The sequence below is a fragment of the Nitrospirota bacterium genome, from assembly GCA_040752355.1.
GTDB lineage: Bacteria > Nitrospirota > Thermodesulfovibrionia > Thermodesulfovibrionales > Dissulfurispiraceae > JBFMCP01.
The window spans coordinates 1-56,148 of the sequence record JBFMHE010000016.1 but is presented as its reverse complement, the minus strand read 5'-3'; the positions used below and the strand labels follow the sequence as shown (position 1 = coordinate 56,148).

Annotated in this window: 60 protein-coding genes and 1 pseudogene (1 of these 61 only partly in view); 52 read left to right on the top strand and 9 right to left on the bottom strand. The window is 60.7% G+C overall.

Features of this window, described 5'->3' with window-relative positions; genetic code table 11:
- The 26 genes from rsmB to AB1805_11995 all read left to right on the top strand — a co-directional run.
- Positions 1-408: the end of a 16S rRNA (cytosine(967)-C(5))-methyltransferase RsmB gene (rsmB, locus tag AB1805_12120; GenBank protein ID MEW5746169.1), read on the top strand. The gene continues 963 nt to the left of window position 1, outside the view; 408 of the gene's 1,371 nt are visible here — the last part of the coding sequence; the start codon falls outside the window, past its left edge; its stop codon occupies positions 406-408.
- Between the two features lie 55 nt (positions 409-463).
- Positions 464-1,042, top strand: coding sequence for a PASTA domain-containing protein (locus AB1805_12115; protein MEW5746168.1), 579 nt, complete (start codon positions 464-466; stop codon positions 1,040-1,042).
- Complete coding sequence (gene rpe / locus AB1805_12110; GenBank protein MEW5746167.1) at positions 1,039-1,698, top strand: ribulose-phosphate 3-epimerase; 660 nt, start codon at positions 1,039-1,041, stop codon at positions 1,696-1,698. Before AB1805_12115 ends, rpe begins: the two co-directional genes overlap by 4 nt.
- A gap of 25 nt (positions 1,699-1,723) precedes the next feature.
- Positions 1,724-2,818 (top strand): tetratricopeptide repeat protein, encoded by a 1,095-nt coding sequence (locus AB1805_12105; GenBank protein MEW5746166.1) that lies wholly within the window; start codon positions 1,724-1,726, stop codon positions 2,816-2,818.
- A 12-nt stretch (positions 2,819-2,830) separates the two neighbouring features.
- Positions 2,831-3,370 carry a CDP-alcohol phosphatidyltransferase family protein gene (locus AB1805_12100; GenBank protein ID MEW5746165.1) on the top strand — a complete coding sequence of 180 codons (540 nt, stop codon included), beginning with the start codon at positions 2,831-2,833 and terminating at the stop codon, positions 3,368-3,370.
- A complete protein-coding gene (locus tag AB1805_12095) occupies positions 3,354-4,661 on the top strand; it encodes a DUF512 domain-containing protein (protein ID MEW5746164.1) in 1,308 nt (435 codons plus the stop codon). The genes AB1805_12100 and AB1805_12095 overlap by 17 nt, the downstream gene beginning before the upstream one ends.
- 12 nt (positions 4,662-4,673) lie before the next feature.
- Entirely contained in the window at positions 4,674-5,516 is an 843-nt protein-coding gene (locus AB1805_12090) for a shikimate dehydrogenase (protein ID MEW5746163.1), read from the top strand.
- A gap of 221 nt (positions 5,517-5,737) precedes the next feature.
- Complete coding sequence (gene lptC, locus AB1805_12085; protein MEW5746162.1) at positions 5,738-6,244, top strand: LPS export ABC transporter periplasmic protein LptC; 507 nt, start codon at positions 5,738-5,740, stop codon at positions 6,242-6,244.
- The gene (locus AB1805_12080) at positions 6,234-6,794 is read left to right on the top strand and encodes an LptA/OstA family protein (protein MEW5746161.1); all 561 of its coding nucleotides are present in this window, start codon (positions 6,234-6,236) and stop codon (positions 6,792-6,794) included. The genes lptC and AB1805_12080 overlap by 11 nt, the downstream gene beginning before the upstream one ends.
- Before the next feature lie 35 nt (positions 6,795-6,829).
- Entirely contained in the window at positions 6,830-7,618 is a 789-nt protein-coding gene (lptB, locus tag AB1805_12075) for an LPS export ABC transporter ATP-binding protein (GenBank protein MEW5746160.1), read from the top strand.
- Positions 7,618-9,066, top strand: coding sequence for an RNA polymerase factor sigma-54 (gene rpoN, locus AB1805_12070; GenBank protein ID MEW5746159.1), 1,449 nt, complete (start codon positions 7,618-7,620; stop codon positions 9,064-9,066). Before lptB ends, rpoN begins: the two co-directional genes overlap by 1 nt.
- Before the next feature lie 38 nt (positions 9,067-9,104).
- Positions 9,105-9,623, top strand: coding sequence for a ribosome-associated translation inhibitor RaiA (raiA, locus tag AB1805_12065; protein ID MEW5746158.1), 519 nt, complete (start codon positions 9,105-9,107; stop codon positions 9,621-9,623).
- 27 nt (positions 9,624-9,650) lie between these two features.
- Positions 9,651-10,526, top strand: a complete 876-nt coding sequence (rapZ, locus tag AB1805_12060) for an RNase adapter RapZ (protein MEW5746157.1) — start codon at positions 9,651-9,653, stop codon at positions 10,524-10,526.
- Positions 10,526-11,710: a cysteine desulfurase family protein gene (locus tag AB1805_12055; protein MEW5746156.1), complete on the top strand. Its 1,185-nt coding sequence runs from the start codon at positions 10,526-10,528 to the stop codon at positions 11,708-11,710. Before rapZ ends, AB1805_12055 begins: the two co-directional genes overlap by 1 nt.
- A 140-nt stretch (positions 11,711-11,850) precedes the next feature.
- Positions 11,851-12,276: an ATP synthase F0 subunit B gene (locus AB1805_12050; GenBank protein MEW5746155.1), complete on the top strand. Its 426-nt coding sequence runs from the start codon at positions 11,851-11,853 to the stop codon at positions 12,274-12,276.
- Between the two features lie 77 nt (positions 12,277-12,353).
- Entirely contained in the window at positions 12,354-12,896 is a 543-nt protein-coding gene (locus AB1805_12045; GenBank protein MEW5746154.1) for an ATP synthase F0 subunit B, read from the top strand.
- Positions 12,893-13,432, top strand: a complete 540-nt coding sequence (gene atpH, locus AB1805_12040; GenBank protein ID MEW5746153.1) for an ATP synthase F1 subunit delta — start codon at positions 12,893-12,895, stop codon at positions 13,430-13,432. The genes AB1805_12045 and atpH overlap by 4 nt, the downstream gene beginning before the upstream one ends.
- A gap of 4 nt (positions 13,433-13,436) precedes the next feature.
- Positions 13,437-14,945 (top strand): F0F1 ATP synthase subunit alpha, encoded by a 1,509-nt coding sequence (atpA, locus tag AB1805_12035; protein MEW5746152.1) that lies wholly within the window; start codon positions 13,437-13,439, stop codon positions 14,943-14,945.
- Between the two features lie 20 nt (positions 14,946-14,965).
- Positions 14,966-15,838 carry an ATP synthase F1 subunit gamma gene (gene atpG / locus AB1805_12030; GenBank protein MEW5746151.1) on the top strand — a complete coding sequence of 291 codons (873 nt, stop codon included), beginning with the start codon at positions 14,966-14,968 and terminating at the stop codon, positions 15,836-15,838.
- Positions 15,839-15,985: 147 nt separating this feature from the next.
- Positions 15,986-17,401, top strand: a complete 1,416-nt coding sequence (gene atpD, locus AB1805_12025; GenBank protein ID MEW5746150.1) for a F0F1 ATP synthase subunit beta — start codon at positions 15,986-15,988, stop codon at positions 17,399-17,401.
- A 109-nt stretch (positions 17,402-17,510) separates the two neighbouring features.
- A complete protein-coding gene (locus AB1805_12020) occupies positions 17,511-17,921 on the top strand; it encodes a F0F1 ATP synthase subunit epsilon (GenBank protein MEW5746149.1) in 411 nt (136 codons plus the stop codon).
- A 155-nt stretch (positions 17,922-18,076) separates the two neighbouring features.
- On the top strand, positions 18,077-18,433 hold the full coding sequence (locus AB1805_12015; GenBank protein MEW5746148.1) for an OB-fold nucleic acid binding domain-containing protein: 357 nt from the start codon (positions 18,077-18,079) through the stop codon (positions 18,431-18,433).
- Positions 18,430-19,596 carry an FtsX-like permease family protein gene (locus AB1805_12010; protein MEW5746147.1) on the top strand — a complete coding sequence of 389 codons (1,167 nt, stop codon included), beginning with the start codon at positions 18,430-18,432 and terminating at the stop codon, positions 19,594-19,596. Before AB1805_12015 ends, AB1805_12010 begins: the two co-directional genes overlap by 4 nt.
- The gene (locus AB1805_12005; GenBank protein ID MEW5746146.1) at positions 19,593-20,252 is read left to right on the top strand and encodes an ABC transporter ATP-binding protein; all 660 of its coding nucleotides are present in this window, start codon (positions 19,593-19,595) and stop codon (positions 20,250-20,252) included. Before AB1805_12010 ends, AB1805_12005 begins: the two co-directional genes overlap by 4 nt.
- 78 nt (positions 20,253-20,330) lie before the next feature.
- The gene (locus AB1805_12000) at positions 20,331-20,747 is read left to right on the top strand and encodes an MbcA/ParS/Xre antitoxin family protein (protein ID MEW5746145.1); all 417 of its coding nucleotides are present in this window, start codon (positions 20,331-20,333) and stop codon (positions 20,745-20,747) included.
- Between the two features lie 4 nt (positions 20,748-20,751).
- Positions 20,752-21,441, top strand: coding sequence for an RES family NAD+ phosphorylase (locus tag AB1805_11995; GenBank protein MEW5746144.1), 690 nt, complete (start codon positions 20,752-20,754; stop codon positions 21,439-21,441).
- Positions 21,442-21,485: 44 nt separating this feature from the next.
- Here AB1805_11995 and AB1805_11990 read toward each other — a convergent pair whose 3' ends face one another.
- The 3 genes from AB1805_11990 to AB1805_11980 are packed head-to-tail and all read right to left on the bottom strand — an operon-like array spanning position 21,486 to position 23,243.
- Positions 21,486-21,701 (bottom strand): BrnA antitoxin family protein, encoded by a 216-nt coding sequence (locus AB1805_11990; GenBank protein MEW5746143.1) that lies wholly within the window; start codon positions 21,699-21,701, stop codon positions 21,486-21,488.
- Between the two features lie 5 nt (positions 21,702-21,706).
- Entirely contained in the window at positions 21,707-21,994 is a 288-nt protein-coding gene (locus AB1805_11985) for a BrnT family toxin (protein MEW5746142.1), read from the bottom strand.
- A 58-nt stretch (positions 21,995-22,052) separates the two neighbouring features.
- Positions 22,053-23,243, bottom strand: a complete 1,191-nt coding sequence (locus AB1805_11980) for a phospholipase D-like domain-containing protein (GenBank protein MEW5746141.1) — start codon at positions 23,241-23,243, stop codon at positions 22,053-22,055.
- 146 nt (positions 23,244-23,389) lie between these two features.
- On the opposite strand from AB1805_11980, the gene AB1805_11975 reads away from it, so the two are divergent.
- Entirely contained in the window at positions 23,390-24,109 is a 720-nt protein-coding gene (locus AB1805_11975; GenBank protein MEW5746140.1) for a creatininase family protein, read from the top strand.
- 21 nt (positions 24,110-24,130) lie between these two features.
- On the opposite strand, the gene AB1805_11970 is transcribed toward AB1805_11975, so the two are convergent.
- A complete protein-coding gene (locus AB1805_11970) occupies positions 24,131-24,493 on the bottom strand; it encodes a peptide chain release factor-like protein (protein MEW5746139.1) in 363 nt (120 codons plus the stop codon).
- A gap of 183 nt (positions 24,494-24,676) precedes the next feature.
- Between AB1805_11970 and AB1805_11965 the strand changes: the two genes are divergently transcribed.
- From AB1805_11965 to AB1805_11925, 9 genes and pseudogenes are all read left to right on the top strand, one after another.
- On the top strand, positions 24,677-25,090 hold the full coding sequence (locus AB1805_11965; protein ID MEW5746138.1) for an archease: 414 nt from the start codon (positions 24,677-24,679) through the stop codon (positions 25,088-25,090).
- A gap of 26 nt (positions 25,091-25,116) precedes the next feature.
- Positions 25,117-26,565: pseudogene (locus tag AB1805_11960) on the top strand (RtcB family protein).
- Positions 26,566-26,574: 9 nt separating this feature from the next.
- Complete coding sequence (locus AB1805_11955) at positions 26,575-27,408, top strand: menaquinone biosynthesis protein (GenBank protein MEW5746137.1); 834 nt, start codon at positions 26,575-26,577, stop codon at positions 27,406-27,408.
- 133 nt (positions 27,409-27,541) lie between these two features.
- Complete coding sequence (gene yajC, locus AB1805_11950) at positions 27,542-27,895, top strand: preprotein translocase subunit YajC (GenBank protein MEW5746136.1); 354 nt, start codon at positions 27,542-27,544, stop codon at positions 27,893-27,895.
- An 84-nt stretch (positions 27,896-27,979) separates the two neighbouring features.
- Positions 27,980-29,602 (top strand): protein translocase subunit SecD, encoded by a 1,623-nt coding sequence (gene secD, locus AB1805_11945; GenBank protein ID MEW5746135.1) that lies wholly within the window; start codon positions 27,980-27,982, stop codon positions 29,600-29,602.
- Positions 29,599-30,537, top strand: a complete 939-nt coding sequence (gene secF, locus AB1805_11940) for a protein translocase subunit SecF (GenBank protein ID MEW5746134.1) — start codon at positions 29,599-29,601, stop codon at positions 30,535-30,537. The genes secD and secF overlap by 4 nt, the downstream gene beginning before the upstream one ends.
- An 83-nt stretch (positions 30,538-30,620) precedes the next feature.
- Positions 30,621-32,345, top strand: a complete 1,725-nt coding sequence (gene recJ / locus AB1805_11935; protein ID MEW5746133.1) for a single-stranded-DNA-specific exonuclease RecJ — start codon at positions 30,621-30,623, stop codon at positions 32,343-32,345.
- Positions 32,346-32,704: 359 nt separating this feature from the next.
- Positions 32,705-33,505, top strand: a complete 801-nt coding sequence (gene panB / locus AB1805_11930; protein ID MEW5746132.1) for a 3-methyl-2-oxobutanoate hydroxymethyltransferase — start codon at positions 32,705-32,707, stop codon at positions 33,503-33,505.
- Between the two features lie 122 nt (positions 33,506-33,627).
- Positions 33,628-34,971: a DUF2254 domain-containing protein gene (locus tag AB1805_11925; GenBank protein ID MEW5746131.1), complete on the top strand. Its 1,344-nt coding sequence runs from the start codon at positions 33,628-33,630 to the stop codon at positions 34,969-34,971.
- Between the two features lie 44 nt (positions 34,972-35,015).
- Here the strand turns inward: AB1805_11925 and AB1805_11920 are convergent, their stop codons facing one another.
- Genes AB1805_11920 through AB1805_11910 form a run of 3 tightly spaced genes read right to left on the bottom strand, consistent with a single transcriptional unit; the run spans position 35,016 to position 38,977 of the window.
- Positions 35,016-35,990, bottom strand: a complete 975-nt coding sequence (locus tag AB1805_11920; protein ID MEW5746130.1) for a xanthine dehydrogenase family protein subunit M — start codon at positions 35,988-35,990, stop codon at positions 35,016-35,018.
- A gap of 1 nt (position 35,991) precedes the next feature.
- A complete protein-coding gene (locus tag AB1805_11915) occupies positions 35,992-38,331 on the bottom strand; it encodes a xanthine dehydrogenase family protein molybdopterin-binding subunit (GenBank protein MEW5746129.1) in 2,340 nt (779 codons plus the stop codon).
- 1 nt (position 38,332) lies between these two features.
- Positions 38,333-38,977 (bottom strand): (2Fe-2S)-binding protein, encoded by a 645-nt coding sequence (locus tag AB1805_11910; protein MEW5746128.1) that lies wholly within the window; start codon positions 38,975-38,977, stop codon positions 38,333-38,335.
- 260 nt (positions 38,978-39,237) lie between these two features.
- Here AB1805_11910 and AB1805_11905 point away from each other — a divergent pair, with 260 nt between their 5' ends.
- The 4 genes from AB1805_11905 (at position 39,238) to AB1805_11890 (ending at position 42,014) form a co-directional block, all read left to right on the top strand.
- Entirely contained in the window at positions 39,238-39,660 is a 423-nt protein-coding gene (locus AB1805_11905; protein MEW5746127.1) for a hypothetical protein, read from the top strand.
- A gap of 185 nt (positions 39,661-39,845) precedes the next feature.
- Positions 39,846-40,886 (top strand): RNA 3'-terminal phosphate cyclase, encoded by a 1,041-nt coding sequence (gene rtcA, locus AB1805_11900; GenBank protein ID MEW5746126.1) that lies wholly within the window; start codon positions 39,846-39,848, stop codon positions 40,884-40,886.
- Between the two features lie 610 nt (positions 40,887-41,496).
- Positions 41,497-41,664 carry a zinc ribbon domain-containing protein gene (locus tag AB1805_11895; GenBank protein MEW5746125.1) on the top strand — a complete coding sequence of 56 codons (168 nt, stop codon included), beginning with the start codon at positions 41,497-41,499 and terminating at the stop codon, positions 41,662-41,664.
- Positions 41,665-41,771: 107 nt separating this feature from the next.
- Positions 41,772-42,014 (top strand): hypothetical protein, encoded by a 243-nt coding sequence (locus tag AB1805_11890; GenBank protein MEW5746124.1) that lies wholly within the window; start codon positions 41,772-41,774, stop codon positions 42,012-42,014.
- A 64-nt stretch (positions 42,015-42,078) separates the two neighbouring features.
- Here AB1805_11890 and AB1805_11885 read toward each other — a convergent pair whose 3' ends face one another.
- On the bottom strand, positions 42,079-43,845 hold the full coding sequence (locus tag AB1805_11885; GenBank protein ID MEW5746123.1) for a PBP1A family penicillin-binding protein: 1,767 nt from the start codon (positions 43,843-43,845) through the stop codon (positions 42,079-42,081).
- Positions 43,846-43,988: 143 nt separating this feature from the next.
- Positions 43,989-45,074 carry an alanine dehydrogenase gene (gene ald / locus AB1805_11880; protein MEW5746122.1) on the bottom strand — a complete coding sequence of 362 codons (1,086 nt, stop codon included), beginning with the start codon at positions 45,072-45,074 and terminating at the stop codon, positions 43,989-43,991.
- Between the two features lie 198 nt (positions 45,075-45,272).
- Between ald and AB1805_11875 the strand changes: the two genes are divergently transcribed.
- The 12 genes from AB1805_11875 to AB1805_11820 all read left to right on the top strand — a co-directional run.
- On the top strand, positions 45,273-46,793 hold the full coding sequence (locus tag AB1805_11875) for an NAD(P)H-hydrate dehydratase (GenBank protein MEW5746121.1): 1,521 nt from the start codon (positions 45,273-45,275) through the stop codon (positions 46,791-46,793).
- The gene (gene pgeF / locus AB1805_11870) at positions 46,783-47,469 is read left to right on the top strand and encodes a peptidoglycan editing factor PgeF (protein ID MEW5746120.1); all 687 of its coding nucleotides are present in this window, start codon (positions 46,783-46,785) and stop codon (positions 47,467-47,469) included. Before AB1805_11875 ends, pgeF begins: the two co-directional genes overlap by 11 nt.
- Positions 47,470-47,525: 56 nt before the next feature.
- Positions 47,526-47,978 carry a CBS domain-containing protein gene (locus AB1805_11865; protein ID MEW5746119.1) on the top strand — a complete coding sequence of 151 codons (453 nt, stop codon included), beginning with the start codon at positions 47,526-47,528 and terminating at the stop codon, positions 47,976-47,978.
- A gap of 36 nt (positions 47,979-48,014) precedes the next feature.
- A complete protein-coding gene (gene tsaE / locus AB1805_11860; protein ID MEW5746118.1) occupies positions 48,015-48,467 on the top strand; it encodes a tRNA (adenosine(37)-N6)-threonylcarbamoyltransferase complex ATPase subunit type 1 TsaE in 453 nt (150 codons plus the stop codon).
- A 16-nt stretch (positions 48,468-48,483) separates the two neighbouring features.
- Positions 48,484-49,335 (top strand): NAD(+)/NADH kinase, encoded by an 852-nt coding sequence (locus AB1805_11855; protein ID MEW5746117.1) that lies wholly within the window; start codon positions 48,484-48,486, stop codon positions 49,333-49,335.
- 2 nt (positions 49,336-49,337) lie between these two features.
- A complete protein-coding gene (locus AB1805_11850) occupies positions 49,338-50,147 on the top strand; it encodes a uracil-DNA glycosylase (protein ID MEW5746116.1) in 810 nt (269 codons plus the stop codon).
- Positions 50,144-50,623, top strand: a complete 480-nt coding sequence (locus AB1805_11845) for an HIT domain-containing protein (GenBank protein MEW5746115.1) — start codon at positions 50,144-50,146, stop codon at positions 50,621-50,623. The genes AB1805_11850 and AB1805_11845 overlap by 4 nt, the downstream gene beginning before the upstream one ends.
- A gap of 32 nt (positions 50,624-50,655) precedes the next feature.
- Entirely contained in the window at positions 50,656-51,240 is a 585-nt protein-coding gene (locus tag AB1805_11840) for a D-sedoheptulose 7-phosphate isomerase (protein MEW5746114.1), read from the top strand.
- A 78-nt stretch (positions 51,241-51,318) separates the two neighbouring features.
- On the top strand, positions 51,319-51,843 hold the full coding sequence (ruvC, locus tag AB1805_11835) for a crossover junction endodeoxyribonuclease RuvC (GenBank protein ID MEW5746113.1): 525 nt from the start codon (positions 51,319-51,321) through the stop codon (positions 51,841-51,843).
- A gap of 353 nt (positions 51,844-52,196) precedes the next feature.
- Positions 52,197-54,347 carry a type I secretion system permease/ATPase gene (locus AB1805_11830; protein ID MEW5746112.1) on the top strand — a complete coding sequence of 717 codons (2,151 nt, stop codon included), beginning with the start codon at positions 52,197-52,199 and terminating at the stop codon, positions 54,345-54,347.
- 4 nt (positions 54,348-54,351) lie between these two features.
- Positions 54,352-55,680, top strand: a complete 1,329-nt coding sequence (locus AB1805_11825) for an HlyD family type I secretion periplasmic adaptor subunit (GenBank protein ID MEW5746111.1) — start codon at positions 54,352-54,354, stop codon at positions 55,678-55,680.
- A gap of 251 nt (positions 55,681-55,931) precedes the next feature.
- On the top strand, positions 55,932-56,148 hold a 217-nt coding region (locus AB1805_11820; GenBank protein MEW5746110.1), incomplete at its 3' end, for a hypothetical protein.

The window sequence follows — 56,148 nt, the reverse complement described above, 5'->3', positions numbered from 1 at the left end:
GCGAACGAGCTGACCGGGGCGGAGCTCGGCTGCTTCGATCGGATTCTCCTCGATGCGCCCTGTTCATCCCTGGGGGTGATCCGGAGGAACCCGGACGTGAAGTACCGCCACCAGAGAGGCGATCTCGGACGGTTCAAAGAGCGGCAGCTCGAGCTGCTGCTCTCGGTCTCCCGCCTGCTGCGAGCAGGGGGGACCATGGTCTACGCCGTCTGCTCCACCGAGCCGGAAGAGGGGGAGGAGGTCATCGGGGCGTTTTTACAGAAGTCGCCGGATTTTAGTATTATAAAGGGCGACTATGAGTTCTTGCGGCCCTTTGAGGTCATGGATTCGGGGCGTGTTTTCTACCGGACCTTTCCCCACCGGCACGAGATGGACGGCTTCTTCGCTGCCCGGCTGAGAAGGGCCTGAAAAGAGAGAGACCAGGAGAGCAGCGCGGGCCTGAGCAGTGCTGCATCAAGGATACATGAGGAAGTTAATAACGATACCGCTGTACCTCACCATCCTGCTCGTCCTCGGCATCGCCTCCGGCCATATTACCTTCAAGCTGCTCAGCTTCAGCAGGACCGTTGCCGTGCCGGACCTGCGGGCAAAGGGAATGATCGAGGCGAACGAGCTCCTCCGCAACAAAGGCCTCTACCTCCGGCTCGAGGGAGAGGATTACGACTCCTATGTCCACCAGGGGGACATCCTGCGGCAGGACATTCCTCCCGGGAGCAAGGTCAAGTCGGGACGGGAGATCGGGATTGTGCTGAGCAAGGGCCCGAGGGTACAATATGTGCCTGACGTTGTGGGGCAGCCTCTCGAACGGGCCGAGTCGCTCCTGAGCGGCAAGGGCATCAGGATCGGGAGGGTCATCTATGTCCACTCGGACAGGACGCCCCGGAACATCATCCTTGCGCAGCGGCCTGAATCGAACGAGGGAGGCGGCGATCTCTTCAGCGTGATCGTCAGCCTCGGCGATGCCCCGGAGCCCCCCGCAGCGAAGGCGACGCCTGCCGAGCAGGCGATACCCAAGACAGAAGCGAACAAGGAGGAACGGTGATCAAGATCGCGCCATCCATTCTGTCCGCCGATTTCATGCGGCTCGGCGCCGAGATCGAGGCGGTGGAGGCCTCGGGTGCGGACCTGCTCCACCTGGATATCATGGACGGCCATTTTGTGCCGAACATCACGATCGGGCCTGCCGTGGTCGAGGGCATCCGCACGATGACGAGCATGCCGCTCGACGTGCATCTCATGATCGAGAACCCGGACAAGTACCTGGGAGACTTCGTCGCTGCCGGGGCCGACTACCTGACGGTCCATGTCGAGGCGAGCGTTCACCTCCACCGGACCGTCCAGCGGATCAAGGAGAGCGGCGTCAAGGCAGGCGTATCGCTGAACCCGGCGACGCCGCTCGCCAGCCTCGACCATATCCTCGCCGATCTCGATATGGTGCTCCTCATGTCGGTAAACCCGGGATTCGGAGGGCAGAAGTTCATTCCCTTCGTGCTCGGCAAGATAACGGCGCTGAAGGCCGCCGTGAGGGAGCGCGGCGGCACGGCGCTCATCGAGGTGGACGGCGGGGTGAAGCCCGACAATGCGCGGGAGGTCGCGGCAGCAGGCGCGGACATCCTGGTGATGGGCTCCGCCTTTTTTCACGCCGACGACTACAGGGGCCTGATGCGGGAGCTCAGGGAGACCCTGAACGGACTGTAGCTCCGGAAAAGATAAAGGAAACCGAATGGAAGAAAAAATCTACGCCTTGATAAGAGAAGCCGAAAGCTTGCGCGAGCGCGCCGCCTACAAGGAGGCCCTGAAGCGCTTTCGCCGCGCGCTGTCGCTCAGCAAGCGGCACCATCACCTGGACGGTGTCCTCGACGCTACGCTCGCGATCGCCGATATCTCCCGGATGACCGGCGATTTCGATCTCGCGATCCGGCACTATGAGGAGGCCCTCGAATCGTCCGAGGCCCTGGGCAACAGGCTGACCGCTGCCGACTGCATGGTGGGCATGGGCCTTTCGCTGCGGGCTATCGGGATGTGGAAAGAGGCGGTGCGGTTCATCACCACGGCCCGCAAGACCTACCGCAAAGAGAACGACACGAAAGGGGTGGCCTTCTCGCTCTGGGCCGAGGCCGGCGCGCTGCGCGTGGCCGGGGATATCGGGAAGGCGATAGAGCGGTTCGAGGAGTCGCGCGATCTCTTCTCCTCCCTCTGCTTTGATTCGGGAATGGCGTATGCGCTCTGCGGGCTGGGGGGCACGCACCGGATCGCCGGAAAATCCGAAGTCTCGCTCTCCTACTATCGGCAGGCGAACAGCATGTTCAGGGCCCAGAAGGACACCTTCGGCGCCGCCTACTCGCATTGCGGCATCGGCAACGCCTACCGCATGCTCCACCGGTATGCGGATGCGATGAGGCACTTCAGCAAGGCGACGCGGCTCTACGAGAAGATCGGCGACCGGGTGAGCTATTCGTACACCCTGTGGAGCATCGCGACGCTCTACAAGATGAAGGGAGAGAGCGCGAAGGCGCGCTCCTCTATCCAGAAGGCGCTCCGGAACTTCAGGATGACGAAGGACCCCCGGGGGATCGTCTACTGCGACCTCGCTCTCGGCGAGCTGCTTTTCATGGAGGGAAAGACCGGGGCAGCGCGGAAAAAGATGCTCGCCGCTGCCGCAAGCGCCGCCAGGCACGGCTTCAAGCTCGAACAGTGCCACGCCGATGCTCTCCTGGCGGTCGTCGACGGCAATGGCATGCGCTCGCCGAAGACGCCCTGCTACCGGAAGAGGGAGGTCGAGCTGCCCGCTCCCTCGATACCCTTCAACATCCCGTAATGAAGCGCGGCCATGACTATTCTGACCATACCCAACCTCATTACGTTCGTCAGGATCGTTATCCTGCCCGTTTTCGTTACGGCGCTCATCTACCGGCGCTATAATTACGCGCTCGCGCTCTTCATCGCCGCGAGCGTTTCGGATATGCTCGACGGCCTCCTGGCGCGGCTGACGGACCAGAAGAGCGCCCTCGGCGCGTTTCTCGATCCGCTCGCCGATAAAATCCTTCTCGTGACCTCCTTCATTCTCTTTGCGGTGTATGGATGGATCCCCCTCTGGGTCACCATCGCGGTTATCAGCCGCGACCTGATCGTCGTCGTGGGATGGTTTCTCTTCTACCTGCTCTACGATACGACGAAGGTGGAGCCCTCGTTCATCGGCAAGTCGGCCATCGCCGGGCAGCTGCTGCTGATCGCCTACACCCTCTTCTCGGTCACGGTGCCCGCGCTGCCGGAGCCGCAGGGCTGGATGTTCTGGACCGTCGCCCTGCTGACGATCGTTTCGGGGCTCCAGTATATTTTCAGAGGACTGAAGCATGCAGCGGAAAAATGATAACGGCATCGAGATAGAGGCGGTCGAGCCGGGCAGCATCGCCGACCGTTCGGGCCTCGTGCCCGGCGACCGGCTCGTCGCCGTCAACGGGCATAAGATACGGGACGCCATCGATGTGATGTTCTGCGGCGCCGAGCCCGGGGGAGAGTTCCTCGTCATGAGAAAGGACAAGCGGTGCTCCCTTGCCGCGGTCCCCGCGGACCGGAGCCCCGGAGAGCTGGGGATCGTCCTCAAACCCTTCAAGACGCGGGCCTGCAAGAACAACTGCGTCTTCTGTTTCGTCTCCCAGCTCCCCCGGGGAATGCGGAGGCCGCTCTACCTGAGGGATGACGATTACCGCATGTCCTTTCTCTACGGCAATTATGTGACGCTCACCAATCTCTCGGCGGAAGACAGGGAGCGGATCGTCGAGCAGCGGCTCAGTCCGCTCTATCTCTCGGTCCACTCCACGGATACGGCGACGAGGAATCTCCTGCTCGGCAACCAGCAGGCAGCGCCGATCATGCGGGAGATCAAGTTCTTTGCAGGCCGGAAGATCAGGATGCATACCCAGATCGTGCTCTGTCCCGGGTACAACGACGGGAAGCACCTCGCCAGGACCATAGCCGATCTCTACCGGTTCTATCCCTACATCATGTCCATTGCCGTCGTGCCGGTCGGACTGACGGCGCACCGGAAGAAGGCGCTGCGGCCGGTGGAGCGCGACGATGCCCTCGCCGCGCTCGACATCATCCATAAGTTCCAGACCAGGTTCAAGAGAAAGCATGGCGAGTGCGTTGTCTACGGCGCGGACGAGCTCTACATCAAGGGGGAGCGGGATTTCCCTCCCCTCGCCGACTACGGAGACCTGCCCCAGATCGAGAACGGCGTGGGCATGACGCCGCTGTTCCTGCACCAGCTGCGACGGGTCAAGGCGCCCTCTTCCGCGCCGAAGCAGCGGCTGGTCACCGTCACCGGCGTATCGTTCCATCCCTATCTCATGAAGCTCGTGAACAGGCTGAGAAAGGGCGGCGTCGAGATCGACGCCGTTCCCGTCGAGAATACGTTCTTCGGCCCGCGGGTGACCGTGACCGGGCTCCTCACCGGGCGGGATGTCATCAAGGCGCTCTCGGGGCTGGTGCACAGGGACGACGTGCTGCTCATCCCCGACATTGTCATGAGAGAGGGGGACGAGGTCTTTCTCGACGAGGTGACCAGAGAGGATATAGAGCACCTCCTCGGCGCGAAGGCGGTGGTCGTGGAGTCGACGCCGAAAGGGCTCGTCGATGCGATCGCGGAGCTGTCGAGGTAAAAGGGGGATACCATGAGCATACGAGGGACGACACGGATCACCGGCATATTCGGGTTCCCGGTAGAGCACAGCCTCTCGCCGGCCATGCATAACGCGGCCTTCGAGCACCTGGGGCTCGACTACTGTTATGTCCCCTTTTCCGTGAGCCCCGAGCGGCTCGAGGACGCGGTCAAAGGGGTCAGGGCGCTCCGGATTCGCGGGGTCAATGTGACGGTCCCCCACAAAGAGCGCGTCATCCCTTTCCTGGATGAGGTCGGCGAGGAGGCGTCGTTCATCGGCGCGGTAAATACCGTGGTGAACGACGACGGTGTGGTGCGGGGCTTCAATACCGACGGCAGGGGGTTCATGCAGTCCCTGGCAGAGGCGGGCATCGATCCTGCCGGCAAGCGGATACTCATGGTCGGCGCGGGCGGCGCTGCCCGCGCGGTCGGTTATTACCTCTGCAGGGAAGCGGCGGCAGTTTATCTCTATAACAGGCGCCGGGAGAGGGCGGTATCGCTCGCCGGGAGCCTGAACACGCTCAGGGGAAATGTGTCGGTCGTCGACAGCGATGCGCTCGGGAGTAAAGAGGTGATGGCGTCGCTGGATATCGTCATCAACACGACGCCGCTGGGGCTCTCTCCCGACGACCCCCTTCCCTTGGAGGTGACGATGCTGACAGGACATCACGTCGTCTGCGATCTGATCTATAAGCGGACCCCGCTCCTCCGCGAGGCCGCAGAGCGGGGCTGCGCCACCCTCGACGGCCTCGGCATGCTCCTCTGGCAGGGCGTCTACGCCTTCGAGCTGTGGACAGGGCTCCGCCCCCCGGTCGAGGTGATGCGCGCAGCGATACAGCGCTCGTCGCGTCCATAGCGTTTATCGCGTTATAGCGTTCATCGCGTTTATAGCGTTATTGCGTTTGTCGCGTCCATAGCGTTGTAGCGTTTGTCGCGCAAGAGTACGGTGGTAATCGGGTCAGTTATCGTGAAGCGGCTAGCTCCGAAATACCATACTTTTACGCGATGAACGCGATGAACGCGAGTTGGCATGTTATTTGCCTTTACAAGACTTGACCACTGTGTTAATATTTTTATATGAAAAAAACGGTGTTTTTAGTCGTTGCCGTCCTTTTTTTTGTCGTTTTGGCCCTGTTTTCGGAGAGAGAGGGAGCGCTCAAGACAAAGGTGAAGCTCGGCGATAACTCGTATATGGACGAGGTGACGATCGTCCAGAAGAAAGACGGCGCTACCAAGTGGACCCTGAGCTCGAAGAAGGCCGTCTTCGTTACTGACAACGAGGTCGCCCTGGCGCAGGTGAATATAACGTTTCCGGAAAAAGAGCTCACCCTCACTTCTGACAACGGCACCTACCACATCGAGCAGCGCGACCTGAAGATAGAAAAGAATATAAAGGCGGCCGGCAAGAACTACGATATCGTGGCCGAGACCCTCTTCTGGGATGCGTCGCGCAACGAGCTCTTTTCCGATGACACGGTCCATATCGTCGGGAAGAAGTTCCATGTCGAGGGGGATTCCATGGTCGCCACCACGGACAAGGCGACGCTGAACAGCAACGTGAAAGCGATTTTTTATGGAAAGTAGAGATACCATGTACGGTACCCGCCAGAAAAAGAACGGCATGAGCGGCGTTGTCGCACTGCTCGCTGCTGTCCTCTGCCTTCTCCCGGCACTCCCCTCATTTGCCGAGACGAAGAAGGCGGCCGCCAAGGAGCCCACGGTCATCACCTCGGAGAGGCTGACCACGGATAATACGGCGAAGACAGCGCTCTTCGAAGTGAACGTGGTCGCGAAGAAGGGAGACATGACGCTCTTCGCGGACAAGATGCTCGTCTCTTATTCGGAAGAGAGGGGCGGCAGCAATATCAAGAAGATCGATGCGGAGGGCAATGTCAAGCTCGTCAGGGGAGCGCGGGTGGTCACCTCCCGGGCCGCCACGTATTTCGCCGCTCCCGAAGAGCATGTCGTCTTTACCGGGGAGCCGCGCGCCTCTGAGGGGGAGAATGTGGTGACCGGCACCAAAATGACCTATTATATGAGCAGCGACAACTCGGTTGTCGAGAACAGCAAAGTCTTCCTGGTCGAGAGAAAGGACGGAGGCGACGCGCGGAAGAAGCACTCTCCCCCGCGGTGAGCCCTCCCCCGCGCCGGAGCGGCAGTACGGCAACGATGCAGCGCCATACGCTTGAGATGAGAGGTCTTGCGAAGACCTACGGCAAGAGGCAGGTCGTGAAAGATATCACGCTCTCCCTCTCGACCGGCGAGATCGTCGGCCTGCTGGGTCCCAACGGCGCGGGCAAGACGACGACCTTCTATATGATCGTCGGCATGATACGGCCCGAGCAGGGCGATATCGTGCTCGATGACGAGGACATCAAAGGCCTCCCCATGTATCGGCGGGCGCTGAAGGGGATGGGGTATCTGCCCCAGGAGCCTTCGATATTCAGAAAGCTGACGGTGAGAGAGAACCTGAAGGCGGTGCTCGAGATCAAGCGTTCCTCTGAACGGTCCGGCAACGGCCGGCAGCAGGGGAAGAGCGGAGGAGAGGCGCCTCCCGGAACCGAACCGGATATCGAGCAGGAGGTGGACCGCCTTCTCGAAGAGTTCAACCTCACCGAGTTCGCTGACCGGGACGGCTACCGGCTTTCGGGCGGCGAGCGGAGGAGGGCCGAGATAGCCCGGGCGATCGCAGTGAAGCCGACGTTCATGCTCTTCGACGAGCCGTTCGCCGGCATCGATCCCCTCGCCATCGTCGAACTGAAGAAGATGCTTACGTATTTGAAATCGAAAGGGTTGGGCATTCTCATAACCGACCATAACGTCAGAGAGACGCTGTCCATAACGGACAGGGCGTATATAATCAGCGGCGGCTCGATCCTGGCCGAAGGAGCTCCCGCCGACCTTATTACCAATCCGTCCGTGAGGGAAGCGTATCTCGGGGAGGAATTCAAACTGTAATGGCCTTAGAAAATAGATTAGACTTAAAGCTCAGCCAGAAGCTCATCCTTACGCCGCAGCTCCAGCAGGCGATCAAGCTGCTGCAGATGCCCCAGCTCGAGCTCGCCCAGGTCCTGAACCAGGAACTCGTCGAGAACCCCTTTCTCGAGGAGGCGTTCGAGGAGCCCGATATCCCTGACATGCCCGATATGGACGAGTATCCCGAGGAAGGGAACGCCCCGGATGCGGTCTCCGAGGACGCGGAGATATCCTTCGAGAACATCACCGGCTTCAGCGTCGACGACTACTTCGACGAGCGGAGCAGCGACGGAAGGGACCTGGGGTACTTTACGCCGGGCATGGAGGAGCAGCCTTCGTATGAGCTCTTCTATTCGAAAAGGCCCGACCTGTACGACCACCTCCTCTGGCAGCTGCGGCTCTGCAGCGCCGAGGATTCGATCAGGATGGTCGCCGAGGCGGTCATCGGCAATATCGACGAGGACGGCTACCTGAGGGCCACCGAGGATGAATTGGCCGCGTCCCTCGGAGCCCCGGACGACGCCGTCAGGCAGGCGATCGCCCTCGTCCAGACCTTCGATCCCCCGGGCGTCGGGGCGAAAGACCTGCGGGAGTGCCTGCAGCTCCAGCTCGCAGCGCTCAACCTGACCGGCAGCCTCGTCGACAGGATCGTCGCCAACAACATGGAAGACCTCCAGAAGAAGCGGTACACCAGCATCATAAAGCAGTACAGCTCTACCATGGACGACGTGATGGCCGCGGTGAAGATCATCGAGGGCCTCGAGCCCCGTCCGGGCAGGAGCTTTACGAGCACCGAGGCGAACTACGTCGTGCCCGACGTCTACATAAGCAAGACCGACGAGGGCTACCAGATCATCCTCAACGAGGACGGCATGCCCCGTCTCAGCCTCAACAACAGCTACCGGAAGCTGCTCCTCAAGAAGGAGTCGCTCACCCGTGAGGAGCGGGAGTTCCTGAAGGACAAGCTCCGCCGCGCAACGGAGCTGATCAAGAGCCTCGACCAGCGGAACAAGACCATCTATAAAGTCTCCGAGAGCATCCTCAAGTTCCAGCGGGACTTTTTCGAGCGGGGCATGCAGGAGTTGAAGCCGCTGAACCTCAAGGATGTCGCCATGGACATCGCGATGCACGAAAGCACGATCAGCAGGGTGACCTCGAACAAGTACCTCGCCTGCGATCACGGCGTCTACAGCTTCAGGTTCTTCTTCAGCAGCGCGATTCAGTCCGAGGCCGGGGATGTCTCGTCCACCCTGGTCAAGGACCTGATCAGGAAGATCGTGACGGAGGAGGACCCGAAGAAGCCGCTCAGCGACCAGATGATCGTGGATAAACTGAAGGAGCAGAACATCACCATCGCACGGAGGACGGTCGCCAAGTACCGTGAGGAGCTGAAGATCCCTCCGCAGAACCAGCGCAAACGATTCGAATGAGCACCGCTATATAACCTATACGAGACGGAGGAGAGCGTATGAATGTGATTGTCAACGGTCGTCATCTTGAGATAACCCCTGCCCTGAAGAGCTATGCCGAAGAGAAGATCGGCAAGTTCGACAAGTTCCTGGCGAATATCGGCGAGGCGGTGGTGACCCTGAGCGTCGAGAAATACCGCCATAAGGCCGAGGTGCTGCTCAAGGTGAACGGCGTCCTGATCCAGGCCGAGAGCGTCACCGGCGAAGTCTATTCCGCCATCGACGAGGTCGTCGAAAAGCTCGAGAAGCAGGTCAAGAAATACAAGGAGAAGCACCACGACTACCGCAAAGGCGAGAAGCGGGCCGCCGAAGCGCCTGCGCCGCGGGCAGAGGAAGGCGGACGGATCATCAAGCACAAGCGGTTCGATATGAAGCCCATGAGCTCCGAAGAGGCGGTCCACCAGATGGAGCTGCTCGACAAGGACTTCTTCGTATTCACCAATGAGAAGAGCGGCGACATCAATGTCGTCTACCGCCGGGATGACGGCAACTACGGCCTGATAGAGCCGGTCAAGTAGCCGTTTATCCCGCTGCCGACCGTATCGATGGAACACCGGAAGATCGAAGTCGTCGTGGTGAGCGGGCTCTCGGGCGCGGGCAAGACCGTCGCCCTCAGGGCTCTCGAAGACATCGGCTACTTCTGCATCGATAACCTGCCGGTGACCCTCATCGACCCCTTCCTCTCGACGGTCAAGGCCGGGGAGAGCATACGGAAGATCGGCATCGGCGTGGACGTAAGAGAGAAGTTCTTTCTCGCCGACGTCTATCGGATACTTTCCCGCCTCAAAGAGCAGTACCTGGTCGAGATACTCTTCCTCGAGGCCGAAAAACAGGTCATGGTAAGGCGGTACAAGGAGACGCGGCGCCCGCATCCCATGGTCGCCATGGGCAGGGCCGCGGGCATCGACGAGGCGATCGGCGAAGAGGTGTCGCTCCTCGCCGGCATGCGGGAGGCGGCGGACAAGATCATCGACACCTCCAACTATACCCCCCACCAGCTGCGGCATCTCATCATATCGACGCACGGCGATGTCCAGGCAGCGCTGGGCATGACGATCTCGATGATCTCCTTCGGCTTCAAATTCGGCGTGCCGGCCGATATCGACCTCCTCTTCGACGTCCGCTTTCTGCCCAATCCCTACTTCGTCCCCGAGCTGAAGCCGCTGAAGGGCACGGACCGGGAGGTCGCCGACTTCGTGCTCCGCCGCGACGAGACGAAGGAGTTCCTCGACCGGCTCGCGGGTCTCCTCGATTTCCTGCTCCCCCACTATATAAAGGAAGGCCGTTCCTATCTGGTCATCGGCGTCGGCTGCACCGGCGGCCGCCACCGCTCGCCTGCCGTGGTCGAGAAGATAGCGGAGCAGATCAAGCTCAGGCATGGCCTCGAACCGTCCGTCACCCACCGCGATATCGGCGTCTGATGATCTACCTCGATCACAACGCGACAACGCCCCTCGCTCAGGAGGTGAAGGATGCGCTCGCCGGAGCCGTCGAGCTCTTCGGCAATCCTTCCAGCTCCCATCGTCCCGGCAGGGCCGCAAAAGAGGCGATCGAACAGGCGCGGGCGCAGGTAGCCCGCCTGATCGGCAGCGCGCCGGATGAAATCGTCTTCACCTCCGGCGGGACCGAGGCGAACAACCTCGCGCTGATCGGCGCCGCGTACAGGCGCCGGCGGGGACATGTGATCACCTCTTCCATCGAGCACCCCTCGGTGCTGAACCCGGTACGGTGGCTCGAGACGCGCGGGTTCGAGGCGACCTATCTCCCGGTCGACGAGGAGGGACTCGTCGACCCGTACGAGGTGAGCAGGGCGATACGGAAGGATACCGTCCTGATCAGCATCATGCACTCGAACAACGAGACCGGCGTTCTGCAGCTCATCGACGAGATCGGGATCATCGCGCGCCAGCACCGCATCCCCTTTCACTCCGATGCAGCGCAGAGCGTCGGGAAGGTCGGCATCTCGGTGGCGGAGCTGCCGGTCGATATGCTGACCATCGTCTCCCACAAGTTCTACGGTCCCAAAGGGGTCGGCGCTCTCTATATAAGGAATCTCGGCTCCGGGCTGAAGTCCCCGGGACAAGAGGAGCCGGCATGCTCCCTGCGCGCAGAGGCGGAAGCCGCTGTGCCGGATCCGATCATGTTCGGCGCAGGGCATGAGCGGGGCATGCGGCCGGGCACCGAGAATATCCTCGGTATCGTCGGCCTCGGCACGGCAGCCGAGCTCGCGACGCGGGACCTGCCGGCGCGGTACGAGCATATGCGGCGAATGCGCGACCTGCTCCATGGGTCGTTGTTGGAGAGCGGCCTTCCCCTGACGCTGAACGGGCATCCCTACCTCCGTCTTCCCAATACCTTGAATATCTCGATAAAAGGTATTGTCGGCGACGATCTCGTTGAACGGTTGAAAGAAGAGGTCGCCTTCTCCGCGGGCTCCGCCTGCCACGCCGGCAGACGGACTCCTTCCGCGGTGCTCACCGCGATGGGAGTGCCCGAGAGCGAAGCCCTCTCCGCAGTGAGATTGAGCGTCGGGAAGGATACGTCTCCTGCCGAAGTCGAGGACGCTGTAGAAAAGATTGTCGCCTCCGCTGGTTACTTTTTGTAGCGGCCGGGCGCCGATGACACAGGTATAATTTTCACCTAAGTTGTTATAAGAAATTATAATCGCCGAATTCTTGACAAAGGTGCGTGTGCGTATGGTATCGTGAAATTCGATGTCATAAAATTGTAGATGAAGGAGAGGATATGCTAGATTTCAAACTAGTCCCTTTTTTAGTTCTCCTTGCCAATTTTATCGTCTTGCTGATCATCCTTAATAGAATCCTTTTCACTCCCCTCGCCAAAGTTTTCAAAGAACGCGAAGTCGCCACCGTCGGCGCCCTCGACGAAGCGAAGGCCATGTCGGCCCGGAAGGACGAGGCGGTCGCGACAATGAACGCAGAGCTGCTCGCAGCGAAGAACAAGGCCAAAGAGGCGTATGCTGCGGTGCGGGAGGAAGGGCAGGCGGTGCAGAAGGAGACGCTCTCGAAGGCCGAGGCGCATGCCGTGGGAATGATCGAACAGGCGAGGAAAGAGCTCCAGGCCGAGGCTGAAAAGGCGAGGGCCGCGCTCAGAGGCGATATCGATAAATTCTCGGAAGAGATCGTGAGAAAGCTGGTGAAAGCAGCATGAAGATGACAAATTCCAAACCCCAAGCTCCCCATTCTAAACTCCGGAAAGCCGGGCTCCACCTGCTCGCAGTCTGCCTTATGCAATCCGCCCTTTACACCAACGCGCTCGCTGCTAGCGGGGGGGCGCACCACGGGGGCTGGGGCACGCCGATGGAGTGGGTCTGGCGGCTGCTCAACTTCGGCGTCCTCGTCTTTATCCTCGTGAAATTCGCCGGCAAGCCGCTGAAGGACTATCTCCGGAGCCGGCGGGAGCTGATTGAAAAGAGCATCACCGAGGCGCAGGAGGCGAAGGAGCTTGCGCGGAAGGCGCTCGCCGATGTCGAGGAGCGGCTCAGGCTGAAGGACAAGGAGATCGAGGAGATCAAGGCTGCTGCTGCAGGCTCCGGCGAGAGGGAGAAGCAGCGGCTTATCGAAGAGGGAGAACGGCTCAAGGAAAAGATACTGGAGCAGGCAAAGACCAATATCGATTACGAGGTGAAGCGGGCGAAGGATGTGATCAAGGCGGAGGCGGTGGATGCCGCCATGCAGCTTGCCGAAGAGAAGATCAAGGCCACGATGACCAAAGAGGACCAGGACAGGCTCCTGCAGGAATCTCTTAAATTGATAGAGGGTAAAAATTGAAAAAGGTAAAGGGTGTCAAAAAATACGCGCGTCAATTCTTGAGCACTGTCGACCTGAGCGAGGTTCCCCAGGGGATCGAGCAGCTGCAGGCGATAGCCGGCCTGATGGAAAAGGATAAGCGGTTCAGGAACCTCCTCGTAAGCCCTCTCTTCAGCGAGGACGAGAGCAGGCAGGTCATTGCGTACCTCAGCCGGAAGCTCACGATGTCCGAGAAGACGGGCCGGTATCTCCAGTACCTCCTCCGGATCAACGCCCTGGGCGCCCTCCCGGAGATCCTCAACGCGATCGTCGCCCAGTATCTCGAGATGAAGAAACGCTCCAGGGCGGTGGTGACCTCGCCGGTCCCGTTGAGCAGAGAGTATGAGACGCAGCTGGCCGGGTCGCTCAAGAAGGTGACCGGAAGGGATATCGACCTCGAGTTCGTCGTCGATCCCGCGCTCCTGGGCGGCGTCAGGATAAAAGTGGGCAGCACCATGTACGACAGCAGTATAAAAGGCCAGTTGGGGCTTTTGAAAGATAAGCTCATAAAGGGGTGAACGCATGGAAATCAAAGTAGACGAGATTAGTGAGTACCTGAAAAAGCAGATCACCGATTTCGAGAAGCGCGTCGATGTCAGCGAGGTGGGGGTCGTCACCGGCGTCGGCGACGGTATCGCCCGGATTTACGGACTCGAAAACTGCATGGCGTCGGAGCTTCTCGAGTTCCCCAACAATGTCTTCGGCATGGCGCTCAACCTCGAGGAAGACACGGTCGGCGCGGTCCTCTTCGGCGAGGACACGGCGATCAAAGAGGGCGATGTCGCCAAGAGGACCGGCAAGATCATGTCGGTTCCCGCAGGCGAAGAGATGATCGGCAGGGTCGTCAATGCTATCGGCCAGCCGATCGACGGCAAGGGCCCGATCGCCGCCAAGACGAGCAGGATCGTCGATGTCGTCGCCCCCGGTATCGTCGACCGGCAGCCGGTCAGGGAGCCCCTCCAGACGGGCGTCAAGGCCATCGACGCCATGATCCCGGTCGGCAGGGGCCAGCGAGAGCTTATCATCGGCGACCGCCAGACCGGGAAGACCGCGATCGCGATCGATGCGATCATCAACCAGAAGGGCAGCGGCGTCGTCTGCATCTACGTCGCCGTCGGACAGAAGAGGGCGAGCGTCGCCCGCGTGGTCAAGACCCTCGAAGAGCATGGCGCCATGGACCACACCATCGTCGTCTCGGCAACGGCGAGCGAGCCGGCGCCGCTCCAGTATATAGCCCCTTATACGGGATGCGCCATCGGCGAATACTTCAGGGATAACGGGAAGCATGCCCTGATCATCTATGACGACCTGAGCAAGCAGGCTACCGCTTACCGCCAGCTGTCGCTCATCCTGAGGCGTCCTCCCGGACGCGAGGCGTTCCCCGGCGACGTCTTCTACCTCCACTCGAGACTGCTCGAGCGGGCGGCGAAGCTGAGCGACGAGCTCGGCGGCGGCTCGCTGACGGCGCTCCCGATCATCGAGACGCAGGCCGGCGACGTCTCCGCCTATATCCCGACGAACGTCATCTCGATCACCGACGGCCAGATCTATCTCGAGCCCGACCTCTTCTATGCGGGCGTACGGCCGGCCGTCAACGTCGGCCTGTCGGTCAGCCGGGTCGGCAGCGCGGCCCAGACCAAGGCGATGAAGCAGGTCGCCGGTACCCTCAGGCTCGACCTCGCGCAGTTCAGGGAGCTCGCCGCCTTCGCGCAGTTCGGCTCCGACCTCGACAAGTCGACGCTGGCCCAGATCGAGAGAGGAAAACGGATGGTCGAAATCCTCAAGCAGGACCAGTATGTGCCGCTCCCGGTCGAGGACCAGGTAGCGATACTCTTCGCCGGCTCCCAGGGGCATCTCGACGATATCCCGGTCGATGCGTTGAAGAAATTCGAGGCCGAGTTCTACAGCTTCATGAAGGACAGGAAGACGGACGTGAGGAACGAGCTGAGAGAGAAGAAGGCGATCGACGACACGATGAAAGAGAAGCTCACCGCCGCCGTTACCGAGTTCAAGAAGAGCTTTATCGTATAAACGGGTAAAGGGGAGACCACATGCCTGGGTTAAAAGAGATACGAAAGAGAATCGGCTCGGTCAAGAGCACGAAGCAGATCACCAAGGCCATGAAGATGGTTGCCGCAGCCAAATTCAGGAAGGCGCAGACGAGGATCATCGAGCTGCGGCCGTATGCCGACAAGATGAACGCGGTGCTTTCCGGCCTCGCGAAGACCGTCGAGACAGGCCATCCCCTTCTCGAGGTGCGTCTCAGGAAGAGTGTCGAGGTCCTGGTCCTGACGAGCGACAAAGGTCTCTGCGGCGCCTTCAACACCAACATCATGAAGGCTGCTCTCAGGCTCATCAAGGAGCTGCGGGCCGACGGGGCTGCGGTGAGCGTCAGCGCTATCGGCAAGAAAGGGACCGACCTCTTCAAGCGGAGAAACATTGCCTTGCGGCAGTCCTGGACCGGCATTTCAGGGCGGATCTCCTACCTGAATGCCAAGGAAATCACCCAGAACATCATTGAGGAATACATCAATGAGCGCTGCGACGAGGTGTATCTCGTCTACAACGAGTTCAAGTCGGCGCTGGTGCAGAAGGTGTCGGTAGCGCGCCTGCTGCCCCTTGCACCCGTCTCCGCCGAGGGTGCTGCGGCCCCGGAGGAAGCGGCGGACTTCCTGTACGAGCCCTCGCAGCAGACTATCTTCGATATGCTGCTGCCGAAGAACCTCGAGATACAGGTGTTCCGGGCGCTCCTCGAATCCCAGGCTTCCGAAGAGGCTGCACGGATGACCTCTATGGAGAATGCGACGAAGGCCGCCGACGATATGATCGCAGCCCTTACCCTGCAGTACAACAAGGCGCGGCAGGCGTCGATTACGAAAGAGCTCATGGATATCGTGGGCGGCGTCGAGGCATTGAAGCAATGAGACACGGTATAGCGTTCATCGGTTATAGGGCCAAAGGAAATCATTCTTTGATCTTTTTGCGCGATAGACGCTATAACGCTTCACGCGGTACGCTATAAACGCTATAACGCAGTACGCTATAACCAGAATATACAGGAGGTCGTACTCATGAATGAAGGCAAGGTCTCGCAGGTCATTGGTGCAGTCGTCGACGTGGAGTTCGACAAAGAGCTTCCCGCAATTCTCAACGCCTTGAAGATAGAATCTCCCGGCGACCCTGCGAAGGGAGTCCCGGCCCTCGACATCACCCTCGAGGTGGCGTCCCACCTCGGCGAGAACAAGGTGAGGACGATCGCGATGCAGACCACCGACGGCGTGGTCCGCGGCATGAGGGTCAAGGATTCCGGCCTCCCGATATCGATCCCGGTCGGCAAAGGGACGCTCGGCAGGATCATGAACGTCGTCGGCGACCCCTACGACAAGCTCGGTCCCATTCAGACCACGGAGCGGCTGCCGATCCACCGGCCTGCGCCCGACTTCACCGAGCAGGAGCCGGTCTCCCAGGTCTTCGAGACGGGCGTTAAGGTCTTCGACCTTCTCGTCCCCTTTGTCCGCGGCGGCAAGATGGGGATGTTCGGCGGCGCCGGTGTCGGCAAGACCGTCGTTATCATGGAGATGATCCACAACATCGCCCTGAAGCACGGCGGCGTCTCGGTCTTCGCGGGCGTCGGCGAAAGGACGAGAGAGGGAAACGACCTCTACCGCGAAATGAAGGAGTCGGGCGTCGTCAACAACGTCGCCCTGATCTACGGCCAGATGAACGAACCCCCCGGAGCGCGGCTGAGGGTCAGCCTCACCGCCCTTACCGCAGCAGAATACTTCAGGGACCAGGGCCAGGACGTGCTCATCTTCATCGACAACATATTCAGATACACCCTCGCCGGTTCCGAAGTCTCGGCGCTCCTCGGAAGAATGCCGTCTGCGGTCGGCTACCAGCCGAACCTCGGTACGGATATGGGCAACCTCCAGGAGAGGATCACGACCACCAAGAAGGGCGCGATCACCTCGATGCAGGCGATCTACGTTCCTGCCGACGACCTGACCGACCCTGCGGTCGCAACGGCCTTTACCCATCTCGACGGAACCGTCGTTCTCTCGCGCCAGATCTCGGAGCTCGGCATCTATCCTGCCGTGGACCCGCTGGATTCGACCTCCCGCGCGCTCGACCCGCTCGTCATCGGCGAGGAGCACTACGGCGTTGCGAGAAAGGTGCAGTCGATCCTCCAACGCTACAAGGAGCTCCAGGACATCATCGCCATTCTCGGTATGGAAGAGCTCGCTGAAGACGACAAGCTTACCGTCTCCCGGGCGAGAAAGATACAGCGCTTCCTGAGCCAGCCGTTCCATGTTGCCGAGGTCTTTACCGGCAGGGCGGGCAAATACGTGAAGCTCGAGGATACCATAAAAGGCTTCAAGGCGATCGCCGACGGCCAGTACGACGATGTACCCGAGCAGGCGTTCTACATGACGGGCGGCATCGAGGAGGTCGAGGAGAACGCACGGAAGCTCGGCTGGAGCAGGTAATTCGCGGTATAGCGTTCAGCGTTTATAGCGTTATAGCGTAGTGATGATAAATAACCGTGATGAACGCTGTACGCGATGAACGCGACAAACGCTATAACAGGAGCTGGGAATGGACACTACATTAAGACTGGACATTGTTACACCGCACGGGCTCGTGATGAGCGGCGATGTGGATGAAATCACCGCGGCCGGCAGCGAGGGCGAGTTCGGGATACTGCCGGGGCATGTCCCGTTCATTACGACGCTCAGGATCGGCATGCTGGCCGTGAAGAAGGGGAGCTCCACGGAGTACATCTTCGTGAGCTCGGGGTATGCCGAAGTCTCCGCCGACAAGGTGGTCGTTCTGGCCGACAGCGCGGAGAAGGCGGAAAGCATCGACGTGGAGCGGGCGATCGCTGCCAGGAAGCGCGCCGAAGAGCGGCTCAAGCAGGCCGAGAAGATCGATTTCGCCCGTGCCGAGGCAGCGCTCGAGCGTGCGACGATCAGGATACAGGTCGCGGAGCGGAGGGGAAGAGCCTAACAGCGCGTTCCGATATCCCGCCGATTCCCGAGAGGAGAACAATAGAAAAGGAGCAGAGCTATCTGCTCCTTTTCTATTGTCGAAAGGTCCCTTCATAATTTATTCATAAGTCAGACGTACAATAGAGCAAACACGAGTATTCATGGGGAGGTACTATGGGTAAAGGAATGGCGGCGCTCGTCCTGGTGATGCTGCTCGCTACCGGGTGCAGCGCCGAAAAATACGGCCTCGGGGTCGACAGCAGCTCGCCCACGGTCATGGTCAAGGACATCATCCTCAAACCGGAGCTCCAGGGGCGGCAGGTGACCCTCGAGGGGAAGATCATCTCGCAGTGCCAGTCGAACGGCTGCTGGTTCTTTCTCCAGGACGCGACCGGCCAGGTCTTCATAAACCTGGCGCCGAACAACTTCGCGCTCCCTTCCCGCATGGGGAAGAAGGCGCGGGTTACGGGCGTCGTCGTCGCAGGTCCCGAAGGCTACCAGATCGTCGCCCGCGGAGTCGAAGTGAAATGACGGGCTTCATCAGGCTGGCGGTTAAGAACCTCGCGCGCCACCGGACGCGGAGCATATTGACGCTCTTCGGCATCGCCGCCTCGGTGGCGGTGCTCTTCTCGATCCTCTCGTTCAACAAGGGGTTCGACAAGGGCCTCTCCCGGGAGCTCGCGCGGACCGGCATCCATTTCATGGTAGTGCCCTCGGGGTGCGCCCATGAGGTGGCGTCGCTCGTCCTCCACGGCTCGATCATTCCCAAGTTCCTCGACACGTCGGTAATGGACATACTGAAGCGGCAGGAGGGGATCGGGCTGATGACCCCGATCCTCGTGGCCCAGCTCCCCAACCCGGAGCAGGGGAAGATCGATCTTATTTACGGGGTCGAGATGGCGGCGCTCCGGGCGCTCAAGCCGTCGTGGGAGATCGACGGCAGCGTGCCGGCGTCGGACAATGAAATCCTCCTGGGAGCGGAAGTGGCCGGCCATGCGTCGATCAAAAAGGGAGACAGCATCACGTATCCCCAGGTGAACACGACCTTCAGGGTTGCGGGCATCGTGAAGAAGACCGGCAGCCAGGACGATGCGTTCATTTATATGTCCATCAGCAAGGCGCAGGAGCTGCTCAAGAAGCCTTCGGGAGCGACGGCGATCGGCGTGAAGGTGGAGAAGCCCGAGGCGATGGCGGCGATCATCGACCAGCTCAACGAGAAAGTGCCGGGCATACAGATCATAACGATGAACCAGGTCATGAACAGCATCGGGAACCTCGCCGCCTCTGCAAAGGTGCTGAGCCTCTCGATCGCCCTTATCGCGATCTTCATCAGCGCGGTCGGGGTGATGAACTCCATCCTCATGGCCGTCTTCGAGCGCACGCAGGAGATCGGCATGATGCGCGCCATCGGGGCTTCGCGCGGGGACATCTTCAGGATCGTCCTGCTCGAGACCACGGGGCTGACCCTGGTCGGCGGCATTATCGGCGTAGTCATGGCCGGCATCGGGAACGATATCATAGAGACTTTCGTGCGGGCCTTCATGCCCTATGTGCCGAGCGGCGATGTCGTGAGCTTCGAGCCGGCGCTGGCCGCGGCGAGCCTCGCCTTCACCGTCATTATAGGCCTGCTCTCGGGGATCTATCCCGCGTGGAAGGCGTCAACCATCAATCCGATAGAGGCGATAAAGGGATGATACAGCTACGGGAAGTCGAAAAGGTATACCGGCGCGGTGCAGAGGAGGTGCATGCCCTCAGGGGGGTTGATCTCGACATCCGAGAGGGCGAGCTCCTCTCGATCGTCGGTCCTTCGGGCGCGGGGAAGACGACGCTGCTCCATATCCTCGGCTGTCTCGATACGCCGACGGCAGGCAGCGTGCGGTTCGACGGCGTCGAGGTGGAGCATATGGCCGAGTCCGAGCTCGTGGTGCTCCGCAGGAAGAAGATCGGGTTCATCTTCCAGCAGTTCTATCTCATACCGGGTCTTACCGTAGCCGAGAACGTCGCCTTGCCGCTGCTGTTCAACAGGCGCGCGGTTCAGCGGGACCGTATTGCGTCGATTGTCGAGATGGTCGGTCTCAAGGAAAGGATGCACCATGCGCCGAACCAGCTCAGCGGCGGCGAGATGCAGCGGGTGGCGATCGCGCGCTCCCTGGTGAACGACCCCGAGGTGGTGCTCGCCGACGAGCCGACGGGCAACCTCGACTCCGAGAACAGCGAGCGGATCTTCGAGCTCCTGCGGACCCTCAACCGGAAGGGGCTCACCGTCGTCATGATCACGCATAATGGCGACCTCGCCTCGCGGGCGGACCGGGTGGTGCGGATCAAGGACGGCAGGGTCCAGGCCGCGTAGATCGTCGTACCCGCCCCTTGACAGGGGGTGCAGTTATTGTTACATTAATAGTAACAATAACGCAAAGGGAGTCCGCCCATGAGCAAGACGGCGATTGCAGGGGAGTTTCATCGCGAGGCAGATCCTCACAGCAGGGAGGGCCGTTCAGCCCTGGCGAAAATGATCTGCACGCTTTTCGATCTCTGGAAGCTCTCCACGCAGGACCAGACCGCCCTGCTGGGACTCTCCGAGGCTTCCCGGACGACCCTCGTCCGGTACCGGAAAGGCGAACCCCTGGCAGAGCAGCGCGATCTCCTCGACAGGGTCGCCAACCTGCTGGCGATCCACCGCTCGCTGAGGATCCTCTTCCCCAAGAACCGTGAGCTCGCCTACCGCTGGCCGACCACCCCGAACGCGGCGTTCGACGGCCGCTCGCCGGTGCAGGTAATCAAGGAAGAGGGGTTCACGGGGCTGCTCATCGTGAGAAGGTATCTCGACTTCCAGCGGGGACAGTAGCGAGGTGCACAAGGGGCTTTTCGAGCAGATCGTCGATTTCGACGACGACGTCTACCGCACTATCCCGAGCATACGGGTATCGGAGGACCTCCTCGACGACCTCTCGGACAGCCCTGCCGAGCGCGCCTACGGAGAGGCTATCGTGGAGTCCTCGGTACAGAGGATCGACCAGTCCTCCCTCATCACCGCGCCCTTCAGATATGGAACGGCGGTGGGCGCCGCCTCCTACGGCAGACCCGTGACACGCTTCAGCGACGGCACGCGCTTCGGCGTGTGGTACGGCAGCGGCGATCTCGTCACCACGGTCCATGAGACGGTCTTTCACTGGAAGCGGTTCGTCGGCAGCATGCAGACCGCTCTCAGCGAGGAGGTGAAGGCCGAGCGCCGCGTCTTTCTCGTACACCTCAAAGGGCTGCTCGTGGACCTGCGGGGCAAGCACAAGAAGTTTCCCGGGCTCGTCGATAAGAACAGCTATGCCTTCACGCACGCCGTCGGCGCATACCTGCACGACCAGGGACAGAACGGGCTGCTCGTCATGTCGGCGCGCCATGCCGGCGGCTTCAATGCCGCCGTATTCAGGCCGGAGGCGCTTTCGAACCCCCGGACCCACTGCTATCTCACCTACCGGTGGAAGCCGGGAAGAGAAACGGTGAAAGTAGAGCGCACGGCCGGGAGAACGTGGATGGACGTTTAGAGCATACAGCGTTCCCGCCGCTATCGCGAAATCGCTTCAATCGATTACGCGTGCTTCCACTGCAACGATAATTTCTTGTGCGAGGCCGCGCAATCCCGCAGGTAGAGGTTTATGAGCGTTTGGTAAGGGACACCGAGTTCCTGTGCGAGGGTTTTGAAGTAGTCCACGGTGTCTTCGTCCATCCGGAGCGTGACTTGACGCTTGAGCTTGCGGGCATAAGGGTTTTTTTGTGCCTTTGAAAAATCGTATTCTTTTCTCATGGTAATCACCTTTCCCCGTAGCGTTTCTGCTCCGAGCGGGTCGCTTTGCGAGCAGAAATGATTCTTATTACTTCGTTGTCTTTGCGATAGCAATGACAAACAACCAGTATCCTGAACTTAGCACTCATGCCAAGAAGAATAAACCGGTCCTCGTTATCCGAATGGTCAGGGTCGTGAACCAGTAAAGCACTCTCGTCGACAAACACTGTCTGCGCCTCTTCAAAGGTGACTCCGTGCTTGGTATTGTTCGAGACACTTTTCTGCTTATCCCACTCAAATCGGATGCCGCTCATGATTACAATGTAACTACATTGTAATGAATTTGTCAATATCCAGGCTCAGGTTCATGTATCACAGCCTTCTCCTGAAGAGCGAGAAGAAGTGCTCCTTAAGCTTGTCGCTCATCGGCCTGCGCCGCCATTCGTCGAGGGTGATCCGGGTCGCGTTGCGCAGGTCTTCCTCGAAGATATCTTTCATCTGCTCCGCGAACCCTTCATGGAGGATGCCGACATTGCCCTCGTCGTTGTAGCGGAATGACTGGAAATCGAGATTGGTCGACCCCACGATGCTCCAGCAGCCGTCGAAGATGAAGGTCTTTGCGTGGAGGATCTGACCGTTGTAGGTATGGATTTCGACGCCGGCCCTGAGCAGGCGTGAGAAGAAAGCACGTCCGGCGTAGGACGCGGCAGGGACATCGCTGACCCCGGGCACGAGCAGCTTGACGGCGACCCCGCGGTTGACTGCGTTCTCGAGCGTCTCTACCATGCGCCAGCTGGGGGTAAAGTAGGCGGTCGTCAGGAGGATGCTCTTTTGCGCATGGTTGATGCTGTAGTAGAGGACCCTCCGCAGCTTTCTCCTCCCCCGGGCGGAGGTGACGAAGATCGGCATGACCGGGAGCGGACAGGCGCCGGTGGGCGCGCAGAAGAGGTCCAGCGCGTGCTTTGTCCCGCCGTAGGGGAGTCTGATCCTCTCCTTGCTCCAGGTATTCCATGTCTTCGAAAATATCTCGGCGAGCTTATAGGCCACCGGCCCCTCGAGGAGAATGCCCGTATCGCGCCAGCCCATCCCTTTGATCCTGAGATGAAAGCCGCTGTATTCGTTGGCGATGTTCAGTCCTCCGGTAAAGGCCCTCTCTGCATCGATGACGATCAGCTTGGTATGGTTCCGGTGGACGTAATGGAAGGGCGCCGCCCATTTGAAGGGGCGGGAGGCGCAGATCTTCACCCCTGCGGCCCTCAGGTCCTGCCAGAATTTCCGGGGCGTGCCGAGAGAGCCGAAGTGGTCGTAGAGTAAATAGACTCTCACTCCCTCGCGGCTCTTCTGTTTCAGTATCTCCGCGAGCTGTGTGCCGGTCTCGTCGTTCCGGTAGATGTAGAACTCGAGGCATACGAATTTCTCCGCTTTGCCGACCGCATCGAAGATGGTCTGGAAGGACTCCCTGCCCTTGAGGAGCAGCTGTACGGTGGCGGCAGTAGAGAAGGCGCCCTTGTATATCCGCGCAACGGAATCGACGGTGAAGGTGGGAGCGGTGGAGGGCGGCATTTGCTCCTCCGTCTTGTGCATCCCGTGTCCGGCGGGCGTGATCATACATAAGCGTACCTTATTCGTCCTGCTTTTGCAACGCGTTCTGCCCTTGACCGCAGGCCCGCCGCCGGGTACAATTTCCTAAAACTTCCCCGAGGAGCGCCATGATACGCTTAGAGCAGATCACCATGAACGAGTTCAAGAAATACCTCAGGCAGACGAAGACGATCGTCTATCCGTTCGGCACGATCGAGGAGCACGGCAGCCATCTCCCCCTGCACACCGACTCCCTTATCATCGATGAGGCGCTCAAGCTGGCGGCGGAGAAACGGAAATTCTTTCTCGCTCCTCTCACGTACTACGGCGTCTGCACCACGACGAAAGATCACCCGGGTACGATCAGCATCTCTCCTGCAACGCTCAGGTCCCTTTCGAGGGACCTCGTGACAGAGGCGTACAAGAAGGGGCTGCGGAACTTCATCCTCGTCTCGGGGCATGGAGGAAGCCAGCACATGGCGGCGCTCAAAGAAACAGCGGAGGAGCTGGTCGAGACATTGGATAATGCAGCGATTGCCGCCTTCACCCCCTACGATCTCCTCTGGAGAGAGCTCTCCCAGATCGCCGAGACCGCCAACGATTCTCACGCGGGCGAGATCGAGACTTCGATGATGCTCTATCTCGCTCCCGGGCTGGTCAAAGGAAGGGCTGCCGAAGAGTATCCCGCAATCCCCAAACCCTTCAGTGTAAAGGACAAGGTCAAATATTGGCCGGGCGGCGTCTGGGGCGATCCGAAAAAGGCCTCGAGAGAGAAGGGGGAGCGGGCGATACGCCTGATGGCGGACAGCATTATAGAGGTCCTCGATATGATCGGGAGAAAGAGATAGTCCGGCGAACGGCGGGAGCTTTTATGCCCTCTCCTGATGCTTTGCCTGCGACCGTCTCCTGCTCTTCGCCTTCTGCTTTCTTATCCTCTCTCTTTTGATATCTTCCGCGGTCATCACGCCCGACCTCCGCTCAACGGCCTCGACGAGCTCCCGCCGCGCGAGGAAGCGGTTCACGGACTGGCTCCGGTCCTTCATGCATTTTATCTCGATGCCGGTCGGCAGGTGCCTGATATAGACGCAGGTGGAGGCCTTGTTCACATGCTGCCCGCCCTTGCCGGAAGAGCGGATGAACTTCTCCTCGATATCGGCCTCGGCGATGCCGAGCTCTTCCATCCTGGCCCTGAGCCAGCGGTTCTTCTCTTCGCTTACCGCAAACGTGATCATCCTCATCCTTCCCCCAACTGAAATAATTATAGCAAAACAGAAAAGTAAGAAGTAAGAAGTAAGAAGTAAGAAGAAGAGGGAGCTTACGGCAATACCAGCATCCCTCTTCTCTATTCGCCCGCCTCACGCTCATCGTTTGTCCGTCTCGCGCGTATTCCGGCTAGCCGTGTGCTATTATTTAGTATGAATTTCAGGGTGCTCGATCTCTCCGGCGATGTGGGGCTGGAGGCCTTCGGCGCGAGCCGCGAGGAGGCCTTCGGCAATGCCGCTCTCGGCATGTACGCTCTGATCACCGATCTGTCCGCGATCACGGAGAGGCAGGACCTCGAGGTGAGGGCAGAAGGGGACTCTCCGGAAGGCTTGCTCGTCAACTATCTCAACGAGCTGATATTCCACTTCGACACCTACGGCTTTATCGGCAAGCGCGTCGATATCGCCGAGCTCTCCGATACCGCGATCAGGGCGACGGTGCATGGAGAGGAGTTCGATGCCGACCGGCATGAGCGGCGGCTGCTCATCAAGGCTGCGACCTACCACCGCATCAAAGTGGCCGAGTCGGACGGCCGGTGGGAGGTCGCGGTGATTTTCGATATATGATATAAGCAGAATTCAGGAGGGTTCCTATGCCGCTGGTTGAGAAGCTCAAGAGACTGGATGCAAACAGGGTCGAGGTGCCGGACGATTACAAGCCGGGCATGAGGACCAGGGGTATAATCTATGTCGACAGCGTCCTCGAGGAAGCGCTCGAAGCGGGTTCGGTGGAGCAGGTGGCGAACGTCGCGACCCTGCCGGGCATTGTCGGCGCATCCCTCGCCATGCCGGACGTCCATACCGGGTACGGCTTCTCGATAGGCGGCGTCGCCGCCTTCGACATGCAGGAGGGTATCATATCCCCGGGCGGGGTGGGCTACGACATCAATTGAGGGGTCCGGCTCCTCAGGAGCAATCTCACGAAAGATGAGATTGTCCCGAGGATGAAGGACCTCGTCGGGGTCCTCTACAACGAAGTGCCTTCGGGAGTGGGCTCGAAGGGGAAGATCCGGCTCGGTCCCGATGACGAACGGAGATTATTGCTGAAAGGCGCGCGGTGGGCCGTAGAGCAGGGATACGGGGAGCTGTCGGACCTCGAACGGATCGAGTCGGGCGGCTGCATCGACGGCGCCGACCCCGGCCTCATCAGCAAGAAGGCCTACGAGCGGGGCAGGGCGCAGCAGGGTACGCTCGGCAGCGGCAACCATTTTCTCGAAGTGCAGTATGTCGATACGGTTTACGAGGAGAAGGCGGCAAACGCGCTCGGCCTCTTCCCGGGGCAGGTGACCGTGATGATCCATACCGGCTCGCGGGGCTTCGGGCACCAGGTATGCACCGATTTCCTGGAGGTCATGGCGCGGGCGGTCGAGAAGTACGGCATCAGCCTGCCCGACCGCGAGCTCGCCTGCGCGCCGGTCGCGAGCCGCGAGGCGCAGGAGTATCTCGGCGCGATGAGGGCTGCCGCGAATTACGCCTGGGCGAACCGGCAGTGCATCATGCACTGGGCGCGGGAGGCCTTCATGCAGACCTTCGGCCGCTCGCCGAGAGAGCTGGGCATGTCGCTCGTTTACGACGTGGCCCACAACATCGCCAAGATCGAGGAGCATACCGTCAACGGGCGGAAGAGAAAGGTCGTGGTGCATCGCAAGGGAAGCACGAGGGCCTTTCCCCCGGGGCATCCCGAGCTGCCGGATATCTATCGGCCGCTCGGCCAGCCGGTGCTCATTCCCGGCGATATGGGACGGGCCTCCTTTGTCCTCCTCGGCACCGAGCGGGCGATGCAGGAGACCTTCGGCTCGACCTGTCATGGCGCCGGCAGGATGCTCTCGCGCCACCAGGCGATCAGGCAGGCAAAGGGCAGGGCGATATGGCGTGAAATGGAAGACAAGGGGATCATCGTCAAATCAGCCGGACGGGAGACGCTCGCCGAGGAGATGTCGGAGGCGTACAAGGATATCGACAACGTGGTGAACGTGGTCCATAATGCGGGGATATCGAAAAAGGTGGCGCGGCTCCGGCCCCTGGGCGTGGTGAAGGGATAACGCGGTTACATGGAGAAGCTCAGAGTCGGGAAGATCCCGTACGCGAATCTCTTCCCCATTTTCTATACCCTCGAGACCGCCTTCGACTGCTCGTCCTACGAGTTCGTCGAAGGCGTCCCCTCGCGGGTAAACCGGATGCTCCGCGAGGGCGCTGTCGATATCAGCCCCTCCTCATCGATCGAGTATCTGCGGGACGCTGCCTTCTATCGCATCGTCGAAGGGCACTCCATCAGCTCCCGGGGGCCGGTGGGGAGCGTCTTTCTCTTTTCAGAGCGTCCTCCCGGGGAGCTGGCCGGCGCGACGATCGCCGTCACCGCGCAGTCGGAGACCTCCGTCGCCCTGCTGCGCATCATCCTTGAACGCTTCCACGAGGTGCGGAGCACGTTCATCGTGTCGGAGGCGCCCGAGGATGCCGGCGCAGCGGCCTTTCTCCTCATCGGCGACGATGCGCTCAAGTACGCAAAGGGACAGGGAGCAAGGGGGCGAGAGGCGGAACATCCCTGCCCCTTGCCCCCTGCCCCTTGCCCCGTTGCATATGACCTCGGCGAGCTCTGGTACCGGCATACCGGGCTCCCCTTTGTCTTCGCGCTCTGGATCGTGCGTCCCGGCATCGGGGAGAAGGCGCCGGCGCTCGACGCCTTTTTGAAGGACCTGGATGCGGCGAAGGAGCGGGCGCTCAGGGCTCTTCCCGAGATCGCGCGGCATTCGCCGCTGAGGGCGTTCATGTCCGAAGGGGAGATACTCGACTACTGGAGCAAGCTCGACTATGAGCTCACCGCGGAGCACAGGAAGGGGCTCGCGCTCTTCGAGCGCTATCTGAAAGAGCTCTCTCTCGTCCCGTGATATCCTCTCTGCCCTCCCGAGCCCCGGAAATCTTGCGATTTTTATGTAAGACTGTTACTATATAAGGAAATTTCTCGAAACGCTTGCCTTATATGCTCATCAGCGAACTACATCGTATACGGGAGGTGCGGCAATGATATCACTTTTGGGATTAGCGTCCGAGGCCTATGCCATGGGACCTGCTCCGCAGGGCGGAGGACAAGGGGGCGGAATACAGGGGGTTCTGGGCAGCCTGCTTCCCCTGGTGCTGATCTTCGTCGTCTTCTACTTCCTGCTCATCAGGCCGCAGCAGAAGAAGGCGAAAGAGCACAAACAGATGCTCGACAATGTCAAGAAGGGCGATAAGGTAGTCACCGCCGGGGGCATTTACGGCGTTGTGGAAAGTGTCGGAACGAATACGGTGGTCCTCAAGGTAGCCGAAAACGTGAAGGTGAAGTTCGGCAAGGGGTATATCGCTGCCGTCCGTCCGGCGTCTGACGAAGACTAACGGTCAAAGCCAAAATCCTAAATCCTAAAGGACGAACGAATACCTGTACGAGTAGGGTTTAGAAATACGGAGGATGGGACATAGATGAAGAAGGGGGTTTTGTGGAGGGTAATCCTTATCGCGATTACCGTAGTTCTTTCGATAGTATTTTTCCTGCCTAACCTGCCGCTCTTCCAGGGCCTGCCCGACTGGTGGAAGAAGAACATGCCGGCCAAGGGCATTGTGCTGGGGCTCGATCTCCAGGGCGGGCTGCACCTCGTCTTCGAGGTGGAGGGCGATAAGGCGGTCGATATCGCGACCGAGCGCATCGCTTCGTCTCTCGGCGGGCTCCTGGAGCGCAAGAAGATCCAGGCGACGGTAAAGAAGGAAGGGGCTTCCATCGTTGTCACGCCGGCCACCATGGACGTGCGCAAGGCCATTGAAGAGACCTACCCGTCGCTCACCCTTGCGGAGAGCGGCGCTGCGCTGCACTACGGGCTGTCCGCTGCGGAGCAGAAGAGAATCAAGGATACCGCCACGGACCAGGTGCTCGAGATCATACGGAACAGGATCGACCAGTTCGGTGTTGCCGAGCCGACTATTCACCGCCAGGCGGAGAACGAGATCGTCGTCCAGCTGCCGGGAGTGCGGGATCCCAAGCGCGCGGTGGACATCATCGGCAGGACGGCGCAGCTCGAATTCAAGATCGTCAATGACGAGGCGCCGGTCGCCGCGGAGCTGCCGGCCTCGATCCTGCCCGGCGAGGAGCAGACGCTCATCGACCGTTTCCAGGGCAAGATCCCGGAGGACAGCGAGATACTCTTCCAGCGGGTCACCAACCCGGAGACCGGGCTCGTCACCAAGCACCCTATCCTGCTCAAGAAACAGACGCTTCTCACCGGCGACCTGCTCACCGAGGCCAAGGTCAATATCGACCAGCGGTTCAGCGAGCCCTATGTCGGCATCACCTTCGACAGCGCCGGTGCGAAGATCTTCGAGGACATAACGGGAGCGAACGTCAAGAAGCGCCTCGCGATCATCCTCGACGGCAACGTCTACTCCGCGCCGGTCATCCAGGAGCGCATCAGCGGCGGCGACGCCCAGATCACCGGGAGCTTCACCATGGAAGAGGCGAGGGACCTCGCCATCGTCCTGCGCGCCGGCGCCCTGCCGGCGCCCCTGAAGACGCTCCAGAACGTGACGGTAGGGCCGTCCCTGGGACGGGACTCGATCGATGCGGGCAAGCTGGCGGGCATCGTGGGAACGATCCTCGTCGTCGTCTTCATGATCGTCTACTACAAGCTTTCGGGCGTCATCGCCGACTTCGCGCTGCTGCTGAACATCATTCTCCTCCTGGGGGCGATGGCTTCGCTGAATGCGACGCTCACCCTGCCCGGCATTGCGGGTATCATCCTGACTATCGGTATGGCCGTCGACTCCAACGTGCTCATGTTCGAGCGTATGCGGGAGGAGCTGCGCAGCGGCAAGACGCCGAAGGCAGCGGTGGACGGCGGCTACAAGAAGGCGTTCTGGACCATCTTCGATTCCCATGTCACCACGCTGCTGACCGCTGCGGTGCTGTTCCAGTTCGGCACCGGGCCGATCAAGGGCTTCGCGGTCACCCTGATGCTCGGTGTGACGATCAATCTCTTCACCGCGCTCATCGGGACAAAGACGGTCTTTGACGTCATGCATTCCAAAGGAGAAGTGAAGGGGTTGAGCATATGATCGAGCTTATCAGGAACACGAACATAGATTTCATGGGCAAGAGGAAGTTTGCGCTCGCCTTCTCCGTTGTCGTCTCGCTCATCGGCATCTTCGCCCTGGTGCAGATAGGCCTGGGCAACGCCAACCTGGGCGTCGATTTCGCGGGCGGAACAGCGGTGCAGGTCAAGTTCGCCCAGTCCGTTCCGCTCCAGCAGGTGCGGACTGCCCTGGAGCAGGGCGGGCTGCGGGACTTCGATCTCCAGGATCTCCCGACCGAGAACAAGGTGCTCGTCAGGGTGAAAAAGCAGGATGAGCAGCTCGGCGGGGCATCGGAAAAGATCACCCAGATCCTCACCCAGCGGTTCGCCGATAAGCAGCCGGTCATCGACTCGACGACCGAGATCGGCCCGAAGGTCGGCTCCCGGCTGAGGCAGGACGCCCTCAAGGCTATCCTCGTCTCGGTTGCCGGCATCTTGCTCTATATCGCGTGGCGGTTCCAGTTCCGCTTCGGCATCGGCGCCACGGTCGCCACGTTCCACGACGTGCTCGCCGTGCTCGCGATCTTCTTTCTCCTCGGCAAAGAGATCAACCTCATTCTCCTGAGCGCCCTGCTCACGATCGCGGGATACTCGCTCACCGACACGGTGGTCATTTTCGACCGGATCAGGGAGAACCTGAAGCGGTTCGCCAATTCGCGGGAGGACACCAACAGCATCATCAACAGGAGCATCAATGAAGTGCTCTCGCGGACGATCGTTACCGCGCTGACGACGCTGCTCGCCGCCCTCGCGCTCTTCCTCTTCGGCGGCGAGGTGCTCCACGATTTCGCCCTTGCCATGATCCTCGGCATCGTCATCGGCACCTACTCGTCGGTGTTCGTGGCGAGCCCTGTCGTTGTCCTCCTCGGCAACAAGAAGAACGCCGGGCAGACGGCGGCTGCCGGAAGCCGTTCATAAGCATCCCGTAATGTATACCATGCATCAGCTCCGGCAGGCGGCGTCGGTGAACCGGCGCCGCCTGCCGGCTGAGCTCTGATCCCATGGCCTGTGACGGCTCGGCCTGCAGGTGGCTGCTCAACAAGACCAATCCCGAATACGTCGGCTATATCGCGCGCCTCGCTGCGGTGTCGCCGACCTGTGCGCAGGTGCTCATCAACCGGGGGCTGAAGACCTCCGAACGGATCGACGCCTTTCTCAATCCCCGCCTTGATAAGCTCTCCGACCCTTTCGCGCTGCCCGGCATGCAGAAAGCGGTCGAACGGATCCGTGCTGCAAAGAGACAGGGCGAACGCGTCCTGATCCACGGCGACTATGATGCCGACGGCGTTACGGCAACCGCGATCATGGTCGAGGCGCTGCGGTCGCTCGGCATCGATGTCCATTACTTCGTTCCGCACCGCCTTGATCACGGCTACGGGTTCGGCGCACCCGGCGTTGCACGGGCGCGGGAGGTGGGCGCCCGGCTCATCGTCACCGTTGACTGCGGGATCACGTCGTTCGATGCGGTCGCCTCTGCACGCGCCCTCGGCATCGAGGTAGTCGTCACCGACCACCACGAGCCGCTGAGACCGGGTGAGGATAACGGCGGCGGAGCGCTGCTGCCCGAAGCGGCGGCGGTGATCAATCCCAAGCTGCCCGGTGCGCCCGCCGAAGCGGTATCCCTTGCGGGCGCCGGGGTCGCCTTCATGGTGGCGCGCGCCCTCTTCGACGGGAATATGGATGACGTACATCGCTTTCTCGACCTTGCCGCCCTGGGCACGAGCGCCGACGTCGTGCCGGTCGTCGACGACAATCGCGTCATCCTCAAAGAGGGCATCACGCTCATCAGGCGCGGCGAGCGGACCGGGATACGGGCGTTGAGAGACGCAGCGGGGATCCGCCCCGACTCTTTCAGGATGTCCTCCCTGCACTTCGCGCTCATACCGCGTCTCAATGCCGCCGGCCGCATTGCCGATGCGACCGATGTGGTGCGTCTCCTGACAACGGAGGACGAGGCAGAGGCAGAGGAGCTGGCGGAGTGGCTGAACGGCTGCAATCTGCGGCGGCAGGAGATCGAAGAAGGGGTCTACCAGGAGGCGCTGGGATCGCTGAACACAATGGACAGCATTCCCGACGCGCTTGTCCTGGCTTCGCCGGGATGGCACCTGGGCGTCGTCGGCATTGTGGCAGCGAAGCTCGCCGAGCGGTTCTTCCGTCCCGCCTTCGTGCTTACCGTCGAGGACGGCGTTGCGAAGGGGTCGGGGCGGAGCATCCCCGCTTTCGATATGCACCACGGACTTTCCCGCTGCAGCGAGCTGCTGACGCGGTTCGGCGGCCATAAGCAGGCAGCGGGGCTCGCCCTGGCGTCCGGGCACATCGAACGGTTCAGGACGATGATGGGGGAACTGGTGCGCGCGGAGCTCTCCCCGGACGACTTCCTTCCGCTGCTCCGGCTCGACGCAGCGGTGAATCTCTCCGACCTCAGTACCTCGCTCGTCGATGAGCTCTCCCGGCTCGAGCCCTTCGGCAACGGCAACGACGAGCCTGTCCTCGGCGCGCGGGGGCTCGAGGTGGTGCAGCCGAAGGTGGTGGGGAACAACCACCTCAAGATGAAGCTGCGGCAGAACGGCCGGCGGGTGGACAGCATCGGGTTCGATTTCGGGGGCCTGCTCGGCGAGCTCGAAGAGCGGTCGGTCATCGATGCGGCCTTCAGCCCCGCGATCAACGAGTGGGACGGGAGCAGGTTCCTGCAGCTCCACCTGAAAGCGATACGGCTTTCGGAATAGGAGAAGGGGCGGAGGCGAGGCATTTTCGCTCAACTGCCACCCCCAAGATCTTCGATCTTCGGGGACCCCGATTTCGGTCGATGCGACCTCCGAGGCGGGGCAGCTCGGAATCGAGTCGTACCGACCCGCTTCCGGAATTCCCGAAAAGTCTACGACTTTCCGGGAGCCCTCTGCATTTCGATGGGGCCCCCAAAAAGACAACGTCTTTTTGGGACGGGGCTTCGCTCGGGCTGCCCATGCCGCTCCAAATGCCTCGCCTCCGCCCCTTTTCCTAACATTTCATGCAAATATCCCGACTCTCTTACGTTGGTTATCCGTTTTTTGGCATAATACGGTATCTCGAGCTGGAGAGGAGCGGTATGGGCGACAAGACGACTGTTCAGGACTTCCTGAGGAAGAAGCAGCAGGGGCAGAAGATCACCGTCATTACGGCGTACGATTGTACCTTTGCCCGGATAGCCGATGAGGCCGGAGTGGACGCCGTGCTCGTCGGGGACTCTCTCGCCCAGGTCGTCCAGGGCATCGACAACACGCTCCCGGTAACCATGGACGAAATGGTCTACCATACGAAAATGGCGGCCCGTGGTGCGCAGCGGGCGCTGGTCATCGGCGACATGCCCTATCTCTCGTACCAGGTGAGCGTCGAGGAGGCGGTGAGGAACGCGGGCCGTTTCCTCAAGGAGGCGGGCGCGCAGGCGGTGAAGCTCGAGGGAGGCCGTGAGGTGGCCCCGCAGGTGGCGGCGATGAGGAGGGCGGAGATACCGGTCATGGCGCATATCGGTCTCACCCCCCAGGCGATACACCGCATGGGCGGCTACAGGGTGCAGGGCAGGACCGAAGAGGAAGCGAAGCGGCTGACGGAGGACGCGAAGATCCTCGAGGATGCCGGGGCTTTTTCGCTCATCCTCGAGGCGATCCCCGCAGAGCTGGCGCGCCGGATATCCGGGGCGTTGACCATCCCCACCATCGGCATCGGCGGCGGACCCCATTGCGACGGACAGGTGCTCGTCATCCACGACGTGCTCGGCCTCTTCGACCGCTTCGTCCCCAAATTCGTGAAGAGATACGCCGCCATGAAACAGGACGCCCTGGCAGCGATCAGGCAGTATAAGGACGAAGTCGAAAAAGGAGTCTTCCCCGGGAAGGAACAGTCGTTTTAGCGATTCATTTCCGGACAACAAATCCTAAAAAGCTTGACAGCTGCTCCGGCCCGGTTTAAAAGTTAACTAGGGGGTGCCGGCGACCGAGGCGATGAGCCGGGCAGACCTCCGGGCAGGTGACCATGCATGCTGTTGGAAAAGCAAAGCTCAGCGCCCTCTGGGACTCCCTCCGTACGAGCTACTGGTTCGTTCCCATGCTCATGGCGGTTGCTTCAGTGGCGCTCTGGGCTGTCGTTTACTATCTCGACATCCGGTTGGAAGACAGGCGTGTCGCCCGCCTCGGCTGGATATACGCCGGCGGACCCGACGGTGCGCGCGAAGTGCTTTCAGCGGTGGCAGGGTCGATGATCACCGTCACCGGCGTCGTCTTTTCGATCACCATCGTCGCGCTCACCCTCGCTTCGCAGCAGTTCGGCCCCTTTCTCCTCCGCAATTTCATGCGCGACAAGGGCAACCAGGTCGTCCTCGGCACCTTCATCGCAACCTTCATCTTCTGCCTGCTCACGTTGAGGACGGTGCGGGGTACGGATACCGTCGTTTTCGTGCCCCATCTCCTCGTCTCCGCGAGCGTCCTGCTGGCGATGCTCAGCATCGGCGTCCTCATCTACTTCATCCACCACGTCTCCGCATTCATTCAGGCCTCCAACATCATATCGGTCGTCAGCCGCGATCTGGAAGAGTCGATAGACCGGCTCTTTCCCGAACGGCTCGGCCTTGGCGTGCCTTCACCCCGGGAAGAGGATATCCCGAAACGCTTCGAAGCAGAATCCAGGCCTGTCGGAGCACGCGGCTACGGCTACATAAAAGCGGTCGATAGCGATTCCCTGCTCGAAACGGCGGGGGAAGACGACCTTGTCATCCGCCTGGTAAAACGTCCGGGAGATTTTGTGGGGGAGGGCGACATCATCGCCGCGGTCTGGCCGGTAGAACGGGCCGACCAGGACCTGGACGCGGCGGTCAACGAGGCGTTCATGCTCGGCTCCCAGCGCACGGCAACACAGGATGTGGAGTTCGTCTTCAACCAGCTCGTCGAAGTCGCTGTCCGCTCGCTCTCGCCGGGAATAAACGATCCCTTCACCGCGATCATCTGCATAGACCACCTCGGCCAGGGACTACGCCGGATGGCGGGAAGATCGATCCCCTCTCCGTTCCGCTACGCCGGGGACGGCACGCTCCGCGTCATCGCCTTCCCGGTCACCTTTCCCGAGATGGTCGCGACCACCTTCGACCAGATACGGTACTACGGACGGTCGAGCGCAGCTGTAGCCAGGCGCCTCCTCGAAACGATCATTACCATCGCTCCCCATATCCGGCGGGAGGAGGACCGCGGTGCGCTCCTCCTCCAGGCAGAGATGATCGAGCGCGGAAGCCGTGAAGACATTCCCGAAGAGGAAGACCGGAAGGAGATCACGAAGCGGTATCGGGCAGCGCGCGAGGCGCTCACCCCCGAACGCATCGTCGTGTAGCGAACGGCCCCTTTCCCTTCCGCAGCATGGCCGCCCCCTTTGCTTCAGGTCTGCGCGCTCTTCAGCAGCTCCTCTTCGATCAGCCCGCGGAAGAGCGGTATCTTGTACCCGTTCTGCTTCAGCGGCCGTGCATGGAGGAGCGCCGCATCGGCGGCGTGCGCGGCGGTGGCCGCGTCTATGCGTTTCCCTATGAGCGCTCTCTCGGCTTCGGGAGACCTCCAGGGGACCGGTGCTGCGCCGCTCAGTACGATGCGGGCATCGGCCACCTGCTTATCGCTGAACCGCACCGCCAGCGCCATGCCCGCGAGCGCGAAGTCCCAGGAGCGGCGTGCGCGCACCTTTCGGTAGGTGCTTATGATACCCTGCGCAGGAGGAAGCGCCACTTCGGTAACGATTTCGTTCGGCTCCAGGATCGTCTCTTTGTACACGCTCCGTTCAGGGAGAAGAAAGAACTGCTCCAGCGGAACGGTCCTCATCCTTCGCGGTCCGGCGATGCGCACCGATGCCCCCAGGGCTATCAGGGCAGGGGCGGTGTCGGAGGGATGGACGATATAACAGCGGTCGCCGCCCAGGATGCAGTGGAACTGGTTCTCGCCTCCTGCGGCAAAGCAGAGCTCCCCGCCTTTGCGCAGGCAGTGGAAGTCTCCGCGATAATACCAGCAGCGCGGCTTCTGGCAGAGGTTGCCGCCGATGGTCCCCTGGTTCCGGAGCTGCGGGCTCCCGACTTCCGAAGCGCCCTGTGCCAGGGCTGCATAGCGCTCTCTGACGAGCGGGTGGCGCTCGATCTCGGCGATGGTCGTCAGGGCGCCGATCCGGAGCCCGCCGTCAGCGGTCTCCCTGATCCCCTGGAGCTCTCTGATCCTGCTGATGCTGACCACCTTCGCAGCGCGGAAGACGCCGTCGCGCAGGCAGCCGAGCAGGTCCGTGCCGCCTGCGTGCAGCCGGCTCCCTTCAGTTCCCAGGTGCGTGAGTGCGTTTTTCAGCGATGAGGCGCGGATATAGCCGAAGCTCCCGAGCATCTCATTCCCCCTTGCTCTTCTGCCCGGCAAGAAGACGGCAGAGCTGAACCGGGTTCGCGGGCGTCGAGGTTATCCGGATACCCGTTGCATTATAGATCGCATTGGCGATCGCCGCGGCGGCAGGGATGGTCACCGGCTCGCCGAGCCCCTTCGCCCCGGTGGTGTTCGCCTCGGCATCGTCGATCTCGATCGGCAGCGAGAGCATCTCCGAGGGGACATCGAGCGCCGTCGGTATTTTATAGTCGTGCCAGTTCCTGTTCAGCATCTTGCCGGTCCTGGCACGGTCAAGCGTGCGGAACTCGGTCATGCCGAAGCCGATGCCCATCGTAATGCCCCCGAAGACCTGGTTGTCGAACGTGAGGCGGTTCATCACCCTGCCGCTGTCGTGGGCCGCGAGGAAACGGAGGAGCCTCACCTCGCCGGTCTTGATGTTCACCTCCACCTCGCAGAACTGGGCGCCGAAGGGGTTCACCACCTTGCCCTCGGGGTTGGGGCCGCGCACGCCGACGCCCACGATGACACCGCGCTTCTTGAGGCCCTGGAGCTTCGCAATGCGGACCCGCTTCGAAGGATCGCTCGCAGAGACGATCTCGTCTCCCTCGAAGGCGAGCGCGGCCCTCTCCGCCTTCAACTCCTCGGCAGCTATATCGAGGAGCTGCTGTTTTATCCTGATCGCCGCTGCGCGAACGGTCGGCGCCTCGGTGGGCACGGTCTTGCTGCCGCCGCTCGGCGTCGCGTACTGCGTCGTGCCCGTGTCGGCGTTCTCGATCTGGATCAGCTCGGGCCGTATGCCCAGCTCTTCGGCGACGACCATCGCCATGACCGTCTTGGTGCCGGTGCCGATATCGCTCGCTCCCATGTTGAGATTGATGCTGCCGTCCGAGAAGAGTTTGACGATCACGGTCGAGGGAGGGCCTCCGCCTCCCGCGTACCAGAGGCAGCCCGCCATCCCGACCCCGATGCGCAGATGTCCTGCAGATCCCGTTGCCGCGGTCTTCTTTCGCGACCCGCTCCACCCGAAGGCTTTTGCGCCCTCCTCGAGGCATTCCCTGAGACCGGTGGTCGTATACGGCGGCGACCCCTTGCGTGCCTGGCTATGGAAGGGGATGTTCCTGAGCCTGAGCGCAACAGGGTCCATCCCGATCTTCCCGGCAAGGCTGTCGAGCATCTGCTCGAGCGCCCAGGAGCACTGCGGATGGCCGGGAGCGCGGAAGGGGCGTGCAGGGCCTGCGGTAATATAGACGTCGGTCGTCTCGGTGCGCACATTCGGGCAGGTGTAGAGGTCGCGTACCAGCCAGTCGAGGAGCGACGCTCCTCCTGCGGGGTAGGCGCCCCCTGTGGCGAGAGCGGTAAGGTGCAGGGCGGTCAGGGTCCCGTCTTTCTTGACGCCCGCCTTGAGCGTCATCGTCGCCGGGGGGCGGTTGCCGGCAGCGAGGAAGGTCTCCTCGCGGGTGAGGAAGAGCTTCACCGGCCTGGCCGTCTTCCGGGCGAGGAGCGCGGCGATGATCGTATACTTGTCCGCCTGGAGCTTGCTGCCGAAGCCGCCGCCCATGTAGTGGCCGATGACGCGCACCTTCGAGAGCGGCATTCCGAGCACTTCGGCCACGCGCGACTGCACCGCGTAGACGCCCTGCGTCGATTCCCAGATCGTGAGGCTGTCGCCGTCCCACTTCGCAACGCACCCATGGAGCTCCAGGGGCGTATGGATCTCGCAGGCGGTACGGTAGGTCTCTTCCAGAACGACGTCCGCTTCGGCAAAACCCTTTTCGACATTTCCCCGCTCGTAGCGGTCCGTTTTTGCGGTGTTGCCCCCTTTGTGGAGCTCGGGAGCGCCCGGACGGAGCGCCTCCTGTTCATCCGCAATGAAGGGAAGGACCTCGTACGCGACCTTAATCGCACGGGCCGCGTCCCAGGCCTGGTATGACGATTCAGCGGCGACCGCAGCCACTGCCTCGCCCTCGAAACGGCAGTGCGGATCGAAGAGCTTTGTCTTGACGGTCTTGGCATCGAGCGCGTAGGGCCACTCGAGAGCGACTTCAGGCGCGGCATTGCTGATGACGGCATGCACGCCGGGCATCGGTTCGGCGGCGGCGGTATCGACACTCTTTACGAGGGCATGGGCATGGGGACAGCGCAGCACGGCGGCATAGAGCATATCGGGGAGCAGCAGGTCCGAAGGATAGACCGCGGAGCCGCTCACCCGTTCATAGGCATCGACACGGGGCAGCGCCTTGCCGATGACGGTCGTCCTCTCCCAGGATTTCGGCTTCTTGCCCGGCGCAGGCGTCTCCGGCACCGAGAGGCCCTGGATGTAGTAGAGCTCTTTCTGGTCGTCCTCCACCTTACTCTCCTCGCGAGGTATCGCGCTTGAGCTGCGCTGCGTGCTGGGCTGCCTTGACGATATGCGCATAGGCGCCGCAGCGGCAGAGATTGCCGCTCACCCCCCGTCGTATGGCGGCGACGGTGGGATTGGGATCGGCCTTCAGCAGTCCCTCGACAGCCATGATCTGTCCCGGCGTGCAATAGCCGCACTGGAAGGCGTCGTTCTCGAGAAAGGCCTGCTGCACCGGGCCGAGCTGCTCTCCCTTCATGAGGCCCTCAAGCGTGGTGATCCGCGAGCCTTCGGCCTCTACGGCGAGGATCATGCAGGCGTAACGCGGGATATCGTCGATCAGCATGGTGCAGGCGCCGCACTCGCCGCGCTCGCAGCCGGCCTTCGTACCGGTCAGGCCGAGCCGTTCGCGCAGGACATAGAGCAGGGACCAGCGGGGCTCGACCAGGAGGCGATGGCGGCGGCTGTTGACGAGCAGCGTTATCTTCGCCATCTCCTGCGCCGGCGTTTCCGTACCTTCGACAGCCGGCGCCGCTGCGGCGAAACTGTCCGGGGCGGCGGCTGCCGCTGCGCCGATGCCGAGGGAGGTGAGGAACTGCCTGCGGGTCACCCCGCGTCCGCACCCGCATGTGTGCCCGTCGCGATCAGCGCTCATGATAATCTCCCGATCTGTTCGATGGTAAATAGAGGCAGGAGCATTTCGATCGTCTCCGCATTGTTTATAGTGACGCTCTTCTTTCACTGTACCCCCAAAGACAGGGGTTGTCAATCGTTCTCCTCTCCCCTTCTGATACGGCTGCCCTGGAGGAGTGTATATATTCAGTATATCCGCCGATAATATAGAGGAGCGGCAGGTCATGATGGGGTGCTTATGGGTTCGCTATTGATCGTGCTGCATACTTTCCCGGAGGGTTTATGTCCAAGAAGGCAGTCCTGGTCTGTGTGAAGAAAGATATCACCCATCCCATAAGCTGGGCGCTGCGGGAGTTCGAGGGCAAGATCAATGTCCGTTATGTCGATAACACGCGGCAGCTCGGCATGACCCTGGGCGACCTTGACAACTGCTGCACCGTGATCCTCGATTCGGTCATCGGCGAGGTCTCGACCCTCGACTTCGCCAAAGAGATCAAGAACGACAAACCCTCGCTCAGGATTCTCCTGATCGCCTCAGCGGGAACGACGAAAGAGGAGATCGTCGGTCTTATCCAATCGAAGATCGTGAGCGGCGTGCTCATAAGGCCCTTTACGGCCGAGCAGGTGAGCGATTACATCTACAAGCTCTGCAGTTTCCAGAAGCCGGAAGACGTCCCCTGGTACATGAAGACCGGGATCAAGTAGAATCCAGAAGTCAGAATTCAGGAGCCAGGAATAATAAGAAACGGGCTTGAAGGAGATTCTTTATTCCGGATTCCCGAAGCGGGTCTGCGCGAAGGGTCGCTCCGACCGGCTCCTGGATTCACGTCCTGCCTCTCGGCTCTCTTCTCACACTTCTGTATATCTCCCTTGTGTGCTACCATTTCAGTATGATCGAGATCGACGGCAGCTACGGCGAGGGGGGCGGCCAGATCCTGCGCACTGCCCTCGGCCTCTCATGCCTCCTTAAGAAACCGTTTACGATATTCAATATCAGGAAGCACCGGAGCAGGCCCGGACTGATGCCCCAGCACCTCACCGCTGTGGCAGCGGCGAAATACATAGCGGATGCAGAGGTGAGCGGGGATCGGCCGGGATCAACGGAGCTGGTCTTCTCGCCGCGCGAGGTCAGGGGCGGCGAGCTCGTGCTCGATGTCGGGACCGCAGGCTCGACCTCGCTCATCATCCATACCGTGCTGCCTGCGCTCGCGCTCTCCCGGAAGAGGGCGGTCATAACGCTGAAAGGCGGCACCCATGTACCTTTCAGTCCCTCCTTTCACTACATGGCCGAAGTGTTCGCTCCTATGCTGGGGAGGATCGGTATCGAGACCGGGCTCTCGATCGAGTCCTACGGCTTCTATCCGAAGGGCGGCGGCAGGGTGACGGTCACCGTCTCTCCGTCCGGGACCCTCGCGCCGCTGATAGCGCGGGAGCGGGGGAGTATGCGTTCGGTGAGAGGCCTTTCAGCAGTGGGAGGAGGACTCCCGCGTTCGATCGCCGAGCGCCAGAGGAGCAGCGTGTTCGATAGAATATCGGGTGAGAAAAAATTAAGCTGTCCTCTCGATATCGAGATCAGGGAGGTACCGTCGTACGGACAGGGGACATTCGTCTTTCTCCGGGCCGAATCGGAGCATGCTCTCGCCGGGTTCACCGCCCTCGGGGCACGGGGCAAGCGGGCCGAAGCCGTGGGGCAGGAGGCGGCGGATGAGCTCCTCCGCTACCATGCAGCTGACGCCGCTCTCGACCAGCACCTCCCTGACCAGATCGTGCCGTACCTCGCGATGTGCCGGGAGCAGTCGGTCTTTACCACCTTCTGCATTACCAATCACCTCATGACCAATTTATGGGTCATCGGGCTTTTCCACTCATTCACGTATTCCGTGCAGGGGGAAATCGGTATGCCGGGGACGGTCGTCATACACGAGCCGTAGGCCATGAAGGAGGGCGTGAGAGAGGATGGAGAGGCGAACTAAAAGACAAAGCCATACTCAGGATGGGTGACCGGGTAATTGCCTTATCGGCCCTGCATCCGCAGCCTCTTCTCCTGCTGCATCCAGAACTACCCGTTATCCCTGGTATGGCTCTGAGGATATCAGTGTTGCGATGCCCGGTACCGCAAACTAGAGTCTCTTTGTCTACGGTGGGTGCTTCGGTAGATGCTTTAGGCTTCCTCCTTGCTCCTGCTGCGTGGAGGCCTGCTCACCACACCTATCTCCCGCTCCCTTGCCACATCACTTAGCGCTTTAGCTTGACACGGTGCCAAAGCATCGCAATCCTTATTGCTTCTTCTTAAGCTTATTCTACCTCTCTATTGAAATGCTGTCAAGGAGGCAAAGCTGTTGAGTTATAAGGAAACACAAAAAAATTTTTTTCTATCTGCTCCGTGGCTTGCGTCCCCCTCCGCAAAGGGAACGTGGCCCGGGACCTCCCGGCTCTGCCTCCTTTGCCCTATCGCACGGGCGGTTTTTACGTGCTATGATTTAGGTATCGGTCCAATTACGGGGATGTGGCCTGAACCGGGGGCAATGAAAGGAGGACACTATGCCGGCGTATGAGTACGGCTGTAACGACTGCAAGAGGGACTTTACCGTATTTCTCTCTCTCAAAGAGCTCGAGACCAAACCGAAGGTGGCCTGCCCTCATTGCCAGAGCGACAATGTGGCGAAGAGATTCACCGGCTTCTTTGCGAAGACGGCGAAAAAGTCGTAACGCAGCGCACCTCCTCATTCCCCTCGTTCCGCATCCCGCCTGCCCCTGCGCCGTGCGGTGGAAGGTATGAGGGATTTGGTATAGGATTTACGAAGAGGAGGATATCCATGCCGAAGCAGACCAATGTGGCGGACGAGATACTCGCCTATCTCTCGCGGCAGCCCGAGTCCAGGGATACCTTGGCCGGCATACTGAACTGGTGGGTGAGAGCTGATAAGGGTACGCATGGCGTGCAGGAGGTGCGGGAGGCGCTTAAAGCGCTGCTCGATACCGGAGAGGTGATCGAGACCAAAGGCGAGAAAGAGGAGACGACGGTGTACCGGGTGAAGAAGGCACGGCGCTCTCCGTAGCGTTCCGCTCCTGCACCGCTGCTCCCGATTCCCCGCAGGCCCGTTGTCCCGGGGCGATTCCGTTCTATCGGTGCGCTGCCTGCCTCATGAAGGCGACCCATATAGGGAGCGCAGCGCTCGATCCCGATTCACCGGGACCGATGGGCGTATGGTCATCTCTGCCGACCCAGACACCGACGGCGAGGCGGTCATCGAAACCGACAAACCACGCATCGGAGTAGTCGTCCGTCGTCCCTGTCTTCCCGTAGACCGTCCGGTTCACCGCAAGAGCTTCCCCGGCTGTTCCCGACTCGACCACTGCGCGCAGAAGCGTCTTGATGCTCTCCACGACATTTCCGGAGAGCACCTCTTCGAACGAGGGAAAGGCCTCTTCGATGACGTTCTCGTTCCGGTCGATGATGACCGTGTAGCTCCGGGGAGTGACCCTGTTTCCCGTAGCAAACGCGATATATGCAGCGGTCAGGTCGAGCAGCGTTACTTCATGAGCGCCGAGTGCGATCGAAGGGTGCGGCTTGAGCCGGGAGTGTATGCCGCAGCGAAGGGCGGTCTCGAGCACTCTCTCGAACCCGACGTCCTGGGCGAGGCGCACGGTGGCCGCATTGAGCGAGAGCGACAGGGCGGTCTTGAGCGTGACCGAGCCGTAGTACTCCCAGCTATGATTCCGGGGGGTCCAGAGCCCTCCTTTTTCGGGATCGGGCACGGCGACCGGGAGGTCGAGAACGCGGTCGCTGCCCGACATGCCCTGTTCGAGGGCAGCGGCATAGACGAAGGGTTTGAATGCAGAGCCCGGCTGGCGCAGCGCCATGGTCGCCCTGTTGAATTGCGATCTCCGGTAGTCGACGCCGCCCACCATCGCTTTAATGGCCCCTGTCCGCATATCGATGGCGACCAGCGCAGCCTCGACCCCGCGGCCGCTCCGCATCTCGATATCCCGCACGCCTTTTCGGACCGCTCGTTCGGCGAGTGACTGGAGCGTGCTGTTGATCGTCGATTGTATATGGAACCCTCCGGTAAAGAGGGCGTCACCGTACCTCCGCGAGAGCTGCTGCCTGACGAGGTCAGTAAAGTAGGGGGCCTCGTATCTCCTTTCGAAGACCGTCCTTCGGGGAAGAGGGACCCCGCGCGCCTTCTCGTAGTCATCGCGGGAGAGGAGGTTGGCGGTATGCAGCGCCTGTAGGACGAGGTCTCTGCGCTGTTGTGCGAGAGCGGGGTTCCGGAAGGGAGAGTATTTGCTGGGGGCCTTCTGGAGCGCTGCCAGGAGCGCCGCTTCAGCGACCGAGAGCTGTTCCGTCTTCTTGTTGAAGTAGGTGCGGGCGGCTGCCTCGATCCCGTAGACCCGCTCGCCGAAGTAGGCGAGGTTGAGATACATGCCGAGGATTTCGTCTTTCGAGTAATGCCACTCGAGGTGGCCGGTAACGACGATCTCCTTCAGTTTGCGGGCGAGGCTCCGCTCGGGGTCTCTCAGAAGCATCTTGGCGAGCTGCTGGGTTATGGTGCTGCCCCCTTCGACGACTGCGCCTGCCGCAATATTCCGGCGGAGTGCGCGGGCGATTCCCTTGAGGTCGAGCCCGCGGTGGGCATAGAAGCGCCGGTCCTCGATGACGATAAACGCCTTCTTCACCTGCTCGGGAATTTTGTGGTGGGGTACGAAGTAGCGCCGTTCGCGATAGAACTCGGCGAGCTCTTCGCCCTCGTCGGTAAAGAGGCGCACCGCATAGGTGCTGGAAGCGTCGATTTCGGGGATGCCGGCAAACGCAGCCGCCAGTATGCCCGATGCAACGAGAGCCAGCACGATGAGGATCAGTGATGCTTTCAGTCCCGGTACTTTCATTTCTCGCGGCGTAACGGCTTTGGGAGTGGGGATCGTGAACGGTGATAAAAAAATCATAGCAGAAGGGCTGGAAAAAGCAACCGGAAAAACAGAATTCGGAAGCCAGGAGTAAGGCGCCAGAAGTCAGAAGACAGACGCGTGAGCTACGCGCTGCGTGCGAACGCTTCGGCGAGGGCCCTGTTCGCTATGGCGCCGTCGAGGGTGTTCAGTGCGCTGCGTATCGTCGCATCCTCGCCGAGCGCACGCTCTATCCCTTTGTGCGCGAGGGCCTTGATATAGGGGAGCGTTGCATTCGTGAGCGCAAGGGTCGAGGTCCTCGGGTAGGCGCCGGGCATATTGGCCACCATATAATGAATAACGCTATCCACTTCGTAGACAGGGTCGTTGTGGGTCGTCGGACGGGCGGTCTCGACGCAGCCTCCCTGGTCTATGGAGACATCGACGATGACCGAGCCGCGCCGCATCGTTCCGAGCATCGCCCGCGTAATGAGGAGCGGGGTCTTTCCGCCGGGCACCAGCACAGCGCCGATGACGATATCGGCGCTCTGTATCTCCTCGCTGATGATGTATGCTTCGAGGGGGAGGGTCTTGATACTGCCCCGGTAGACTTCGTCGAGCCACCGCAGCCTCTCGATACCCCGGTTGATGACCACCGTCTCCATGCCGATGCCGTGGCAGACGCGGGCCGCGCTGCTGCCGACTACGCCGGAGCCGAGCACAACCGCCTTCGCAGGCCTCACGCCCGCAACCCCGGTCGGCAGGATGCCGCTCCCGCCGCGAAATTTCTGGAGATAGTACGCTCCCATGAGCGGCGCCATGCGGCCTGCTATCTCGCTCATCGGCGCGAGCAGCGGGAGCGAGCCGTCCTTTTCGAGCGTCTCGTACCCGAGCGCGGCGATCCGCTTGCGGAGGAGCAGCTCCGTGAGCTCCCGGTTCGGCGCGAGATGGAGATAGGTGAAGAGCGCCTGTCCCTCCCTGAGGAGATCGAACTCCTCGGGGACCGGTTCCTTCACCTTGACGATGAGCTCGGCCGAAGCGAAGACCTCTTCCCGGGCGACGCACCGGGCGCCGGCGTTTTGATACGCCTCGTCGGAAAAGCCGCTGCCTTCGCCTGCCCCCCTCTCGACGAGTACGCTGTGCCCTCCTTTCACCAGCTCCGCAGCGCCGAGCGGGGTGATGCTGACGCGGTACTCGTCTTTTTTTATCTCCTTCGGTACGCCGATGACCATGCTCGTTTCCCGGTCCCTTCCTTTATTTCACATCTTATCACAAACAGCACGCCAGTTATACCTTTCACTTCCTGTCTCTCACTTCCTACCTCTTACTTCTCACTTCCTACCTCTTACTTCTTCCGTGCGGGCATTGGTGCTATAATATGAGGCATATTTCCGGGCGGCTCAGCGCCTGTCGAGAGAGGGACACGGTTTATGAAAGTGGTTACCGCCGACGAGATGAGGACGATCGACCGCATCGCGATCGATGACTACAGGATACCCGGCCCGGTCCTGATGGAGCGCGCCGGTCTCGCCGTCGCCGTGCGCGTGAGAGAGCTGCATAAGGGGAAAAAGGTGACGGTGCTCTGCGGCGGGGGCAATAACGGCGGCGACGGGCTCGTGGCTGCGCGGAATCTTTTCAATTGGGGATTCACTGTCTCGGCGATCATCTTCGCGAAAAAAGATGCCCTGAGTCCCGACAGCGCCTCGCAGTATCGCATCGCAAAAAAGATGGGTGTTCCTGTAGAATTCAGAAAGACCCTGACGCAGAGGGACCTCCATGGAGCGGTGGTCGTCGATGCCGTCTTCGGCACCGGTCTCAGCAGGCCGGCGGCCCCGGATATCGCTTCGGCGTTCGCCTTCGTGAACGGCTCCGGCGCACCGGTCGTCGCCGTCGATATCCCTTCCGGCGTCTCTTCGGACACCGGCGAGGTGCTCGGCGAAGCGATAAGGGCCGACTGCACCGTGACCTTCGGCCTGCCGAAGCGCGGGCATCTCCTCTATCCCGGCGCAGACTATGCGGGCAGGCTCTTTGTCGAGGACATAGGGTTTCCGGTGTCCCTTCTGCATGCGGATAGTCTGAGCGTAGAGACGGTTGACAGAGGATTGGTCTCGGGCATGCTCCCGATCCGGCACAAGGATTCCTACAAGGGCGACTACGGCCATGTGCTGGTGATCGCGGGATCGAGGGGCAAGACCGGCGCTGCCCTGATGACCGCACGCGCCTGCCTCAGGAGCGGCGCGGGCCTGGTGACGCTCGGCGTTCCCGAGTCGATCGCCGGCATAATCCAGGCCGGGGTGACGGAGGAGATGGTCCTGCCGCTGCCCGACGACGGCGCCGGCATGCTCTCGGCAGAGGCGCTCGACCCGGTCTTCGCATTCATCACGAAAAAGGCCGATGTCATCGCCATAGGCCCCGGTATGGGTACCTCGCCTGATACGGAGACGCTCATGGCCGAGCTGGTCCGCAGGGCGACGGCGCCGATGGTCATCGATGCGGACGGTCTGAACTCCCTCAAAGGGAAAAAGGATATAGTGAAAGCGGCGAAGGCGCCGCTCGTGCTCACCCCCCATCCGGGCGAGATGGCGCGGCTCCTGCAGCACGACGCAATCGAGGACCGTATCGGTACCGCGAGCGCCTTCAGCCGCGAGACCGGCGCCTATCTGGTGCTTAAAGGGGTTCCGACGGTCACGGCCTCTCCCGAGGGACGCGTTTTTCTGAATACTTCGGGTAATCCCGGCATGGCGACCGGCGGCTCCGGCGATGTGCTGACCGGCGTCATCGCGGCGCTCCTGGGGCAGAGCATGAGCCCGATCGAGGCATCGGTCTGCGGCGTTTTTCTCCACGGGCTGGCAGGAGACAGGGCGGCCGAAGCAAAGGGGATGCAGGGGCTGATCGCTTCCGATATCATCGCCGCGCTTCCCGAAGCCTTCATGGTGCTCGATGGCCGCTGATACGGTCGTTGTTCCGCCGCTCCCGGGAGGTCCCCGTGTCACGGCGTTCTTCACGACGAAGAGGATGAACGGCGACCTCGACGCCGTCGCCCGGCTGATGCAGGTGCCGGTCAGGGATGTGTATCTTCCCATCCAGAAGCATACCGATAAAGTGGTCGTCCTCGATTTCGGCCGGGAGCCCAGGATAGCGGACGCGGTGATCACCCACAGGACAGCGGTGGTCATCGGCGTGCAGGTTGCCGACTGCGTGCCGATCCTGCTGTACGACCCGCAGCGGAGGGTCGCCGGCGCCGTGCATGCAGGGTGGAGGGGGACCGCGGAGATGATTCTGAAGAAGACGATCGAGGCCATGGCCGCCCGCTTCTCGTCCTCGCCGGCTGACATCATGGTTGCGGTAGGGCCGAGCATCAAGGGCTGCTGTTACGAAGTCGGCCCCGAGGTGGCCGAAGCGGTCGAGAAGGCGACCGGCAGCGGTGCGTACTGCGGAAAGAGGGGCGAGAAGTATCATCTCGATCTGCCGGAGGCGAACCGTCTCCAGGCCCTCTCGATGGGGGTCCTGCCGGAGCAGGTATGGGTTTCGGGCGACTGCACCTTCTGCCTCCCCGACAAATACTTCTCCTATCGCTTTTCGAAAGGGAGCACGGGCCGGCAGTGCGCGTTCATCGCGATGCTGTGATGCGCCTCTCTGGTTTATAATAGGAAGACACTCAATTCACGAAACGAGGAGATACGATGCTGAGGGCGAAAGACATCATGACGAGAGACGTTATCACCGTGAAACCGCACGATACGATAGAAGACCTCGCGCGGACTCTGACAGAGCACCGGATCAGCGGCGCGCCGGTCGTCGACGACCGGGGAGACCTGGTCGGCATCGTCACCGAGCATGATCTCATCGTCCGCGAGAAGCGGCTCCATATCCCGACGGTCATGCGGCTCTTCGACGCCTATATCATGCTCGAGAGCCCGGGCCGCATGGAGGAAGAGGTGAGGAAGATGGCTGCGGCAACGGTGAAAGACATCAGCGTGAAGGAGGTCGTCACCGTCACCGAGGATACGCCGGTCGAGGAGGTGGCGACCATCATGACCGAGAAGAATATGCACCTCATCCCGGTCGTCGAGGGGCGGAAGCTCAAGGGGATCATCGGCAAGATGGATATGATCAAGGGGATGGGGAGAGAGTAGGGAAGGGCTGCGGGCATGACCGCTGCGGAGAGAGCTATGGTCAGGATCGTTTCGCGATCGCCGGAAGAGACCGAAGAGGCGGGATTCACGCTCGGCCGCTCCCTGAAGTCCCGGGGGGGCGCGGCTACGGTCTATCTCTTCGGCGACCTGGGCGCGGGCAAGACGACGCTGATCAAGGGGATCGCCTCTGCCTTCGGCATCCCGCCGCGGAATATCGGCAGCGCGAGCTTCGTGATCGTAGCGGAGTACGAAACGGACCCTCCCTTTTACCACATCGACCTCTACCGGGTCGAGCGGGAGGAGGACCTCGACGCCCTCGGGATCTGGGAATATATCGACACCGGCGGTGTAGCGGTGATCGAGTGGGCGGAGCGGCTGCCCGAGATCCCCGGTGATGCGGTTACCGTGCGGCTCACGTATTGCGATCATGGACGTGAAATTATCATCGAGGGCATAACCGAGGACGAGCTCAGCGGTCGCCGCCCATAACGGACGTGAAGAGGACATGAAGAGGATCGGGATCATCTGCAAGATAGGCCGGCCCGAGCCGGTCGAGATACTGCGGACCCTGCTGCCCTGGCTCAGGGAGCGGGGACACGAGGTGCTCGTCGAGGAGAGACCGGCCGGGGCGCTCGGGCTCCGGGGATATAAAAGCGAAGAGATCCCGGAGAGGGCGGATATGATCATCGTCCTCGGCGGCGACGGGACGATGCTGACGGTAGCGCGGCTCGTGGGAGACCGGGGTGTTCCGATCCTCGGCGTCAATCTCGGCGGCCTCGGGTTCATCACCGAAGTGAACCGGGACGAGATACTGCGCGCGCTGGAGGAGGTGCTCGCCGGGGCGTGCCACGTCGAGGAGCGCATCATGCTCACCGCCTCGGTCCTGCGCAGGGGAGAGACCGTGGCCGGCTTCGTGGTGCTCAACGATGTGGTGATCACCAAGGGCGCCCTCGCGCGCATCATCGACCTCGAGACGAACATCAATAGTACCTATGTAACGACCTACCGGGCCGACGGCCTGATCATCGCAACACCCACCGGCTCTACGGCCTATTCGCTCTCAGCAGGCGGCCCCATCCTCTATCCCACGCTTAACAGCATCATGGTGACCCCCATCTGTCCCCATACGCTGACCAACAGGCCGATCGTGCTGCCCGACACCTTCGACATCGATGTGGTGCTCCGCTCCGAGAGCGAGGATGTCTTTCTCACCCTCGACGGACAGACCGGCTTCTCCCTGCAGCGGGACGATACCGTGGCGGTGCGTAAATCGCGGTTTACGACAAAGCTCCTGATCCCGCTCCAGCGCGATTATTTCCAGGTCTTGAGAGAGAAGCTGAAGTGGGGAGGGCGATAAGGATGGAGCGGCCTTCCCTGCAGGAGAGCGTCAGGCTCGCGCTCGAATTCTACAAGGAGCTCGGGTTCGAGCGGCTGCCCTTCAGCATCCGCAGCGCAGCGCCGGCGGAGCGGAAAGCGGCGAAGAGAGAGCCGCGGACAGAGCAGCTGCCTTCCGCACCGCACCGCACGATTACCGATGAGTCCCGCCGCCCGGCTGCAGCGCCGGTTACGCGTGACGCCGCGCGCGACCGCGTGGAGCTGCTCCGGCTGCTCCGGGAAGAGATCGGCTACTGCGAGCGGTGCAAGCTCTCGAAGGGGAGGACGACGCTCGTCTTCGGGGAGGGTGACCCCGGCGCGAGGGTGATGTTCATCGGCGAGGCGCCCGGCCAGGAAGAGGACCGCCGGGGCAGGCCCTTTGTCGGCGATGCCGGCCAGCTCCTGACGCGGCTCATCGAGAAGATGGGGTTCGCGCGGGAGGAGGTCTATATCGCCAATATCGTCAAGTGCAGGCCGCCGATGAACCGCGACCCCCAGGATGACGAGATGCAGACCTGCTTTCCCTTCCTCGACCGCCAGATCGAGATCGTCGCGCCCCGGGTGATCGTCTCGCTCGGGAAGATAGCCGCCCATACGCTCATGGGCCTCACTACGCCGATAACCAAATTCTCGATCACCCGCAGCAGGGGGAAGTTCTTCGACTATAGGGGCATCCCGGTCATGCCGACCTTCCATCCCGCCTATCTGCTCAGGAACCCGAAAGACAAGTGGCGCACCTGGGAGGATGCGCAGGCGGTGCTGAAGCGGTTGGGCGAAGAGGCCGGGGACGTATGAAGGTCCTCTGGGCGCCGTGGCGGATGGACTATATCCTTTCGGAAAAGGAAAAGGACTGCATCTTCTGCGTCTACCCGCAGCGGACCGACGACAGGGACACCCTCATTCTCTACCGCGCGGCCAGGGTCTTCGTGATCATGAACAAATATCCCTACAACAACGGCCACCTCATGGTCGTGCCGTACCATCACGCGTCGACGCTCGAGGGGTTCCCCGACGACGTGCTCGCCGAGCTGATGACAGTGACCGGGTATGCCGTCGAATGCCTCAGGAAGGCCTTTCATCCCGAAGGCTTCAATATAGGCATCAACATCGGCGAGGTCGCGGGCGCAGGCATCGAAGAGCACCTCCACATCCATATCGTGCCGCGGTGGGCCGGGGACGCGAATTTCATGACCATCACCGGCGAGGTGCGGGTGATCCCCGAGCATATCCTCGCCACCTACGACAAGCTCTATCCCGTCTTCAATTCTTGACTATCCCGATTCCCCTCCATTAGACTAACGGGATGGAAAAGAAGGTGCTCAAGGCGTTCGATGACAGCATACGCGTCAAAGAGAAGTTCGTCAAAACCTACCTCGACCTCATCATCGATACCGCGAAGCTCATCGCGGACGCCTTCAACGACGGCAGGAAGCTGCTCCTCTTCGGCAACGGCGGCAGCGCCTGCGACGCCTCGCATATCGCGGCGGAGTTCGTCAACCGCTTCAAGAAAGACCGGCCCGGCCTTCCCGCCCTGGCGCTCAATACCGACATGGCGGTGCTCTCCTCCATAGCGAACGACTACGATTACGACGAGATCTTTGCGCGGCAGGTAAAGACACTGGCGGACGAAGGCGACATCGTGATCGCCATCAGCACGAGCGGCGGCTCGAAGAATATCCTGAAAGCGGTGGACGTGGCGAAGAAGAAGGGCCTGACGACGATCGCCCTTACCGGGCAGAAGGGCGAGAAGTTCGCGGCGAAATGCGACTATGCCTTTGTCGTCCCCACCGACGATACGCCCCGCGTCCAGGAGACGCACATCACCCTCGGCCATGTCATCTGCCAGATCGTGGAAGAGATCCTCTTCGAAGCGCCGAGAAAGAAATGAGACGCGGTTGTCGCGTTGTAGCGTACAGCGCGTAAGCAGCCGCATGTCTCGATCTCCGGACAGCGAGCGCTTACCGCACTGATGAAGATAGTAGGTATCGACCCCGGCAGTTTCAACTGCGGCTACGGCCTCATTCAGGTTGCACAGCCCTCGCCGTCGCAGCGCCGGACGCAGGCGCGGAACTGCTTCTATCTCTCCTCCGGAAGAATAGTGCTGCCCGCGCGCATGCCGCTCCCCGAGCGGCTCAAGGAGCTCTACACCGGGCTCGTCGAGATGCTCGACGAGTACAAGCCTGACGAGATCATCATCGAGCGCATGTTCTTCGCCAAGAGCGTGCGCGCCGCCCTCAGTCTGGGCCACGCCCGCGGCGTCGTCCTCATCGCCGCCGCCTTGACCAACCTCCCCCTCTACGAATACAGCGCCCTCGAGGTCAAAAAGGCCGTCGTCGGCTACGGTCGCGCCGACAAGAACCAGGTCCAGCACATGGTCCGCGAGATCCTGAAGATCGACCGCGCCCTCTCCCCCGACAGCGCCGACGCCCTCGCCCTCGCCCTCTGCCACGCCCATACGAAGCAGTTCACTCAGCAGATAGGCAGACGGTAGGGCGCGGCTGATTCGTAATCAGCAGGTCGGCGGGTCCTGGCCGGCAACACACTTATTACGAGGCTCTCTTCCATTTAGCTCCTTGAGCTCTGGTTGCTCTCTTTTAAAAAAGAGGTGACTTGAGTGCTGAATATGTGGTATAAAAACAGCCATCGATTCACCATGACTTCGGGTAAAGAGGGGGGCTTTATGACGGAGGTGTATTCAAGGGATTTCCTTATGGGGAGTCCTTTCTTCAAAGCAGTTCTCCGGGCAATCCCCTCGCTGACTGATCTTCTGCTCCTCTCATCTTCGACGTGCCGTCACCTCGCCGTACAGAGCAAACACCGTATCATACCGAGGCCGGAGCGGCCATGACAGGCCCTGCAGGAGACGGCACCCACGGGCCACCGAAGGTCGACACCGGCCTCAGCTGTCTCGTGATGGTCGCCAAATACCACGGCATCGCTGCTGATCCCGGCCAGATCAAGCACGCCTTTGCCATCGGCGCAGAGGGCATGAGCACCACCGATATGGTGCGGGCTGCGCGAGAGCTTGGTTTCAAGTCTAAAGCATCATCGGTTGCCTACGAAAAGCTTTCCAAGCTTTTCCTCCCCGCTGTTATAGAGACCGGCGAAGGCTATGCCGTTCTGGCGAAAGCCGAAGGGGAGCAGTTGCTCATTCTCAACCCTGCAGAAAACAGGCCAAGGATTGTAAAAAAGGAGGAATTTCTCGGGTTATGGAAGGGAGTGGTTATTCTTCTTTCCCCTCGGGGGAGCGGCTTTCTCCATTCTGAAGAGATATTCGGTCTCAAATGGTTCATTCCTTCTATCTGGAAATACAGGAAGTCACTCTCAACCGTTCTGATCGCCTCACTGATGCTCCAGATATTCGGCCTTGTTACCCCCCTCTTTACCCAGGTCATCATCGACAAAGTCCTCGTCCATCGGGGTTTGACCACCCTCGATGTGCTCGCCATCGGCCTGGCTGCCATAGCGCTGTTCGAAGCAGTCCTGAGCATATTGAGGACCTATGTGTTTACTCATACGACGAGCAAGATCGATGTGGTATTGAGTACGCGTCTCTTCAGGCATCTCTTCGCCCTGCCGCTTAGATACTTTGAAGTGCGGAGAGTAGGCGACACGGTTGCCCGTGTGCGGGAGCTCGAGAATATACGCCACTTTCTCACCGGCACCCCTCTTACTGCAGTACTCGATGTCATGTTCATGGTGCTTTTCATCATCGTGATGTTCTTCTACAGTACGACCTTGACCCTCGTCGCCCTTGCCGCCCTGCCGCTCTTTGCGGCGCTTTCTGCAGTAGTCACGCCCCTGCTCAGACACCGCCTCGATGAGCGGTTCAATAGGGGGGCCGATGCACAGTCCTATCTGGTCGAGGCGGTCTCCGGAGTACAGACCGTGAAATCCTTTGCCCTTGAGCCCGAAGTGCAGAAAAAATGGGAGGGGCTCCTCTCGAGCTATATACGGGCGAGCTTCAAGACCTATCAGCTGTCGGGGAGCGCAAGCGCTCTGGGACAGCTCATCCAGAGGGCGTCCTACCTGGTAATCCTTTGGGCAGGAGCGCATCTCGTCATTGACGGCAAATTGACCGTCGGCCAGCTCATCGCCTTTCAGATGCTTTCAGCGCGAGTGAGCGACCCGGTGCTGAGGCTGGTACAGATGTGGCAGGACTTCCAGCAGACCGGACTTTCCATACGCAGGCTCGGCGATATCTTTAATGCAAAGCCCGAGCCTGCCATGAACCCTGCAAAGGCACGCCTTCTCGCCATAAAGGGACATGTCAGGTTTGAAGGTGTTCGATTCAGATATAGGACGGATGGTCCTGAGATCTTGAGGGACATCAGCTTTGCCATCGAGCCCGGCATGACGATCGGCGTTGTCGGGCGGAGCGGATCGGGGAAGAGCACCGTAGCGAAATTGATGCAGCGGCTCTACATCCCTGAAGCCGGCAATATCCTCATCGACGGCATTGATATCTCCCTGGCCGATCCTGCCTGGCTCAGGTGTCAGATCGGGGTTGTGCTCCAGGAGAACTTCCTCTTTAACGGAAGCGTGAGGGACAACATCGCCGTCCACCACCCCTCATCGGGCATGGAGGAGATCATCAGGGTCGCCCAGCTTGCCGGCGCCCATGAGTTCATCCTCGAGCTTCCCGAAGGGTACGACACCATGGTAGGCGAGAAGGGCACGGCGCTCTCCGGAGGGCAGCGGCAGAGGATCGCCATAGCACGCGCGCTCCTCGCCAATCCCCGGCTCCTGATATTCGACGAGGCGACATCAGCACTGGATTATGAATCCGAGCGGATCATACAGAACAATCTCCAGAGAATATGCCATGGAAGGACCGTCATCATCATAGCCCACCGGCTCTCTACCTTGCGCCATGCCCATAAGATACTCACCATGGACAAAGGCAAGATCGTCGAATACGGCAGCCATGAAGAGCTGATGGCGCGAAAAGGCCTCTATCATTACCTCTACAGCCAGCAGGAAAGGGCAGCTTAGGACGATGATAAAGCGGATAAAAGCCAGATTTGCCCAGGACAATCTCGAATACGAGTTTCTGCCCCCTGCGATCGAGATCGAGAGCACCCCTCCCTCTCCCTTGAGGGTGGCATTGATCTGGATCATCTTTATTCTGGTGGTCGTGACCCTCGCATGGTCGTACTTCGGCAGAGTCGATGAGGTGGCAGTGGCACGAGGGAGGGTAATCCCCGATGGAAGAATCAAAGTAGTCCAACCGCTGGAAACGGGCGTTATCAGGGCTATCCATGTCAAAGAAGGGCAGGAGGTCAAAGAGGGGCAGGTGCTGATAGAGCTCGATCCCACCATCAAGCAGGCGGATGTGGAGAGCACCGCCAAGGCATTATCGACGCACCTTAGCGATAGAGAAAGACTCCTGGCAGAGCTCCAGAACAGGGACCTGGAGAGCAGACGAGGCGGAGCATCCCACGATCTGCAGCGGAAGCTCAAGGAGGCGCGGGAGTCGGAATACAAAGCGAAAGAGGAGGCCTTGGGGTCTATCATCGCCCAAAGAGAGAATGCCCTTCAGGCTGCGGAAGCTATCCTGGTGAAGCTCGAAAAAAACTCCACCATCGTTAAAGAACAGGAAGCTGCCTACAAGGCGCTCTATGACAAGGGCTATACCGCGAAGATGGACTACCTGGACAAACAAAAGGAGTACCATACCGCAGTGAACGAGCTCGAAGCGCAGAGGAAGATCGTGAAGCAGTCGACCGAGAGCCTCGAAGAGGCAAAGAAGAACCTCGACGCATTAAAAAGGGAGCGGGAGAAAGGCATTCTTGCCGATATAGTGGATAAAGAGAGGAATATCATTGCGCTTTCCGGTGAGGCGATCAAGGCACGGAAGCGGTACGACCTTGAAAGGCTTTGCTCTCCGGTGGACGGCACCGTCCATGGACTCTCCTCGTATACCGTCGGGGGAGTATTGACACCAGCGCAGCCTACGGTGACCATAGTCCCCCACGGGACGCCGCTCATTATAGAGGCTATGGCACAGAACAAGGATATAGGATTTCTGAGAGTAGGGCAGGAGGCAGAGGTAAAGCTCGATACGTTTCCTTTTCAAAAATATGGGACTCTCAAGGGAAAGGTGGTCTGGCTCAGCCCTGATGCTATTGAAGATGAAAAGCTAGGACCGGTATACAAGATGAAGGTTGAGTTAGAGAAAATGAACATCAACATAGATGGAAAACATATCGCTATCTCACCAGGCATGGCATTAACCGTAGAGGTGAAGACGAATAAGAGGAGAATCATCGAGTTCTTCCTCTCACCAGTTGTGAAGTATGCGAGTGAGAGTTTGACGTTGAGGTAGATAGTGCCTCTTGATATTGGAATAAAATAATAAATGGAATATTGTGGTACAAATATCTAAAGGAGAGAATTATGAAAGCTAGCTTTTCAAGTAGGAGAATTGTAGTAATTGCCGCGTTCAGAGCTGGTCTGGAAAAACTGGCTCTTCGTGGAAATGAGTGGGTAAAAAGAGGGGATTAATCGGCAGCAGATGCAGGGCTGATAAGGGGTTGAGGGTTTCAAAAGGGGCAAAGGATTTGGCATGATTACCGGATGGGAAAAAAGAGGCGATTACTGGACGAATATCGATTCCCCGGATTTCGACCACGTGCCGATATTAAGGGGAGGTTTGGAGACCCGAAAGCTCGCATTATCCAGCTTGAGCGCACTCAAAAAAAACAGTCTGCGGCTGTTGCGGTGCAGTGCATCGAAGCTATAACGACAAGAAGGAACGACTTATGGAAGGCGGCGCTGAAATGGCAGAGACTGA

Coding starts and splice junctions, on each gene's coding strand:
- recJ (MEW5746133.1), top strand. CDS start 30,621: ATGGCCTGTGACGGCTCGGCCTGCAGGTGGCTGCTCAACAAGACCAAT.
- AB1805_12015 (MEW5746148.1), top strand. CDS start 18,077: ATGGGTAAAGGAATGGCGGCGCTCGTCCTGGTGATGCTGCTCGCTACC.
- AB1805_11825 (MEW5746111.1), top strand. CDS start 54,352: ATGATAAAGCGGATAAAAGCCAGATTTGCCCAGGACAATCTCGAATAC.
- AB1805_11905 (MEW5746127.1), top strand. CDS start 39,238: ATGTCCAAGAAGGCAGTCCTGGTCTGTGTGAAGAAAGATATCACCCAT.
- AB1805_11850 (MEW5746116.1), top strand. CDS start 49,338: ATGGAGCGGCCTTCCCTGCAGGAGAGCGTCAGGCTCGCGCTCGAATTC.
- AB1805_11910 (MEW5746128.1), bottom strand. CDS start 38,977: ATGAGCGCTGATCGCGACGGGCACACATGCGGGTGCGGACGCGGGGTG.
- AB1805_11855 (MEW5746117.1), top strand. CDS start 48,484: ATGAAGAGGATCGGGATCATCTGCAAGATAGGCCGGCCCGAGCCGGTC.
- AB1805_11845 (MEW5746115.1), top strand. CDS start 50,144: ATGAAGGTCCTCTGGGCGCCGTGGCGGATGGACTATATCCTTTCGGAA.
- AB1805_11875 (MEW5746121.1), top strand. CDS start 45,273: ATGAAAGTGGTTACCGCCGACGAGATGAGGACGATCGACCGCATCGCG.
- AB1805_12055 (MEW5746156.1), top strand. CDS start 10,526: ATGATCTACCTCGATCACAACGCGACAACGCCCCTCGCTCAGGAGGTG.
- atpG (MEW5746151.1), top strand. CDS start 14,966: ATGCCTGGGTTAAAAGAGATACGAAAGAGAATCGGCTCGGTCAAGAGC.
- raiA (MEW5746158.1), top strand. CDS start 9,105: ATGAATGTGATTGTCAACGGTCGTCATCTTGAGATAACCCCTGCCCTG.
- AB1805_12090 (MEW5746163.1), top strand. CDS start 4,674: ATGAGCATACGAGGGACGACACGGATCACCGGCATATTCGGGTTCCCG.
- AB1805_12095 (MEW5746164.1), top strand. CDS start 3,354: ATGCAGCGGAAAAATGATAACGGCATCGAGATAGAGGCGGTCGAGCCG.
- AB1805_11970 (MEW5746139.1), bottom strand. CDS start 24,493: ATGATCACGTTTGCGGTAAGCGAAGAGAAGAACCGCTGGCTCAGGGCC.
- AB1805_11890 (MEW5746124.1), top strand. CDS start 41,772: ATGCCGAAGCAGACCAATGTGGCGGACGAGATACTCGCCTATCTCTCG.
- yajC (MEW5746136.1), top strand. CDS start 27,542: ATGATATCACTTTTGGGATTAGCGTCCGAGGCCTATGCCATGGGACCT.
- AB1805_11985 (MEW5746142.1), bottom strand. CDS start 21,994: ATGAGCGGCATCCGATTTGAGTGGGATAAGCAGAAAAGTGTCTCGAAC.
- lptC (MEW5746162.1), top strand. CDS start 5,738: ATGAAAAAAACGGTGTTTTTAGTCGTTGCCGTCCTTTTTTTTGTCGTT.
- pgeF (MEW5746120.1), top strand. CDS start 46,783: ATGGCCGCTGATACGGTCGTTGTTCCGCCGCTCCCGGGAGGTCCCCGT.
- AB1805_12020 (MEW5746149.1), top strand. CDS start 17,511: ATGGACACTACATTAAGACTGGACATTGTTACACCGCACGGGCTCGTG.
- rpoN (MEW5746159.1), top strand. CDS start 7,618: ATGGCCTTAGAAAATAGATTAGACTTAAAGCTCAGCCAGAAGCTCATC.
- AB1805_11955 (MEW5746137.1), top strand. CDS start 26,575: ATGGAGAAGCTCAGAGTCGGGAAGATCCCGTACGCGAATCTCTTCCCC.
- AB1805_11925 (MEW5746131.1), top strand. CDS start 33,628: ATGCATGCTGTTGGAAAAGCAAAGCTCAGCGCCCTCTGGGACTCCCTC.
- rtcA (MEW5746126.1), top strand. CDS start 39,846: ATGATCGAGATCGACGGCAGCTACGGCGAGGGGGGCGGCCAGATCCTG.
- AB1805_12105 (MEW5746166.1), top strand. CDS start 1,724: ATGGAAGAAAAAATCTACGCCTTGATAAGAGAAGCCGAAAGCTTGCGC.
- AB1805_11830 (MEW5746112.1), top strand. CDS start 52,197: ATGACAGGCCCTGCAGGAGACGGCACCCACGGGCCACCGAAGGTCGAC.
- AB1805_11980 (MEW5746141.1), bottom strand. CDS start 23,243: ATGCCGCCCTCCACCGCTCCCACCTTCACCGTCGATTCCGTTGCGCGG.
- AB1805_12045 (MEW5746154.1), top strand. CDS start 12,354: ATGCAATCCGCCCTTTACACCAACGCGCTCGCTGCTAGCGGGGGGGCG.
- AB1805_12005 (MEW5746146.1), top strand. CDS start 19,593: ATGATACAGCTACGGGAAGTCGAAAAGGTATACCGGCGCGGTGCAGAG.
- secD (MEW5746135.1), top strand. CDS start 27,980: ATGAAGAAGGGGGTTTTGTGGAGGGTAATCCTTATCGCGATTACCGTA.
- ald (MEW5746122.1), bottom strand. CDS start 45,074: ATGGTCATCGGCGTACCGAAGGAGATAAAAAAAGACGAGTACCGCGTC.
- rapZ (MEW5746157.1), top strand. CDS start 9,651: ATGGAACACCGGAAGATCGAAGTCGTCGTGGTGAGCGGGCTCTCGGGC.
- AB1805_12100 (MEW5746165.1), top strand. CDS start 2,831: ATGACTATTCTGACCATACCCAACCTCATTACGTTCGTCAGGATCGTT.
- AB1805_11965 (MEW5746138.1), top strand. CDS start 24,677: ATGAATTTCAGGGTGCTCGATCTCTCCGGCGATGTGGGGCTGGAGGCC.
- AB1805_11840 (MEW5746114.1), top strand. CDS start 50,656: ATGGAAAAGAAGGTGCTCAAGGCGTTCGATGACAGCATACGCGTCAAA.
- lptB (MEW5746160.1), top strand. CDS start 6,830: ATGCAGCGCCATACGCTTGAGATGAGAGGTCTTGCGAAGACCTACGGC.
- tsaE (MEW5746118.1), top strand. CDS start 48,015: ATGGTCAGGATCGTTTCGCGATCGCCGGAAGAGACCGAAGAGGCGGGA.
- AB1805_12010 (MEW5746147.1), top strand. CDS start 18,430: ATGACGGGCTTCATCAGGCTGGCGGTTAAGAACCTCGCGCGCCACCGG.
- AB1805_11895 (MEW5746125.1), top strand. CDS start 41,497: ATGCCGGCGTATGAGTACGGCTGTAACGACTGCAAGAGGGACTTTACC.
- AB1805_11920 (MEW5746130.1), bottom strand. CDS start 35,990: ATGCTCGGGAGCTTCGGCTATATCCGCGCCTCATCGCTGAAAAACGCA.
- AB1805_11990 (MEW5746143.1), bottom strand. CDS start 21,701: ATGAGAAAAGAATACGATTTTTCAAAGGCACAAAAAAACCCTTATGCC.
- AB1805_11975 (MEW5746140.1), top strand. CDS start 23,390: ATGATACGCTTAGAGCAGATCACCATGAACGAGTTCAAGAAATACCTC.
- AB1805_12080 (MEW5746161.1), top strand. CDS start 6,234: ATGGAAAGTAGAGATACCATGTACGGTACCCGCCAGAAAAAGAACGGC.
- secF (MEW5746134.1), top strand. CDS start 29,599: ATGATCGAGCTTATCAGGAACACGAACATAGATTTCATGGGCAAGAGG.
- atpA (MEW5746152.1), top strand. CDS start 13,437: ATGGAAATCAAAGTAGACGAGATTAGTGAGTACCTGAAAAAGCAGATC.
- AB1805_12115 (MEW5746168.1), top strand. CDS start 464: ATGAGGAAGTTAATAACGATACCGCTGTACCTCACCATCCTGCTCGTC.
- AB1805_11865 (MEW5746119.1), top strand. CDS start 47,526: ATGCTGAGGGCGAAAGACATCATGACGAGAGACGTTATCACCGTGAAA.
- AB1805_12000 (MEW5746145.1), top strand. CDS start 20,331: ATGAGCAAGACGGCGATTGCAGGGGAGTTTCATCGCGAGGCAGATCCT.
- AB1805_11885 (MEW5746123.1), bottom strand. CDS start 43,845: ATGAAAGTACCGGGACTGAAAGCATCACTGATCCTCATCGTGCTGGCT.
- panB (MEW5746132.1), top strand. CDS start 32,705: ATGGGCGACAAGACGACTGTTCAGGACTTCCTGAGGAAGAAGCAGCAG.
- AB1805_12050 (MEW5746155.1), top strand. CDS start 11,851: ATGCTAGATTTCAAACTAGTCCCTTTTTTAGTTCTCCTTGCCAATTTT.
- atpD (MEW5746150.1), top strand. CDS start 15,986: ATGAATGAAGGCAAGGTCTCGCAGGTCATTGGTGCAGTCGTCGACGTG.